The 55,338-nt window shown below is 69.9% G+C and carries 60 protein-coding genes and 1 pseudogene; 27 read left to right on the forward strand and 34 right to left on the reverse strand.

Going from position 1 to position 55,338, the window contains the following annotated elements:
* Both AB0M48_RS42730 and metF read right to left on the reverse strand, forming a co-directional pair.
* Positions 1-101 (reverse strand): annotated as a pseudogene (locus tag AB0M48_RS42730) (IS982 family transposase); the annotation flags it as partial.
* Between the two features lie 42 nt (positions 102-143).
* Positions 144-1,025, reverse strand: coding sequence for a methylenetetrahydrofolate reductase [NAD(P)H] (metF, locus tag AB0M48_RS42735; RefSeq protein WP_319984275.1), 882 nt, complete (start codon positions 1,023-1,025; stop codon positions 144-146).
* A gap of 103 nt (positions 1,026-1,128) precedes the next feature.
* Here metF and AB0M48_RS42740 point away from each other — a divergent pair, with 103 nt between their 5' ends.
* From AB0M48_RS42740 to AB0M48_RS42750, 3 genes are all read left to right on the forward strand, one after another.
* Complete coding sequence (locus AB0M48_RS42740; protein ID WP_363854203.1) at positions 1,129-2,196, forward strand: polyprenyl synthetase family protein; 1,068 nt, start codon at positions 1,129-1,131, stop codon at positions 2,194-2,196.
* Positions 2,197-2,364: 168 nt separating this feature from the next.
* Entirely contained in the window at positions 2,365-3,813 is a 1,449-nt protein-coding gene (gene mptB, locus AB0M48_RS42745; RefSeq protein ID WP_363854206.1) for a polyprenol phosphomannose-dependent alpha 1,6 mannosyltransferase MptB, read from the forward strand.
* Positions 3,810-4,694 carry a phytoene/squalene synthase family protein gene (locus tag AB0M48_RS42750; RefSeq protein ID WP_363854208.1) on the forward strand — a complete coding sequence of 295 codons (885 nt, stop codon included), beginning with the start codon at positions 3,810-3,812 and terminating at the stop codon, positions 4,692-4,694. Before mptB ends, AB0M48_RS42750 begins: the two co-directional genes overlap by 4 nt.
* Before the next feature lie 8 nt (positions 4,695-4,702).
* Here AB0M48_RS42750 and AB0M48_RS42755 read toward each other — a convergent pair whose 3' ends face one another.
* Positions 4,703-5,101 (reverse strand): hypothetical protein, encoded by a 399-nt coding sequence (locus tag AB0M48_RS42755; RefSeq protein ID WP_363854211.1) that lies wholly within the window; start codon positions 5,099-5,101, stop codon positions 4,703-4,705.
* A gap of 69 nt (positions 5,102-5,170) precedes the next feature.
* Entirely contained in the window at positions 5,171-5,536 is a 366-nt protein-coding gene (locus AB0M48_RS42760; RefSeq protein ID WP_363854214.1) for an Rv2175c family DNA-binding protein, read from the reverse strand.
* Between the two features lie 77 nt (positions 5,537-5,613).
* Here AB0M48_RS42760 and pknB point away from each other — a divergent pair, with 77 nt between their 5' ends.
* Positions 5,614-7,650, forward strand: coding sequence for a Stk1 family PASTA domain-containing Ser/Thr kinase (pknB, locus tag AB0M48_RS42765; protein WP_363854217.1), 2,037 nt, complete (start codon positions 5,614-5,616; stop codon positions 7,648-7,650).
* A 73-nt stretch (positions 7,651-7,723) separates the two neighbouring features.
* Here pknB and AB0M48_RS42770 read toward each other — a convergent pair whose 3' ends face one another.
* Positions 7,724-9,112, reverse strand: a complete 1,389-nt coding sequence (locus tag AB0M48_RS42770) for a class II 3-deoxy-7-phosphoheptulonate synthase (RefSeq protein WP_363854220.1) — start codon at positions 9,110-9,112, stop codon at positions 7,724-7,726.
* A 177-nt stretch (positions 9,113-9,289) separates the two neighbouring features.
* Between AB0M48_RS42770 and AB0M48_RS42775 the strand changes: the two genes are divergently transcribed.
* Together AB0M48_RS42775 and AB0M48_RS42780 are read left to right on the forward strand one after the other, a co-directional pair.
* The gene (locus AB0M48_RS42775; protein ID WP_363854223.1) at positions 9,290-10,297 is read left to right on the forward strand and encodes a DUF2891 domain-containing protein; all 1,008 of its coding nucleotides are present in this window, start codon (positions 9,290-9,292) and stop codon (positions 10,295-10,297) included.
* A 113-nt stretch (positions 10,298-10,410) separates the two neighbouring features.
* Positions 10,411-10,542, forward strand: coding sequence for a hypothetical protein (locus AB0M48_RS42780; protein WP_363854227.1), 132 nt, complete (start codon positions 10,411-10,413; stop codon positions 10,540-10,542).
* Here the strand turns inward: AB0M48_RS42780 and AB0M48_RS42785 are convergent.
* The 4 genes from AB0M48_RS42785 to AB0M48_RS42800 all read right to left on the reverse strand — a co-directional run bounded on the left by AB0M48_RS42785 (position 10,521) and on the right by AB0M48_RS42800 (position 13,238).
* Entirely contained in the window at positions 10,521-10,583 is a 63-nt protein-coding gene (locus AB0M48_RS42785; RefSeq protein ID WP_363854384.1) for a hypothetical protein, read from the reverse strand. The two genes, AB0M48_RS42780 and AB0M48_RS42785, sit on opposite strands and share 22 nt — an antisense overlap.
* 282 nt (positions 10,584-10,865) lie before the next feature.
* A complete protein-coding gene (locus AB0M48_RS42790) occupies positions 10,866-11,894 on the reverse strand; it encodes a 6-phosphofructokinase (RefSeq protein ID WP_319984468.1) in 1,029 nt (342 codons plus the stop codon).
* A 75-nt stretch (positions 11,895-11,969) separates the two neighbouring features.
* Positions 11,970-12,482 carry a polyadenylate-specific 3'-exoribonuclease AS gene (locus AB0M48_RS42795; protein ID WP_363854230.1) on the reverse strand — a complete coding sequence of 171 codons (513 nt, stop codon included), beginning with the start codon at positions 12,480-12,482 and terminating at the stop codon, positions 11,970-11,972.
* Positions 12,483-12,503: 21 nt separating this feature from the next.
* Positions 12,504-13,238 (reverse strand): lysophospholipid acyltransferase family protein, encoded by a 735-nt coding sequence (locus AB0M48_RS42800; RefSeq protein ID WP_363854233.1) that lies wholly within the window; start codon positions 13,236-13,238, stop codon positions 12,504-12,506.
* 206 nt (positions 13,239-13,444) lie between these two features.
* Between AB0M48_RS42800 and AB0M48_RS42805 the strand changes: the two genes are divergently transcribed.
* Both AB0M48_RS42805 and AB0M48_RS42810 read left to right on the forward strand, forming a co-directional pair.
* Entirely contained in the window at positions 13,445-13,939 is a 495-nt protein-coding gene (locus AB0M48_RS42805) for a hypothetical protein (RefSeq protein WP_363854236.1), read from the forward strand.
* A 66-nt stretch (positions 13,940-14,005) separates the two neighbouring features.
* Complete coding sequence (locus AB0M48_RS42810; RefSeq protein ID WP_363854239.1) at positions 14,006-14,131, forward strand: hypothetical protein; 126 nt, start codon at positions 14,006-14,008, stop codon at positions 14,129-14,131.
* Between the two features lie 59 nt (positions 14,132-14,190).
* On the opposite strand, the gene AB0M48_RS42815 is transcribed toward AB0M48_RS42810, so the two are convergent.
* Positions 14,191-14,406, reverse strand: coding sequence for a DUF2945 domain-containing protein (locus AB0M48_RS42815; RefSeq protein WP_363854242.1), 216 nt, complete (start codon positions 14,404-14,406; stop codon positions 14,191-14,193).
* Between the two features lie 53 nt (positions 14,407-14,459).
* Between AB0M48_RS42815 and AB0M48_RS42820 the strand changes: the two genes are divergently transcribed.
* On the forward strand, positions 14,460-14,789 hold the full coding sequence (locus AB0M48_RS42820; RefSeq protein ID WP_363854245.1) for a DUF3140 domain-containing protein: 330 nt from the start codon (positions 14,460-14,462) through the stop codon (positions 14,787-14,789).
* Here AB0M48_RS42820 and AB0M48_RS42825 read toward each other — a convergent pair.
* Genes AB0M48_RS42825 through AB0M48_RS42850 form a run of 6 tightly spaced genes read right to left on the reverse strand, consistent with a single transcriptional unit; the run spans position 14,786 to position 19,032 of the window.
* Positions 14,786-15,772, reverse strand: a complete 987-nt coding sequence (locus AB0M48_RS42825; protein ID WP_363854248.1) for an ROK family glucokinase — start codon at positions 15,770-15,772, stop codon at positions 14,786-14,788. The genes AB0M48_RS42820 and AB0M48_RS42825 overlap by 4 nt on opposite strands.
* Positions 15,772-16,122 (reverse strand): hypothetical protein, encoded by a 351-nt coding sequence (locus AB0M48_RS42830; protein WP_363854251.1) that lies wholly within the window; start codon positions 16,120-16,122, stop codon positions 15,772-15,774. The genes AB0M48_RS42825 and AB0M48_RS42830 overlap by 1 nt, the downstream gene beginning before the upstream one ends.
* Before the next feature lie 14 nt (positions 16,123-16,136).
* Positions 16,137-17,345, reverse strand: coding sequence for an ArsA family ATPase (locus AB0M48_RS42835; protein WP_363854254.1), 1,209 nt, complete (start codon positions 17,343-17,345; stop codon positions 16,137-16,139).
* Positions 17,342-17,782 (reverse strand): SRPBCC family protein, encoded by a 441-nt coding sequence (locus AB0M48_RS42840; protein WP_319984257.1) that lies wholly within the window; start codon positions 17,780-17,782, stop codon positions 17,342-17,344. Before AB0M48_RS42840 ends, AB0M48_RS42835 begins: the two co-directional genes overlap by 4 nt.
* A 23-nt stretch (positions 17,783-17,805) precedes the next feature.
* The gene (locus AB0M48_RS42845; protein ID WP_363854257.1) at positions 17,806-18,594 is read right to left on the reverse strand and encodes a metallophosphoesterase; all 789 of its coding nucleotides are present in this window, start codon (positions 18,592-18,594) and stop codon (positions 17,806-17,808) included.
* Positions 18,595-18,651: 57 nt separating this feature from the next.
* The gene (locus tag AB0M48_RS42850; protein WP_363854260.1) at positions 18,652-19,032 is read right to left on the reverse strand and encodes a polyketide cyclase / dehydrase and lipid transport; all 381 of its coding nucleotides are present in this window, start codon (positions 19,030-19,032) and stop codon (positions 18,652-18,654) included.
* A 98-nt stretch (positions 19,033-19,130) separates the two neighbouring features.
* On the opposite strand from AB0M48_RS42850, the gene AB0M48_RS42855 reads away from it, so the two are divergent.
* Together AB0M48_RS42855 and AB0M48_RS42860 are read left to right on the forward strand one after the other, a co-directional pair.
* Positions 19,131-20,927, forward strand: coding sequence for a long-chain fatty acid--CoA ligase (locus tag AB0M48_RS42855; protein WP_363854263.1), 1,797 nt, complete (start codon positions 19,131-19,133; stop codon positions 20,925-20,927).
* A 251-nt stretch (positions 20,928-21,178) separates the two neighbouring features.
* Positions 21,179-24,046, forward strand: coding sequence for a BTAD domain-containing putative transcriptional regulator (locus tag AB0M48_RS42860; RefSeq protein ID WP_363854266.1), 2,868 nt, complete (start codon positions 21,179-21,181; stop codon positions 24,044-24,046).
* Positions 24,047-24,092: 46 nt separating this feature from the next.
* On the opposite strand, the gene AB0M48_RS42865 is transcribed toward AB0M48_RS42860, so the two are convergent.
* The 4 genes from AB0M48_RS42865 to AB0M48_RS42880 form a co-directional block, all read right to left on the reverse strand.
* Entirely contained in the window at positions 24,093-25,196 is a 1,104-nt protein-coding gene (locus tag AB0M48_RS42865) for a glycosyltransferase family 4 protein (protein ID WP_363854268.1), read from the reverse strand.
* Between the two features lie 10 nt (positions 25,197-25,206).
* Complete coding sequence (locus tag AB0M48_RS42870; protein WP_363854271.1) at positions 25,207-25,974, reverse strand: hypothetical protein; 768 nt, start codon at positions 25,972-25,974, stop codon at positions 25,207-25,209.
* A gap of 10 nt (positions 25,975-25,984) precedes the next feature.
* Complete coding sequence (locus AB0M48_RS42875) at positions 25,985-26,989, reverse strand: NlpC/P60 family protein (protein WP_363854274.1); 1,005 nt, start codon at positions 26,987-26,989, stop codon at positions 25,985-25,987.
* Positions 26,990-27,054: 65 nt separating this feature from the next.
* On the reverse strand, positions 27,055-28,413 hold the full coding sequence (locus AB0M48_RS42880) for an NYN domain-containing protein (RefSeq protein ID WP_363854388.1): 1,359 nt from the start codon (positions 28,411-28,413) through the stop codon (positions 27,055-27,057).
* A 183-nt stretch (positions 28,414-28,596) separates the two neighbouring features.
* On the opposite strand from AB0M48_RS42880, the gene AB0M48_RS42885 reads away from it, so the two are divergent.
* Both AB0M48_RS42885 and AB0M48_RS42890 read left to right on the forward strand, forming a co-directional pair.
* Entirely contained in the window at positions 28,597-30,297 is a 1,701-nt protein-coding gene (locus AB0M48_RS42885; RefSeq protein ID WP_363854277.1) for a DEDD exonuclease domain-containing protein, read from the forward strand.
* A gap of 260 nt (positions 30,298-30,557) precedes the next feature.
* Positions 30,558-30,842, forward strand: coding sequence for an Lrp/AsnC ligand binding domain-containing protein (locus tag AB0M48_RS42890; RefSeq protein WP_030474620.1), 285 nt, complete (start codon positions 30,558-30,560; stop codon positions 30,840-30,842).
* 91 nt (positions 30,843-30,933) lie between these two features.
* On the opposite strand, the gene AB0M48_RS42895 is transcribed toward AB0M48_RS42890, so the two are convergent.
* From AB0M48_RS42895 to AB0M48_RS42910, 4 genes are read right to left on the reverse strand one after another with little or no spacing between them, the layout of a single operon-like run.
* Positions 30,934-32,598: a cytochrome bc complex cytochrome b subunit gene (locus AB0M48_RS42895; protein ID WP_363854281.1), complete on the reverse strand. Its 1,665-nt coding sequence runs from the start codon at positions 32,596-32,598 to the stop codon at positions 30,934-30,936.
* A complete protein-coding gene (locus AB0M48_RS42900; protein WP_363854284.1) occupies positions 32,595-33,722 on the reverse strand; it encodes a ubiquinol-cytochrome c reductase iron-sulfur subunit in 1,128 nt (375 codons plus the stop codon). Before AB0M48_RS42900 ends, AB0M48_RS42895 begins: the two co-directional genes overlap by 4 nt.
* Positions 33,719-34,531: a c-type cytochrome gene (locus tag AB0M48_RS42905; protein ID WP_266043431.1), complete on the reverse strand. Its 813-nt coding sequence runs from the start codon at positions 34,529-34,531 to the stop codon at positions 33,719-33,721. The genes AB0M48_RS42900 and AB0M48_RS42905 overlap by 4 nt, the downstream gene beginning before the upstream one ends.
* A gap of 52 nt (positions 34,532-34,583) precedes the next feature.
* Positions 34,584-35,192 carry a heme-copper oxidase subunit III gene (locus AB0M48_RS42910; RefSeq protein WP_363854288.1) on the reverse strand — a complete coding sequence of 203 codons (609 nt, stop codon included), beginning with the start codon at positions 35,190-35,192 and terminating at the stop codon, positions 34,584-34,586.
* Positions 35,193-35,285: 93 nt separating this feature from the next.
* On the opposite strand from AB0M48_RS42910, the gene AB0M48_RS42915 reads away from it, so the two are divergent.
* The 4 genes from AB0M48_RS42915 to AB0M48_RS42930 all read left to right on the forward strand — a co-directional run bounded on the left by AB0M48_RS42915 (position 35,286) and on the right by AB0M48_RS42930 (position 38,034).
* Complete coding sequence (locus tag AB0M48_RS42915) at positions 35,286-35,687, forward strand: hypothetical protein (RefSeq protein ID WP_363854291.1); 402 nt, start codon at positions 35,286-35,288, stop codon at positions 35,685-35,687.
* A gap of 64 nt (positions 35,688-35,751) precedes the next feature.
* On the forward strand, positions 35,752-36,162 hold the full coding sequence (locus AB0M48_RS42920) for a hypothetical protein (RefSeq protein WP_258950729.1): 411 nt from the start codon (positions 35,752-35,754) through the stop codon (positions 36,160-36,162).
* Between the two features lie 5 nt (positions 36,163-36,167).
* The gene (trpD, locus tag AB0M48_RS42925) at positions 36,168-37,208 is read left to right on the forward strand and encodes an anthranilate phosphoribosyltransferase (RefSeq protein WP_363854295.1); all 1,041 of its coding nucleotides are present in this window, start codon (positions 36,168-36,170) and stop codon (positions 37,206-37,208) included.
* A 145-nt stretch (positions 37,209-37,353) separates the two neighbouring features.
* The gene (locus tag AB0M48_RS42930) at positions 37,354-38,034 is read left to right on the forward strand and encodes a lysophospholipid acyltransferase family protein (protein WP_363854298.1); all 681 of its coding nucleotides are present in this window, start codon (positions 37,354-37,356) and stop codon (positions 38,032-38,034) included.
* Between the two features lie 151 nt (positions 38,035-38,185).
* Here the strand turns inward: AB0M48_RS42930 and AB0M48_RS42935 are convergent, their stop codons facing one another.
* Positions 38,186-38,602, reverse strand: coding sequence for a cytochrome c oxidase subunit 4 (locus tag AB0M48_RS42935; protein ID WP_319984241.1), 417 nt, complete (start codon positions 38,600-38,602; stop codon positions 38,186-38,188).
* 14 nt (positions 38,603-38,616) lie between these two features.
* On the reverse strand, positions 38,617-39,549 hold the full coding sequence (coxB, locus tag AB0M48_RS42940; protein ID WP_363854301.1) for a cytochrome c oxidase subunit II: 933 nt from the start codon (positions 39,547-39,549) through the stop codon (positions 38,617-38,619).
* Between the two features lie 181 nt (positions 39,550-39,730).
* Between coxB and asnB the strand changes: the two genes are divergently transcribed.
* Positions 39,731-41,659: an asparagine synthase (glutamine-hydrolyzing) gene (gene asnB, locus AB0M48_RS42945; protein ID WP_363854304.1), complete on the forward strand. Its 1,929-nt coding sequence runs from the start codon at positions 39,731-39,733 to the stop codon at positions 41,657-41,659.
* Between the two features lie 42 nt (positions 41,660-41,701).
* On the opposite strand, the gene AB0M48_RS42950 is transcribed toward asnB, so the two are convergent.
* Both AB0M48_RS42950 and AB0M48_RS42955 read right to left on the reverse strand, forming a co-directional pair.
* The gene (locus tag AB0M48_RS42950; RefSeq protein WP_363854307.1) at positions 41,702-42,466 is read right to left on the reverse strand and encodes a methyltransferase domain-containing protein; all 765 of its coding nucleotides are present in this window, start codon (positions 42,464-42,466) and stop codon (positions 41,702-41,704) included.
* Between the two features lie 7 nt (positions 42,467-42,473).
* A complete protein-coding gene (locus AB0M48_RS42955; protein ID WP_363854391.1) occupies positions 42,474-43,406 on the reverse strand; it encodes a carbohydrate kinase family protein in 933 nt (310 codons plus the stop codon).
* Between the two features lie 157 nt (positions 43,407-43,563).
* Here AB0M48_RS42955 and AB0M48_RS42960 point away from each other — a divergent pair, with 157 nt between their 5' ends.
* Positions 43,564-43,737: a hypothetical protein gene (locus tag AB0M48_RS42960; RefSeq protein WP_319984237.1), complete on the forward strand. Its 174-nt coding sequence runs from the start codon at positions 43,564-43,566 to the stop codon at positions 43,735-43,737.
* A gap of 116 nt (positions 43,738-43,853) precedes the next feature.
* On the opposite strand, the gene AB0M48_RS42965 is transcribed toward AB0M48_RS42960, so the two are convergent.
* On the reverse strand, positions 43,854-44,225 hold the full coding sequence (locus AB0M48_RS42965; RefSeq protein WP_089922497.1) for an iron-sulfur cluster assembly accessory protein: 372 nt from the start codon (positions 44,223-44,225) through the stop codon (positions 43,854-43,856).
* Positions 44,226-44,407: 182 nt separating this feature from the next.
* Positions 44,408-45,442 (reverse strand): glycerate kinase, encoded by a 1,035-nt coding sequence (locus AB0M48_RS42970; RefSeq protein ID WP_363854312.1) that lies wholly within the window; start codon positions 45,440-45,442, stop codon positions 44,408-44,410.
* A gap of 42 nt (positions 45,443-45,484) precedes the next feature.
* On the opposite strand from AB0M48_RS42970, the gene AB0M48_RS42975 reads away from it, so the two are divergent.
* The 3 genes from AB0M48_RS42975 to AB0M48_RS42985 are packed head-to-tail and all read left to right on the forward strand — an operon-like array spanning position 45,485 to position 47,766.
* Positions 45,485-46,111 (forward strand): DUF3043 domain-containing protein, encoded by a 627-nt coding sequence (locus AB0M48_RS42975; protein WP_363854315.1) that lies wholly within the window; start codon positions 45,485-45,487, stop codon positions 46,109-46,111.
* A gap of 2 nt (positions 46,112-46,113) precedes the next feature.
* Positions 46,114-46,746 carry a class I SAM-dependent methyltransferase gene (locus tag AB0M48_RS42980; protein ID WP_363854317.1) on the forward strand — a complete coding sequence of 211 codons (633 nt, stop codon included), beginning with the start codon at positions 46,114-46,116 and terminating at the stop codon, positions 46,744-46,746.
* A 33-nt stretch (positions 46,747-46,779) separates the two neighbouring features.
* Positions 46,780-47,766, forward strand: coding sequence for an aldo/keto reductase family protein (locus AB0M48_RS42985; RefSeq protein ID WP_363854320.1), 987 nt, complete (start codon positions 46,780-46,782; stop codon positions 47,764-47,766).
* Positions 47,767-47,769: 3 nt separating this feature from the next.
* Here the strand turns inward: AB0M48_RS42985 and AB0M48_RS42990 are convergent, their stop codons facing one another.
* A complete protein-coding gene (locus tag AB0M48_RS42990) occupies positions 47,770-47,967 on the reverse strand; it encodes a hypothetical protein (RefSeq protein ID WP_363854323.1) in 198 nt (65 codons plus the stop codon).
* Positions 47,968-47,985: 18 nt separating this feature from the next.
* On the opposite strand from AB0M48_RS42990, the gene cobU reads away from it, so the two are divergent.
* Genes cobU through cobS form a run of 3 tightly spaced genes read left to right on the forward strand, consistent with a single transcriptional unit; the run spans position 47,986 to position 50,349 of the window.
* Positions 47,986-48,525, forward strand: coding sequence for a bifunctional adenosylcobinamide kinase/adenosylcobinamide-phosphate guanylyltransferase (gene cobU / locus AB0M48_RS42995; RefSeq protein WP_363854326.1), 540 nt, complete (start codon positions 47,986-47,988; stop codon positions 48,523-48,525).
* A 10-nt stretch (positions 48,526-48,535) separates the two neighbouring features.
* Positions 48,536-49,651 carry a nicotinate-nucleotide--dimethylbenzimidazole phosphoribosyltransferase gene (gene cobT / locus AB0M48_RS43000; RefSeq protein ID WP_363854329.1) on the forward strand — a complete coding sequence of 372 codons (1,116 nt, stop codon included), beginning with the start codon at positions 48,536-48,538 and terminating at the stop codon, positions 49,649-49,651.
* Positions 49,648-50,349 carry an adenosylcobinamide-GDP ribazoletransferase gene (cobS, locus tag AB0M48_RS43005; protein WP_363854332.1) on the forward strand — a complete coding sequence of 234 codons (702 nt, stop codon included), beginning with the start codon at positions 49,648-49,650 and terminating at the stop codon, positions 50,347-50,349. Before cobT ends, cobS begins: the two co-directional genes overlap by 4 nt.
* On the opposite strand, the gene AB0M48_RS43010 is transcribed toward cobS, so the two are convergent.
* Positions 50,346-51,437 carry a branched-chain amino acid aminotransferase gene (locus AB0M48_RS43010; protein WP_363854335.1) on the reverse strand — a complete coding sequence of 364 codons (1,092 nt, stop codon included), beginning with the start codon at positions 51,435-51,437 and terminating at the stop codon, positions 50,346-50,348. The genes cobS and AB0M48_RS43010 overlap by 4 nt on opposite strands.
* Positions 51,438-51,529: 92 nt before the next feature.
* On the opposite strand from AB0M48_RS43010, the gene AB0M48_RS43015 reads away from it, so the two are divergent.
* Entirely contained in the window at positions 51,530-51,799 is a 270-nt protein-coding gene (locus AB0M48_RS43015; RefSeq protein ID WP_363854338.1) for a hypothetical protein, read from the forward strand.
* Here AB0M48_RS43015 and AB0M48_RS43020 read toward each other — a convergent pair.
* The gene (locus tag AB0M48_RS43020; RefSeq protein ID WP_363854341.1) at positions 51,738-52,973 is read right to left on the reverse strand and encodes an amino acid permease; all 1,236 of its coding nucleotides are present in this window, start codon (positions 52,971-52,973) and stop codon (positions 51,738-51,740) included. The genes AB0M48_RS43015 and AB0M48_RS43020 overlap by 62 nt on opposite strands.
* 202 nt (positions 52,974-53,175) lie before the next feature.
* Between AB0M48_RS43020 and AB0M48_RS43025 the strand changes: the two genes are divergently transcribed.
* On the forward strand, positions 53,176-54,648 hold the full coding sequence (locus tag AB0M48_RS43025) for a leucyl aminopeptidase (RefSeq protein ID WP_363854344.1): 1,473 nt from the start codon (positions 53,176-53,178) through the stop codon (positions 54,646-54,648).
* A 57-nt stretch (positions 54,649-54,705) separates the two neighbouring features.
* Here the strand turns inward: AB0M48_RS43025 and AB0M48_RS43030 are convergent, their stop codons facing one another.
* Complete coding sequence (locus AB0M48_RS43030) at positions 54,706-55,302, reverse strand: nucleotidyltransferase family protein (RefSeq protein ID WP_363854346.1); 597 nt, start codon at positions 55,300-55,302, stop codon at positions 54,706-54,708.
* Positions 55,303-55,338 lie beyond the last annotated feature (36 nt).

Below are 55,338 nucleotides of genomic sequence, written 5' to 3' on the forward strand. Positions count from 1 at the left end.
AGTACCTGGCGTTCGTCGAGTTTCGGGTTGGCCAGCGCCCAGGTGATCGGTAGCCCGGCCGGGGTGCAGATCAGGTGCAGGCGCAGGCCCCAGAACACCCTTCGTCCGTCTTCAGGCACCGCCCGGACTTAGGACTTACTCGTCTAGGCGCGCGTCACCAGGCCCAGGCGCCCCAGGACCTCCTTCGTCGCCTTGGACCTGTTCATCGTGTAGAAGTGCAGCGCGGGAACGCCCTCGTCGAGCAGTCGCTGGCACATCTCGGTCGCGATGTCGATGCCGGTCGCCCGGAACCCCGCCACGTCGTCCGCGTACGGCTCCAGCCGGCGTGAGACCTCGAGCGGCAGGTCGGCGCCGGACAGCTCCACGATCTTGGCCAGGCCGCGCGGCGAGAGCATCGGCATGATCCCGGGCAGGATCGCCGCCGAACAGCCCGCGGCCGCCACCCTGTCGCGCATCCGCAGGAACGGCTCCGGCGCGTGGAACAGCTGGGCCACCGCGTAGTCCGCGCCCGCGTTGAGCTTGCGCAGCAGGAACTTGAGGTCGGTGTCGAGGTCGCCCGAGCGCGGGTGCCCGTACGGGAACGCCGCCACGCCCACGCAGAAGTCGCCGAGCTCGCGGACCAGCCGCACCAGCTCGTCGGCGTAGCTGAGGCCTTCCGGGTGCGCGACCCACTCGCCCATCGGGTCGCCGGGAGGGTCGCCGCGCAGCGCCAGGATGTTGCGCACGCCGATCGCCGCGTACCAGCCGATGACGTTGCGCAGCTCCGCCACCGAGTGCTCGACGGCGGTGAGGTGCGCGACGGGGAGCAACGTCGTCTCCTGCGCGATGCGGCCGGTGGCGCGGATCGTGCGGTCCCGGCGCGACCCGCCGGCGCCGTAGGTGATCGACACGAACGCGGGGTCGAGGCCTTCCAGTTCGCGGACGGCCTTCCAGAGGACCTTCTCGTCCTCCGCGTCCCGGGGAGGCAGGAACTCCACCGAGAACTTGGGTGACTCACCCCGGAGTCGCTCCACCACCGACGTCATGGCACCAACACTAGTGGGTCTTCCGCCAGGTGAGACTCCTGCTCACCATGTGGTACGCGGCCCCGACATGCGGGTGGCCCCCGACACAGCGGAACATGGACGTGTGTCCCACCACCCCATCGACGTCGCGTTGCCCCAGCACGTCGAAGCAGCGTTGACCACGTATCTGGCCTCCCGCCGCGCGTCCGGCGAGGCGATGGACCCGAGCTTCGCGAGTGCTGTCGACGCGCTCTCCGATTTCGTGCTGGGCGGTGGCAAGCGCATCCGCCCGACGTACGCGTGGTGGGGCTGGCGCGCGGCCGGGGGCGATCCCGGCGGCGATCTCGCGGAGGAGGTGCTCACGGCGGTCAGCTCGCTGGAGCTGATCCAGGCGTGTGCGCTGATCCACGACGACCTGATGGACGCCTCGTCGGTGCGGCGGGGCAAGCCGACCGTGCACATCGCGTTCGGCACGCGGCACCGCGAGCAGGGCTGGCTCGGCTCGTCGGAGCGGTTCGGCATGTCGGCGGCCGTGCTGATCGGCGACGTCGCGCTGGCGTGGGCGGACGACATGCTCTTCGCCGCCGGGCTGCCGTCCGAGGTGCTGCGCCGGATGAGCGAGCCGTGGCGGGACATGCGCACCGAGATGCTCGCGGGCCAGTACCTCGACGTGCTGACGCAGGCCCGGGGCGACTCGTCCCCGGACGCCGCGTTGCGCATCGACCGGCTCAAGACCGCCGCGTACACCGTCGAACGGCCGCTGCACATGGGCGCGGCGATGGCGGGCGGCTCGCCCGAGCTGATCGACGGGCTGCGTGCGTTCGGTGCCGACATCGGCGTCGCGTTCCAGCTGCGCGACGACCTGCTCGGCGTGTTCGGCGACCCCGAGGTGACCGGCAAGCCCGCCGGCGACGACCTCGCCGAGGGCAAGCGCACGCTGCTCGTCGCGCTCGGCATGCAGTTCGGCGCTGATGTGCTGGACATCGCCCTCGGCAAGCCCGACCTGGACCTCGGCACCGTCGAGCAGGTCCGGCGCGCGCTCGTGGACGTCGGCGCCGTCGACGCCGTCGAGGAGCGCATCGAGGAGCTGACCAAGAGCGCGCTGGCCGCCCTCGACGACGCTCCCGTGGCCGAACCGGCCGCCACCATGCTCGCCGACCTCGCGATCAGTTCGACGAAGCGGACCTTCTGAGTCGATCATGTGCGTCTCTTGCCGGGGGTTGATTAAGTCCTCGTGACCGTGTGGGCCGTTGCTTGCTGACGCTTACGCGCGTTGTGCAACGATGTTCGGGCGATGGCAGCAACTCCGTCCCTACCCCGCACGAGCTCCGAGGCGTCGATACAGGAGCTTCAACCAGTCGTGCGCACGAACACCTACGCCATCCCCATCCGCACGACCATGCTCGGCCTGCTGGGCGTGGCACTGATCGCGCTCGGGGGCATGGGTGCCGGCGCGATCCTGGAGCGCGACCCGCTGCTCGCCCAGATCGGGCTGAGCTGGCTGCGCTACGGCCACGGCCGCGACCTCGCGAGCATGGTCCTGTACCTCGGGCTGGGCCTCGTCATCTGGGCGTGGATCCGGCTCGGCCGCCTCGTGCGGTGGGGTGAGATCGGCGACTTCGCGGTGCTGGTCGCGGTCACGGTCTGGACGTTGCCGCTGCTGTTCGCGCCGCCGCTGTTCAGCAAGGACATCTACAGCTACCTGGCCCAGGGCCAGCTCGCGCTGAGCGGCTACGACCCGTACACGGTCGGGCCCGCCGTCCTGCAGAGCACGCTCAGCGAGAACGTCAGCTGGGTGTGGCAGCACACACCGGCGCCGTACGGGCCGTTGTTCATCCTGATCGCCAAGGCGATCGTCTGGGCCACGGACGCGAGCGTCATCCTCGGCGTCGTCACCATGCGCCTGTCCCTCGCGGGCGGGCTGGTGCTGCTGTGCTGGGCGCTGCCGGGCCTGAGCCGGCACCTGGGCGGCAAGTCCGCGGTCGCGCTGTGGCTGGTCGCGGCGAACCCGCTGGTGCTGATCCACCTGATCGGCGGCGCGCACAACGACCTGCTGATGATCGGGCTGATGGCCGCCGGTGTGCTGCTGGTGCTCGACCGCAGGCACGTGCTCGGGTTCGTGCTGCTCGCCCTCGCGTTCTCGGTGAAGGCGACGGCGGTCGTGATCGTGCCGTTCCTCGTCTGGATCTGGGCCGCGCGGCTGGACGGCGACAAGCGCACCCAGTTCCGCAAGGCGCTGCTGCCGGGACTCGCCGCGTTCCTCGGGACGTTCGCGGTGTGCACGGTCGTCGCCGGGGTGAACCTCGGCTGGATCCCGGCGCTGCGCAGCTCGTCGATGATCATCAACTGGCTGTCGGTGCCGAGCGCGGTCGGCGACTTCGTGCGCATGGTCGTGAACTGGTTCGTCTACGTCGACGGCGGCATCTTCATCGGCGTGGCGCGGGCGCTGGGCTCCGTGGTGCTGATCTGGATCGCGTACACGCAGTGGTGGGCGGCCCGCGACGGTGAGGTGCGCGACGCCATCCGGCGTGGCGCGCTGACGATGCTGGCCGTGGCGCTGCTGTCGCCCGCGACGCTGCCCTGGTACTTCAGCTGGCCGCTGGCGCTGGCCGCCGGGTTCGCGTGGAGCACGGGCGCGCTGGTGACGGTGACGGTCGCGTCGCTGTTCCTGCTGCTGGTGACGTTCCCGAACGGCGACACGGCGCTCTACTCGTGGGGCTACCTGTTCTTCGCGCTGGTGGTGTCGGGTCTCGCGGCGCGGTCGCTGGTGAAGCCGGACCCGTTCGGCCTGTCCACGCGCTACGAATGAGCCCCGGGACCCTGGGCTCCGCCTATGCCGCCTGCCGCCGGGTCAACGCGCGGTACGGCAAGACGTTCTTCCTGGCGACGACGCTGCTGCGGCCCGAGCAGCGGCCGGCGGTGCACGCGCTGTACGCGTTCGCGCGCTGGGCCGACGAGATCGTCGACGCCGCGGGCGTGGCCGACCGCGCGAGCCGGCTCGACGAGGTGGAACGGCTCCTGGACGAGGAGCCGTCGAACCCGGTCCTGCTCGCACTGGCCGACACGACGCGCCGCTACGACATCGACAGGTCGCTGTTCATCGACTTCCTCGCGTCGATGCGGATGGACCTCGACGTGACGGAGTACGCGGACCTCGACGCACTCGGTGTGTACATGCACGGCTCCGCGGAGGTCATCGGGCTGCAGATGCTGCCGGTGCTCGGCACCGTGGTGCCGCGCGAGGAGGCCGCACCGTACGCGGCACGCCTCGGTACGGCGTTCCAGCTCACGAACTTCCTGCGTGACGTCGGCGAGGACCTCGACCGCGGCCGGGTGTACCTGCCGCAGGACGTTCTCGCCGCGCACGGCGTCGACCGAGATCTGTTGCAATGGGTTCGTCGTCATCGGCGCGCAAACGACCGGGTGCAAAGGGCGCTGGACGACCTCGTCGCGCACTCATATGCGCTATATCAGTTGGCGGAGCCCGGCATCGACATGCTGGCGGTGACGTCCCGTCCCTGTGTACGCACTGCGTACACGCTGTATCGCGACATCCTCGGCCTCATCGGCTGCGAGGTGCTGTGGCGGCGGGTGGCCGTGCCGAACGCACGACGGTTCGCGGTGGCAGTGCCCGGCGTCGGCCGGGCACTGCTCGCTCGAACCCCGCTCGTACGCGCGGCGACGCGATGAACCCCGCTTTAGATCACGACCACGGCGACGATGTTCGACGTCGCGGAGGCGTAGACGCTCGTGCCGGGGAAGAAGAGGCGCAGGTCGGCGGACGCGTCGATGCTGAGCCTCGCGGTGAACGTCGAGTTCGGCTGGCAGCTGCGGGTGTAGATGTTCGTCCACACCGAGGCGCCGACCCTGACCTGGGCGAACACGTCCAGGCCCAGCGTGAGCTGACGCTCGCCCTTGGCACCGAACTTGCCCTTGATCTGGAGCTGGTCGCCCTTCTTGAGCTTGACCTTGGCGCCACCCGCGTCGAGTTCGAGCGTGGTGGGCTTGGCCTGCACCATCGGCGCGGCGGTCGCGGCGACCGGCGCGAGGAGCAGCCCGAGGGCGGTGAGACCGGCGATGAGAGTTTTGGTGATCATGTGCACCAGCTCAGGGGTTCCAGGCGTCTCCCGCTCGCTGAGACGCCTGGAACCGCTGCAACGGGTGAACTAGAAACCCATGGCCTGCGCGCGGCGCTTTACCTCACGCCCACGGTCTCCGCGCAATGCTTCGATCGGAGTGCCAGGGAGGCTTTCGTCCTCCGTGAAGAGCCAGCGCAGGATCTCGTCCGTGGAGAAGTTCTGGTCGCGCAGCACCGTGATGGTGCCGGTCAGACCCTTCACCACCCCTCCGGCAGCGAGAAACGCCTCGGGGACGACGAGAACGCCGGCCCGCCGCTCGGCGAGCAGTTGCCCGTCGCGCAGCATTTGGTGGACCCGGGTGACCGGAAGTCCCATTCGGTCGGCTACCTCGGGGAGAGGAAGAACCTCCAGGTCGGCAGCCAATACATCCGCAGCGGCAGGAATCGCACTCACGGGGGTCACGATGCCATAACCGAACTGGGAACGCCCTTCCGCCAACCGGGTCATCCTGAGCTTTACCATCTCGCACTGTGGAGAGGTCGGTTTCGAACGTGATGGGTGGACTGCTGGAGCAGCGCTACCGGGTGGACTCCGTGCTGGCGCGCGGTGGCATGTCCACCGTCTATCGAGGTCGTGACACCCGCCTCGATCGAGATGTGGCCATCAAGGTGATGGATCCTCACCTGACGGCGGACCCCGCGTTCGTGGCGCGCTTCGAACGCGAGGCGCGTGCGGCGGCCCAGTTGCACCACCCGGCAGTGGTGTCCGTGCACGACCAGGGCGTCGACGGTGACCAGGTGTACCTGGTGATGGAGCTGATCGACGGCGGCAACCTCCGTGACCTGCTCAACCAGCGCGGCAAACTCGTTCCCGCCGTGGCGTTGAGCATCCTCGGGCCAGTGCTGTCGGCGTTGGGCGCCGCGCACCGCGCGGGGCTCGTGCACCGGGACGTGAAACCGGAGAACGTGCTGATCGGGCCCGGTGGCCAGGTCAAGGTGGCGGACTTCGGACTGGCCCGCGCGATCGCCGAGAACGGTGTCACGAGCGACAGCGAGATCCTGGGCACAGTCGCCTATCTTTCACCTGAACAGGTGGAATCGGGCGCCGCGGACGCGCGCAGTGACGTCTACGCGGCCGGGATCGTGCTCTACGAGATGCTGGCGGGCCAGGCGCCCTACCGCGGCGAGACGGCCATCTCGGTGGCCTACCAGCACGTGAACTCCGACGTCCCGTCGGTTCCGGAGATCCCGCTGGCGCTCGACACGCTGGTGCGCAAGGCGACGCGGCGCGACCCGGTGCTGCGGCCCGCGAACGCCGACGCGTTCCTGGCCGAGCTGGAGCGCGTGGGCTCGGAGCTGGGCCTCACGCCGCAGCCGGTGCCCGTGCCCGGTTCGGCGCCCGAGAACGACAGGACGGTCGTCATGCGGCCCGTCCCCGTCGCGGTCGGCGCCACTCCCCCCTCGGCTGCCGAGCTGACCAGGCCGGTGGTGCCGAAGCCACCGCTGAACTCGGCGGCGATGACGACGGTCAGCACCGGGCCTCCGCTGACGCCGCCTCCGGGCATCCCCGTCGGCAACTCGGCGACGCGCACGATGCAGCGGCCGGAGCCGCCGCGCCGCCGTCCCCCGCAGAAGCGCAAGCCGAAGGTCGACCCGGTCGAGGCGGAGCGCAAGCGGCGCAAGAAGCTCTTCACGATCTGGGGTTCCGTGGCCGCCGTCGTGGTGGTCCTCGTAGGGCTGTTCACCTGGTACGTCGGCGCGAACCGCTACACGGAGATGCCGTCGCTGGCCGGGCAGTCCGAGCAGAACGCGATGCTGCTGCTCTCGAAGGCCGAGCTGACCGGGCTGGTCGAGAAGGTGCCCTCCAACAACGTGCCCAACGGCACGGTCATCAGTTCCGACCCCGGACCTGGCGCCGAGCTGCGCAAGAACGACCAGGTGAAGCTCGTCGTGTCGCGCGGCAGACCAGTGGTGCCGTTCGTCACCGCCGGCGCCGAGGTGGAAGCCGTGACCAAGGAGATCCAGGCCGCGGGGCTGAAGGTGGCCAAGGACCCCGCGAAGGACGCGTTCCACGACACGGTGCCGATCGGCAAGGTCGTGGGCGTCGATCCGCGTCCTGGCACGGCGCTCGACCTCAACGCCCCGGTGACCCTCATCCTGAGCAAGGGCCCGCCGCCGCGTCTGCCCGTGCCGAACGTGACGGGCAAGACGAAGGACGAGGCGACCGCTGAGCTGCAGCGCGCCGGTCTGGAGGCGGTCGACGCGGGTGGCGAGGACGCGCCGGAGAACAACGGGTCACGCGTGGTGCGGACGGATCCGCCTGCGGGCACTGTCCTGGACCCGACGCAGAACAAGCGCGTCACGCTCTTCTACCAGAACAACCAGGAGGTCGAGGTTCCCGACGTCACCCGGCAGAAGGTGCGGGAGGCCAAGGAGGAGCTCGAACGGGCCGGTCTGAAGGTGAAGGTCGAGTTCAACAAGAGCAACAACGCGACCGTGGTGAACCAGTCGATCCCGCCACGCACGCGGGTGAAGCGAGGAACCGAGATCACGATCGTCGGCCTCTGACAAGGGCAAAGCGAAGGGCCCCGCGTTCTCGACGCGGGGCCCTTCGTTCTTCAGCTCGTCTTCAGGAAACTCGTCAGGACCGCAGCATCTCGGCGACGAGGAACGCGAGCTCGAGCGACTGCTGCGTGTTCAGGCGCGGGTCGCACGCCGTCTCGTAGCGGCCGGCGAGGTCGTCGTCGGAGATCTCCTGGGCGCCGCCGAGGCACTCGGTGACGTCCTCACCCGTGAGCTCGATGTGGATGCCGCCGGGGTGCGTGCCGAGACGGCGGTGCACCTCGAAGAAACCCTGGACCTCGTCGACGATGCGGTCGAAGTGCCGGGTCTTGTAGCCGGTCGACGACTCGTGCGTGTTGCCGTGCATCGGGTCGCACTGCCAGATGACCTTGTGGCCGCTGGCCTCGACCTTCTCGACGATGGCGGGGAGCACGTCGCGCACCTTCTGGTTGCCCATGCGCGAGATGAGCGTCAGGCGGCCCGGCTTGTTGTGCGGGTCGAGGCGCTCGACGTACTCGACGGCCATCTCCGGCGACGTCGTCGGGCCGATCTTGAGACCGATCGGGTTCGCCAGCATCTCGGCGAACGCGATGTGCGCGCCGTCGAGCTGACGGGTGCGCTCACCGATCCACACGAAGTGCGACGACAGGTCGTACAGCTTGGGCTCGTCGCCCGTCGTGTCGAGGCGGAGCAGCGCGCGCTCGTAGTCGAGGAGCAGCGCCTCGTGCGAGGCGAAGATCTCCGTGCCGTGCAGCGACTGGTCGTTCACGCCGCACGCCGACATGAACTTCAGGCCGCGGTCGATCTCGCCGGCCAGGGCCTCGTAGCGCTCACCCGCGGGCGAGGTGCGCACGAAGTCGCGGTTCCAGTCGTGCACGCGGTGCAGGTCGGCGAGACCCGCGCCGGTGAGCGCCCGCAGCAGGTTCATGGCCGCGCCGGCGTTCGCGTACGCGCGGATCATGCGACCGGGGTCGGCGACGCGCGCCTCGGGCGTCGGGACCAGGGAGTTGATGATGTCGCCGCGGTAGGACGGCAGGCCGAGCGCGTCGATGCCCGACGAACGCGGCTTGGCGTACTGGCCGGCGATGCGGCCGACCTTCACCACCGGAAGGCTCGCGCCGTAGGTCAGCACGACAGCCATCTGCAGCAGGGTCCGGATGTTCGCGCGGATGTGCGGCTCGGTGTTGTCAGCGAACGTCTCCGCGCAGTCACCGCCCTGCAGGAGAAATGCCTCACCGTTCGCGACCTGCGCCAGTTGCGTGTGCAGCCGGTCGATCTCGGCGGGCACGGTGATCGGCGGCACGCTCTCGAGCACGGTCCGCACGCGACGCACCTGTTCGGCGTCGGGCCATTCGGGCTGCTGGGCGGCCGGGCGCGACAGTGCGTCGTCCAGGCGCTTGCGCATCTCGGGAGGCAGCGGCGGAAGCTCGGGAAGCGTGTCGATGGGCACGTCCACGGTCCAGTTCACGCTGCTCATCCTAGTTGTCCCACACTGAGAGACCGGGCCGGGCCTGTCAGCGCCCGGAGGGGTCTCGGCCTGGGCGTCTTCCGGCGGAGCGGGTGTTACGTCCGGCGGAGTGAAGTCTGTTACCGGTCAACTACCGGGCTCTGCCCAGTTGAGACGTCGCATTGCATGATGTGGGCCATGAACGCCACCCGTTTGGATGACAGCACCGCGACCCGGCTGCTGGGCATCGCGGTCGACAACATCCAGCGCGACCACCCGGTGCATTGGACGCACGTCATCGACGGCGACGACCGGCTCGTGCCGCAGCGGGTGCTGCATCCGGTGTTCGCCGGGTCGTTCGACTGGCACTCGTGCGTGCACCAGACGTGGCTCGCCGTGCGTCTGCTGCGGCTGCGCCCCTCTCTCTCGGGAGCGGACACGGCCCGCAACGCCCTCGACAAGCTGATCACGCCCGACAACTGCGCCACCGAGGCCGCGTTCTTCGCCTCCCCTGCCGGACGGCACTGGGAGCGGCCGTACGGCTGGGCGTGGCTGCTGCTGCTCGACGCCGAACTGCGCACCTCCGGTCTGCCGTGGTCGGTGGCGCCGATCGCGGAGGTGCTGCGCGACCGGTGGCTGGAGTGGATCTCGGCGGCACGCCTGCCGATCCGCACCGGCACCCACAGCAACACCGCGTTCGCGACCGGCCTCGTGTTCGACGCCGCCCAGGCGACCGGTGACGCCGAACTGGCCTCCGCGTGTGCCGCCGCAGCACTGCGGTGGCACCGCGACGAGGCCGGGTACGGCGGTTTCGAACCGGACGCCGCCGACTTCCTGTCCCCCGCGCTGACGACGGCCGACCTGATGCGGCGGGCCCTGGACACCGCGGAGTTCGCCGATTGGCTCGACGCCTACCTGCCGGAGCTCGAGTCGGAACGGTGGCGCGTGCTGCGCGAGCCCTTCCCGGTCGACGACCCCAGCGACCCCTACGGCTCGCACCTCGCCGGGCTCGCGTTGTCGCGCGCCTGGAACTGGGAGGCGATCGCGGAGGCGCTGCCGGCCGGGCACCGGTACGCGTCGCTGGCCCGCACGGCCTCGTCGGCGCATCGCGAGGCCGGGTGGACGTACGTGTTCGGCGGGCACGGCTACATGGCCGACCACTGGCTCGGCACGTTCGGCGCCTACCTCGACGTCAAAGCCTTCTGACCTGCGCTTACTCTCCTTATGCAAAGAACGTTTGCGGACGTCCGCAAACGTCTTTTGCATAAGGCCGGACAAAACGGGCAGCAATATATTGGATATCACCCGCCGGAGACGCCGTGGCGCGCCGGATCAGGGTCAGCGCGATGCCCTTCGCCGCCGCGTGCGCCGAGGCCGCGTGCGCGGGGATCCAACCGCGGCGTGCCACCGGTGCCGCGAGCACCTCGGTCTACAACAACGTCGGCGAGTAAGCGAGCAGAGCCTTGCCGATCGCGGTGGCGTGCAGGGGCATGCGACCGCCCAGGCGCGACGGTGAGGACGCCTGGGGGTGACCACCAATCTTGGCGGCTAGACGACCTCGTGGCCCTCCAGGAGCCCCAAGCCGGACGGTTCCGTGGGTGTGTTCGTAGAGTCTTCCAGGTACGGCGTGGACACCTCGACCACACAGCGCGAATCCCGCCAGCGGGAACGGGACCCTTATGCAAAAGACGTTTGCGGTCGTCCGCAAACGTCTTTTGCATAAGCGATATATCGGATACTGGATGTTGCTGGATCAGGCCAGGTCAGGCGCAGATCAGGCGCCGAAGAAGACCTCGGCCTCTTCGTAGCGCTCGGTCGGGACCGTCTTCAGCTCGGCCGTCGCCTCCGACAGCTTCACGCGGACGATGTCCGTGCCGCGCAGCGCGACCATGGTGCCGAAGTCACCGGCGGCGACGGCGTCGACGGCGTGCAGGCCGAAGCGGGTCGCGAGGACGCGGTCGTACGCGGTCGGCGTGCCACCGCGCTGGATGTGGCCGAGGACGGCCGCGCGGGACTCCTTGCCGGTGCGGTCCGCGATCTCCTCCGCGAGCCACTGGCCGACGCCACCGAGGCGGACGTGACCGAAGGCGTCGCGCTCACCGGAGTGCAGCACCTCGGCGCCACCCTCGGGAATCGCGCCCTCGGCGACGACGATGATCGGGGCGAACTCGCTCTCGAAGCGGCGCTCGACGTGCTCGACGACCTTGTCGACGCTGAACGGGCGCTCCGGGACGAGGATGACGTTCGCGCCACCCGCGAGACCCGAGTGCAGCGCGATCCAGCCGGCGTGACGGCCCATGACCTCGACGACGAGCGCACGGTGGTGCGACTCGGCCGTGGTGCGCAGGCGGTCGATGGCCTCGGTCGCGATGTGGACGGCCGTGTCGAAGCCGAACGTGTAGTCCGTGGCGCCGAGGTCGTTGTCGATCGTCTTCGGCACACCCACGACACCGATGCCGTCGTCGGTGAGGCGCTTGGCGACACCGAGGGTGTCCTCGCCGCCGATCGCGATGATGGCGTCGATCTGGTTCTCCGCGATGGTCTCGCGGATGCGGTCGACACCGCCCTCGACCTTGTAGGGGTTCGTGCGCGACGAGCCCAGGATCGTGCCACCGCGGGTGAGGATCTCCTCGACGTCCGCGAGGTCGATCGACTTGGTGAGGTTCTCGATCGGGCCCTGCCACCCGTTGCGGAACCCGACGATCTCCCAGCCGTGTGCCTTGATGCCCTTGCGGACCACGGCCCGGATCACGGCGTTCAGACCGGGGCAGTCACCACCGCCAGTGAGCACACCGATGCGCATCTGCTTCCCCATCTCTCGTGTTCTGTGTCACGCAGACTGTCACGAGCTGTATCGGTGCAGCAACGCGGGTCTCACTTACCGGACGGGAAAACCGATTTTCCGGCGCTGCTCCTCGATCACCTTCCACCGCGCGAGGTTGTGCCGCGCGTCGGCGAGGGCGTCGTGCGCGTCCGCCGGAGGAGCCGGCAGCCGGGGGCGGCCGACGTCGTCCCAGCGTTGCCGCAGGTCACGGGTGAACCGGGGCAACGCGCGCGGCAACGCCGGCATCGCACCCCACAGCTGCGCCAGCGCCACGTGGTCGTAGGCGGCGAACCACGCCCACAGCTCGATCTCGTCGCGCGCGGCATCGCGGGCGCCGAGGAAGTCGAGCAGGTCCTCGCGGATGCGCTCGCGGCTGCGCCACGCCTTGTCCGCGGGCGAGGGCAGCTGGTTGAGGACGTTCTGCCGCACCCACGGTCCCGCGCGATCGGGGTCGAACTCGGTGGACACGGCGTAGAACTCGCGGCCTTCCTCGTCGACCACACCGATCGACACGAGGTCGATCGTCAGCCCGTCCTCGATGAACTCACAGTCGTAGAAAAACCGCACCGCGACACCCTAGGGGTGCGGTCAGCCCGCCTTCTTCTCGGGCACCCGGTCGCCCTTCTTGCCCTGTTCCGACGCGTCGGTGGTCAGCTCCTTGGCCTTCGACGCGTAGACGTCGACGTACTCCTGGCCAGAGAGCTCCATCAACGCGTACATGATCTCGTCGGTGATCGACCGCAGCACGAACCTGTCGCCGGACAGGCCCTCGTAGCGGGAGAAGTCGAGCGGCTTGCCGATCTTGATGCGGATCGGGTGCGGCTTCCACATCCTGGAGCCGATGGGGTTCGCCTTGTCCGTGCCGAACATCGCCACGGGGATGACCGGCGCGCCGGACTCCAGCGCGATCCACGCGACGCCGACCTTGCCCTTGTAGAGACGGGCGTCGGGCGAACGCGTGCCCTCGGGGTAGATGCCGAGGAGCTTGCCCTCGCGCACGATCCGCACACCGGTGTCGAGCGCTCCCTGCGCGGCGGACGCGCTGGACCGGTCGATCGGCACCTGGCCGACGCCGGTGAAGAACCACTTCTGCAGCCTGCCCTTGAGGCCCGTGCCGGTGAAGTACTCGATCTTGGCCGGGAACGTGACGCGCCGCGACAGCATCAGCGGCAGGAAGAACGAGTCGGAGACGGCGAGGTGGTTGCTCGCCAGGATGGCTCCGCCGTCCTTCGGGATGTTCTCGGCGCCCTCGATGATCTTCGGCTGGAAGAACAGCCGCAGAATCGGTCCCAGGAGGACGTGCTTCATCAACCAGTACAGCACCTTGGGAAGCGCCTCCCTTAAGACCCCAGAACCTTGATCCCGACAATCAGCCTACGGAGCCGACCGCACCTCACACAACGAGTCCCGAGTTAGTGCGTCACGGCCCGTGCCGGACGCGTCGGACCGGGAACGTGACTGGGCCGACTGCCGTAACCCGCAACACATCCCGACCGTGCAACGATGAGGGGTCAGAGGGTTGCGGCTTTGTGGAGAGGCTCTGGATGAACGCCCGGCGCGACTCGACCGACGGACCGGAGAACGTCGACGAGCTCTTTGCCGAGATCGTCGCGGGTCTCGAACGGGACGGGGTCGGCAAGGACTGGCTCGACCTCGACGAGGCGGGCCCGGAGACGAACACGGTGACCGGGCACGGCGGGCCCGAGCCATGCACCGCCGTGGCGGAAGACCCGCTACCGGACCCCGCCGACGAGCCCGAACGCCGGGATCCGGCCGACGAGGACCACTACGTCCCGCCGGAGCCGCCGCCGTTCCCGGTGCTGCGCGCCTCGACCCTCGCGGCGCTCGGCCTGTTCGTGCTGGGCATCCTGCTGCTGGTCGCGCCCGGCATCTTCGGCCTGCAGTCGCGGATCGGCACACCGCTGTCGCTGGTGGCGCTCTGCGCGGGCGTCGGCTGGCTGATCCTGCGCATGCGCAACACCCCGCCGCCGGACTCGGGATGGGACGACGGCGCGCAGGTGTGACGGGTCACGGCTTACCGGGTAACGGCGTGATAACGGCCACTCAAACCTTCAGATAACGATTCGGTCGTGCTTACCGTGTCGGACATGGACCAGATGCAGCACCTGATGATGGCCCGTGCCATGGCGACCCTGAGCAAGAAGGACGGGGCCAAGCGCCGCCGCCCGCGCATCCTGCGCCTGCTCGGCCGCTAGCCACCCCGGACCGAGTGTTCGCGGCGAGCGAACAACCCCGACGAGCTCGCCGCGGACACTCACTTCTTCTTCCTCAGCGCTTCCGGCTTGTGGACCGCGTCCCGGCCGCTCTTCGCGCTCTCCACGCGGTACTGGGGCTCCTCCTTGGAGGCCTTGACCTTGCGGCCCGCCGCCTCCGTCTCCGTGGTGATCTCCTCCTTCACCTCGCCGTGGGTCTTCGAGCCGTGGCTCGACCACTCGACCTCGTCGCCTGGCTTGTAGGGATGCTTCGTCATGCCCGCGGGGTACCCCCGGCCGGACGAGTCGATCCGTCCAGGAGGAGGACCCGGTGAGCGACGACCACGACCAGATCCGGAAGGACTTCGCCGAGGCGGTCAACATGACCGCGTCAGAGCTGGAGAAGTGGCTCGGCACCGACGAGTCCAAGGAGGTCGGCGACAAGTCGTCCGGGGAGTCGACCGGGCACGCGTCAGGCCGCCGCATCGTCACGTTGCTGAAGACGAAGCGCGACGACCTGACCGACAGCGACTACCAGCACATGCGCAAGGTCGTCGGCTACGTGCACCGCCACCTCGCCCAGCGGCCCTCCGGCGACGTCGAGGACAGCCGCTGGCGTCACTCGCTGATGAACTGGGGCAACGACCCGCTGAAGACTTAGGCCCTGCGCGAGTGGTTCTCGGCCACCCGCGAGGTCATCTGGGTCGCCATCTCACGGGCCAGCGTCGCCGCGCCCACGATGCCCGCGTCGTCACCGAGCTGGGCGGTGCGGATCCGGGCCAGCGGCCGGTGGCCCGCTCCCGTCACCACGGCGGAGTAGCGCTCGCGGGCGTCGTCGAGGAACAGCGGTGCCGAGGTCGACACGCCTCCCCCGATGACGATCACCTCGGGGTCGTAGACGTCGGCGACCAGCGCCAGGCCCTCGCCGAGCCAGCGGGCCAGGTCGGCCATCGCGCGCTTGGCCAGCGGGTCGCCGTCGCGAGCCGCTCCGGCCACCCGGCGGCCGGTCACCGCGCGCGAATCGCCCGCCGCCTCGCGGGCCAGCACGGTCGAGACGCCGGGGTGCTTGGCGAGCAGTTCCACGGCCGTAGCGCTCAGGGCCGTGCCGCTGCAGTAGCGCTCCCAGCAGCCGTTCTTGCCGCACGGGCAGGGGCGGCCGTCCGGGACGACGCGCAGGTGGCCCAGTTCGGGGGCCACGCCGTACGCGCCGCGGAAGACCTCGCCGTCGAGCAGCAGCGCCGCGCCGATGCCCGTGCCGATGGCGACGAGAACGGCGATCTTGGCGCCCCTGGCCGCGCCGAAGCGGTGTTCGGCCAGGGCGGCGGCGTTCGCGTCGTGTTCCAGCACGACCGGCATGCCCAGGCGGTCGCTCATGCGGTCGGCCACGTCCGCCTGCCGCCACGCCAGGTGGGGCGCGAAACGGACCGTGCGGCGGTCTGAGGCGATGAAGCCCGCCACGGCGAGACCGACGGCGCTCACCGCGTGGCGGGTCGCCACCTCCTCCACGGCGGCGACGATCGCGTCTTCGAGCGCGCGTTCGCCGGCGGGCGTGGGGGCGCGCGAGGTGTCCAGGACCGAGCCGCGCGGGTCCACGACACCGGCGCGCACGCTGGTGCCGCCGATGTCCACTCCGACGGTGAGCACTAGTCGGACTTCCTGACGACCTTGATGTGCTGCACGCGCTGCCCGGCGTCAGGAGCCGGTTCGTCGCCGGCAGGCGGTGAGGGCTGCGGGGTGCCGGGTTCGCTCAGGGCCGCGCGCAGCACCGCGACAAGGCCCGCCGCGTGTTCGGCGGCCTTCGCGGCCAGTTCGGAGCGGTCTCCGCGCAGCAACGCCACGCCGTTGCACAACGGGCACCAGCCGCACGTCTCGGGCATGTGCGAGCCGTCGCCGGCCTCGGAGACGCGCTGCAGCCACGGCTGCATGCGCTCGGCGGCGGTGTCGATGAGCAGCCGCAGCTCCTCGGCGAGCTTGCCGGTGTTGTCCTGGGTCATCTACGAACTCCTGATCAGCGCCACAGGGACGGGTCCGGCCGGAATCCCACCGTCACGCCACCCGAGTCCATCTCCGCACCGGTGACGATGCAGCGCCGCAACAACGACGGCAGCGCCACGAGCCGGCGCCGGCCGTCCACGGTCAGCGCCAGGTCGTCGCTCACGCGCGCGAGGTCCAGCTCCGTGTCGTCGGACAGCGGCAACGCGATCCGCAGCGAGTACCGGGCGTCGAGCCCGCGCCCGCTGCCCGACACCTCCAGCAACGACTCCGACACCGCGGCACCCGGCAACGGGTCCGAGTCGCCGTAGAGCTGCTCGGCGACCTCCAGCAGCGCCGGCACGCCCACGGGCTCGGACGCGCGGTGGTCGACCGTGCGGATCTCACCGATCCCGGTCAGTTCGGCCAGCACGGCGTCCTGCTCGTGGCGGCGGGTCCGCAGCCAGGAGGCGGCGGCACCGCGCGCGGCACCCGGCGAGGGCACCAGCCGGTTCGCGATCACGCTGTCGACCCGGATTCCCTGCAGCGCCAACGCGGTCAGCGTGCGGCGGGTCTCGGCGGCGACGACGCGTTCGGGCGTCAGCACGAGTCGCACCGAGCACGACGAGGAGTCCGCGAGCATCGAGCGCAACGCGTCCAGCCGTTCGGCGAGCCGGCTGAGCGCGTCGGCCGTCGCGTCCCACTTCTCGACGGTCCCGGTGCCGGCGACGCCCGCGAGGAGCCCGCGCACCACGCGCCGGTGGGTGGGGAAGAGCCGTTCGAGATAGCCCGCGAACGCCTCGGGCAGCGACAGCAGCCGCAACGTCTCCGCGGTCGGCCCGCAGTCGACGACCACGACCTCCCACGGCCCGGACGCCGCGAGCCGCCGCACCTCCGCCAGCGCGAGGAGTTCCTCGACGCCCGGCAGCACGGTCAGTTCCTCGGCGTCGAGCTCGTCGACACCGGCGCCCGCCAGCACGGTCCGCAGGTGCCCGCGCAGCTCGCCCCACGCCTCGTCGACGAGGGCGCGCGGGTCGATCTGGCAGGCGAACAAACCGGCCGAGCCGTCCACTTCGGACGGTTCGGCGCCGAGACGCACGTCGAGCGCGTCGCCCAGCGAGTGCGCGGGATCGGTGGAGACCACGAGCGCCTTGCGGCCGTGCGCGGCCAGTGAGGCCGCGGTCGCCGCCGACAGCGTCGTCTTGCCGACCCCGCCCTTGCCGGTGAAGAGCAGGACCCGGCTCAAGCCGCCTTCTCCGCGCGCTTCTTGAGTTCCTTGAGCGCGGTGTCGAGGATCATCTTCTCGGCCTTGCGGCGGAACAGCCCGATCATCGGGATCACCAGCTGCACCGACAGCGTGTAGGTGACCTTGGTGCCGGTGCCCGACGGCGCGAGCACGTAGCTGCCCTGCTGCGCCTTCTGCATGGTGCCCTTGACGAGCTCCCACTTCACCGACAGACCGTCGGGGGCCCAGTCGTACTTCAGGGTGTACTCGTCCTTCACGGGCCCCTGGTCGATCGCGAACCGCACCTGCTCGGCGCGGCCGTCCTCCCGCGCGGCGAGGACCTCGACTTCCTTCATCCCGTTCGCCCAGTCCGGGTACGACGGGAAGTCCGCGATGATCGCCATGATCTTCTCAGGCGGAGCGTCGATGACGATGGACTGAGTGGACTCGTCGGCCATAGACGTGGAGGTTACTCGCGTGGCTACCAATTCAGGACGTGAGGCTTGCCGCTGCGCTGGAAGTGCCCGACGTTGACGCACTCGGTGTAGCCCACGCGGACGCGCCGGGCCAGCGGCTGGTGCACGTGGCCGAACACCGACCAGCGCGGACGTTCGCGCTGGATCTTCTCCAGCGCGGCCCGCGACCCCCACTCGGGACGGCGCGCGACGACGTCGTAGGTCAGCTCCGGCACGAGCGGCGGGATGTGCGTGCACAGCACGTCGACCTGCCCCATCCGGTCCAGCGCCGACGCCATGTCCTCCTCCGTGCGCAGGTACGGGAACCACGGCGCGTTGGGGTTGCGGACCAGTCCGGGCACCATCAGCCCGCCGCCGGCGAAGCCGAACCTCAGCCCGCCGATCTCCGCGGACTCACCGTCGAGGACGTGCACGCCGTCACCGGCGAACTGCGGCCACAGGTGCGGACTGTCCACATTGCCCGGTGTCGCGTACGTCGGCGCGGACATGGCGCTGAACAACGCGTGGTACTGCTCCAGCACCGCTTCCTCGACCACGGAACGGGCGTCGGCGAGACCGTCCCACAGCGACCGGATGTAGCTCGCCGTGTCCGCGCGCCTCGTGCCGCGCCTCAACTCCGCGAAGATCCCGACCTTCTCGGCGCCGAAGACCTGGCCGAGGATTCCCCTGGAGTGGTCGTGGTAGTCGACGAAGTCGATCAGGTCGCCGAGCACGACGAGGGCGTCCGCGCCGTCACCGGCACGCGCCAGCGCCTCCGCGTTGCCGTGCACATCCGAGACCACGTGAACCCGCACGGTTCCAACTTAGTTGACGCGCCGGGGGCTGGTTTGTCAGGCGCACGTCGAGCAAGATCAGCCGTGCGGCGGGCAGCCCGCCGGACGACCGTCCTCCAGAGTCAGCTTGAGCCCCAGGGAGACGGACTTCGCGTCGAGCTGACGGCGTTGCACCTCGCGGCGCGCGTTGCGCGGCGTGAGCGGCCCGGAGGGCGAGTCAGCACGGAGGAAGTAGTGCAGCACGGTGCCGTCGAGCACGGGCTCGAGCCAGACCTCCATCGTGCCGACGAGCGCGCCGCCGACCGTCCAGCGCAGTCCCTCTTCGCCCCTGTCGGCGTAGACGTCCAGCTCCAGATCCGGCCAGAACTCGCGCCACGACGAGGGCGAGGCGAAGGCGGCGGCGACCACGCTGGGTGGTACCGCGAGGAAAGTCTCGTCTACGACGTCGACGCTGGCCATGACGCCAAAAGGTAACGGAAGGGCGTACCAGCCTTTGTATCGCCGGAATCACACGCTAGGTTTCCCCACCAGTAACATTTCACCGTACGGAGGTTGACGTGCGCGAGTTCAGCGTCCCCGCCACGGCCGCAGTGGCTCCGGAGGAAAACCTCACCGACATGGTGTGGGCCAACGCGGAGCGCTTCGGCAACGCCGTCAGCTTCCGCAGGCAGATCGACGGCACCTGGGTCGACATCACCGCGCGTGACTTCGCCGCGCAGGTGATGGCAGTGGCAAAGGGCCTGGTAGCGGCCGGTCTGGAGCTCGGCGACCGGGTCGGCCTGGTCTCCAAGACCCGCTACGAGTGGTCGTTGCTCGACTTCGCCATCTGGGCGGCGGGCGGCGTCGTGGTGCCCATCTACGAGACGTCGTCGGCGGACCAGATCGAGTGGATCCTGTCCGACTCGGGCGCGACGGCGGTGTTCGTCGAAGCGTCCTCGCACCGCGCGATGGTCGACGACGTCGTCGGCAAGCTCCCCGAACTGCGCCACGTGTGGCAGATCGACGGAGCGGCCGCCGCGGTCGACGAACTGACCGCGCTGGGTGCCGAGATCACCGACGAGCAGGTGCACGAGCGCCGCAAGCAGGTGAAGGCGGAGCACACCGCGACGCTGGTCTACACGTCCGGCACCACCGGCCGTCCCAAGGGCTGCACGCTGACGCACCGCAACCTGCTGTCCGAGGTGCGGTCGGCGCTGTCGCGGTTCCCGGAGATCCTCACGGCCGGCAACTCGCTGCTGCTGTTCCTGCCGCTGGCGCACATCCTGGCGCGTGCCCTGTACCTCGCGTGCGTGTACTCGCGGGCGACGCTGGGCCACACCGCGGACGTGAAGAACCTCGTCGAGGACCTCGGCCAGTTCCGCCCGACGTTCGTCGTCGCGGTGCCGCGGGTGTTCGAGAAGGTCTACAACGGCGCGAAGCAGAAGGCGCACGCCGCCGGCAAGGGCAAGATCTTCGACGCGGCCGAGGCCACGTCGGTCGCGTACAGCGCGGCGCTCGACAACGGCGGTCCGGGCCTCGGCCTGCGGATCAAGCACGCGGTGTTCGACAAGCTGGTGTTCACGAAGCTGCGCGCCGCCCTGGGTGGTCGCGCGATCGCGGCGGTCTCCGGTGGCGCGCCGCTCGGTGCCCGGCTGTCGCACTTCTTCCGCGGCGCGGGCATCCCGGTCTACGAGGGCTACGGCCTGACCGAGACGTCGGCGGCGGCGTGCGTGACGTTCCGCGGCCAGGAGAAGGTCGGCACGGTCGGCCTGCCGGTGCCCGGCACGTCGGTGAAGATCGCCGAGGACGGCGAGATCCTCATCAAGGGCGACATCGTGTTCACCGGCTACTGGAACAACGAGGCCGCCACCAAGGAGGCCTTGGAGGACGGCTGGTTCCACACCGGTGACATCGGCGAGCTCGACGGCGACGGGTTCCTCAAGATCACGGGCCGCAAGAAGGAGATCATCGTCACCGCCGGTGGCAAGAACGTCTCCCCCGCGCAGCTCGAGGACCGGATCCGGGCGCACCCGCTGATCTCGCAGTGCATGGTCGTCGGCGACAAGCAGCCGTTCATCGGCGCGCTGATCACCATCGACCCGGAGTTCTTCCCGTCGTGGAAGGAGTCGCACGGCAAGCCGGCGTCGGCCGAGGTCCCCGACCTCATCGAGGACGCGGACCTGTTGGCTGAGATCCAGGCCGTAGTGGACGACGCGAACAAGACGGTGTCCAAGGCCGAGGCGATCCGCAAGTTCCGGGTGCTGCCGGTCGACTTCACCGAGGCGGGCGGCGAGATGACGCCGTCGCTGAAGCTGAAGCGCTCGGTCGTGGCGACGACGTTCGCGTCCGACATCGACGCGATCTACGCCAAGTAACTGCAGGTGGACAGCGCGAAAGGCCCAGGAGCTGAGAGAGAGCTCCTGGGCCTTTCGACCCCCAGCGATCGTGATCCGCGGAGACTTCCGCAGAACCCGAGAAGTTTGTTGCCCCGGCCCCCCGACCGGGACATGAAGAAGATTGCCGTACGGCGCTGACGTATCGCTGACGCGCCGATGTCACCCGGCGACAGTGCGCTAATAGGCTGTGAGTCAGACGGGGAAGATCTGGCTCGCACGAGGGGTTGGCAATGGCTTCGGGTCCGCAGTTCCGGCTGCTCGGCCCGTTGGAAGTACGCCTGGAGGACTCCGCCGTCGTGTTGCGGGCGGGCAAGCACCGGGCGTTGCTGGCGGCGTTGCTGCTGCGGCCGAACCGCGTCGTTCCCGTGACGGAACTCGTCGAGCACGTGTGGGGGGACACACCGCCCGCGCGCACGCGTGGAACGTTGCAGACGTACGTGATGCGGCTGCGGGCGGCTCTGGGTGATCCCTCGTTGATCCAGACGGCCGCGGACGGCTATCGGATGCGGGTGGACCCGCTGGCCGTGGACGCCCATCGGTTCGCTGACGCGGCGGCTCGCGGCCGTGCGGCCGCGACGTCGTCCGACCTGGTCACGGCGCGGAAGGCGTTCGGCGAGGCGTTGGAGCTCTGGCGAGGGCCGGTGCTGTCGGACGTGCCGTCGGAGACGTTGTACTCGGAGCACGCGCCGCGGCTGACCGAGTTGCTGATGAGGGTGCACGAGCAGCGGATCGACGTGGAGCTCGCGCTGGGCAACCACGCGGACCTGGTGCCGGAGCTGTTCGCGCTGACGCGGGACCACCCGTTGCGGGAGCGGTTCTGGGCGCAGCTGATGCTTGCGCTGTACCGCAGCAGCAGGCAGGCGGAGGCGCTGGAGGCGTTCCGGCAGCTCGACCGGACGCTCGACGAGCAGCTGGGCATCGACCCGTCGGAGGAGCTGCGGTCGCTGCACCAGGCGATTCTGATGGGGGCACCGGAACTGGCGGCGCCGGTGGTGGCGCGGGAGCCGGAACGCGCGCCGTCGTCGCCGATGCGGCTACCGGACGACATCGCGGACTTCACCGGGCGGTCCTGGCACGTGGAGCGGGTCTCCGGGCTGATCGCCGGCGGGTCGGTGCCGATCGTGACGCTCGCCGGGCAGCCGGGGGTGGGCAAGACGACGCTGGCGGTGCACGTGGCGCACCTGCTGCGGGACCGGTTCCCGGACGGGCAGCTCTACGTCGACCTGCGCGGCTACGCGCTGGGGGCGCCCGCGGACGGGGTGGACGTGCTGTCGCGGTTCCTGCGGGCGCTGGGCGTGCCGCCGGACGAGATCCCGCCGGACGCGGACGAGCAGAGCACGATGCTGCGGTCGTTGCTGTCGGGGCGGCGGATGCTGCTGGTGCTGGACAACGCCTCCGCGCCGGACCAGGTGCGGCCGTTGCTGCCGGGGACGGCGTCGTGCCGGGTGATCGTGACGTCGCGGGACGACCTGCGCGGCCTGATCGCGATGAACGGCGCGCGGACCGTGCCGGTGGACGTGTTCGGGGCGGCGGAGTCGGTGTCGTTGCTGGAGAAGCTGCTCGGGCCGGGTGATCACGCGGAGCTGGCGGAGCGGTGCGGGCACCTGCCGCTGGCGTTGCGGGTGGCGGCCGCCTACCTGGCCGGGCGCGACGGCGTGACGATCTCCGGTTCGCCGATCGAGCTCGCCTATGCCGCGCTGCCTCCCGCGCCGCAGCGGTTGTTCCGGCTGTTGTCGCTGGTGCCGGGGCCGGACTTCACGCCGGAGGCCGCGTCCGCGCTGGCCGACGTGGACGCCGACGGCCTGCTGACCGTGCTGGCGATCGCGCGGCTGGTGGTGTCCCCGGTCCCCGGCCGCTACCGGTTCCACGACGAACTGGTCCGCTACGCCGCGACGTTGCGCGAGGAGGCGGACAGCCCGTCCGAGCAGGAGGCGTCGTGGACGGCGCTGCTCGACCACTACCTGCGCGGTGTCGAGCGCTGCGCCGAGCTGCTCTACCCCGGCATCGTGCGGCTGCCGTCGTCGCCCACGGGCCCGGCACCGCGGATCTCGACGTCGGCCGAAGCGCTCGCGTGGCTCGACGCGGAACGCCCGAACCTGATCGCCGCCATCCGGCACGCGGCCGAGCACGGCCCCGCGGTGATGGCGTGGCAGCTGGCGGACGCGCTGCGCGGGTACCTCTGGATCGGCCAGCACGTCGGTGAATGGCTCGCGACGGCGCAACACGGCCTGCGAGCGGCCCAGAAGTCCGCGCACCGCCCGGCCGAGGCCGCGATGCACGCGAACCTCGGCACCCTCTACCTGCGGCTGGGCGAGTACGCGCGGGCCGTCGAGCACCACGACCACGCCATCGAGCTGTACCGGGAGCTGGGCGACAAGGACGCCGAGGCGGGCGCGCTGAACAACCTCAGCCTGGTGCACCGCCGCTCGGGCGACCTGGTCGCCGCGAAGGACACCCTGCTCCGCTGCCTGGAGATGCTGCGCTCGGCGCCGGCGGACAGCGTCAGCACCGGCCTGTACAACCTCGGCCAGCTCGCCGTGGAACTCGGCGAGATCGACGGCGCGGTCGAGCACTTCTCGCAGGCGCTGACCCTGGCGCCGAACGCCGACAGCCACACCTACCTCGGCATGGCCCTGCGCCTGCAGGGCCGTCTCGACGAGGCCCGCGCCCACCTCGAACGCGCCCTGGAGATCGGCAACGTCCCCGCCGGCGAGTCCGAGACCCTGGAGAACCTCGCCGCCCTGGAACTCGCCTCCGGCAACACCGACGCGGCCCTGTCGCTGGCCTCGCGCGCGCTGTCGCTCGTGGCCGACGGAGGCGACCAGCAGGTGGCGACGTCTGTCCGGATCACGCTCGGCGAGACCCGCCGAGCCCTGTCCGACTTCGACACCGCCGCCGAACTGTTCGAGCAGGCGCTGACGACGGCCCGGCGGATCGGCTTCGCCTCGGGCGAGGTCCGCGCGCTGATCGACCTGGCCGTGGTGCTGCGGGACCTCGACCGTCCCGCTGATGCCCGGTCCGCCGCCGACCAGGCCGCGCGGCGCAGCGCCGAACTGGGACTGCGCGCCCTGGAGAACCGGGCCCGCGAACTCGCCTGACCCCGAGCTGTCGACGGCCCGCATGAAGTGCGTCGACAGCTCGTGGTCAGCCGATGAGGTTCTCGAGGCGGTGTGCGAGCTGGTCCCAGCGCCAGTGGTCGCTGACCCACTCCCGGCCGGCGCGCCCCATCTTGGCCGCCGTCCCGGGATCGGCGAGCAGCGAGGCGATCCGCGCGGCGACGTTCTCGTCGTCGAGCCCGTCGACGACGTTGCCGGTGATGCCGTCCCGCACGGTCTCCGGAGCGCCGCCGGACCGTCCGGCCACGACGGGCAGCCCGGTCGCGGAGGCTTCGAGGTAGACGATGCCGAGCCCTTCGACGTCGAGGCCGCGGCCGCGCGTGCGGCAGGGCATCGCGAAGACGTCGCCCGCGTTGTAGTGCGCGGGCAGTTCCTCCCACGGCACCGAGCCGGTCAGCACGATGTCGCGAGAACCGGCGGCCATCTTCTCGAGCGTCTTGCGGTACGGCCCGCCGCCGACGATCAGCAGGGCGGCGTCCGGCACCGAGCGCTGGATGAGCGGCAGCGCTCGGATCAGGACGTCCTGGCCCTTGCGCGGCACCAGGCGCGACACGCACACGATCACCGGCCGGTCACCCAGCCCGTACCGGCGGCGGATCTCGGCGCGCGCGGCAGGGTCCGGGCGGTACTGCTCGGTGTCCACACCGGACGGAAGGTGCTCCAGCGCCGCCATCGGCCCGAACGCGGCCGAGAACCGGGACCGGGTGTAGCGGCTGACGTACGTCACGACGTCCACTCCGGACCCGATCGCCCGCAACGCCTGCCGCGCCACCGGCAGCATCGACCAGCCGACCTCGTGCCCGTGCGTGCACGCCACCGAGCGGCTCAGACCGAGCGAGGGCGCCAGCAGCGCCAGCGGTGCCGCCGCCCCGAACCACGCGGCCTCGCACGACTCGGCACGGGCGATGTCACGTGCGCGGGCGAGGACGTCCGGCGTCGGCAGCATCAGCGACGTGGGGTGCCGCACCACCGGGAACGGCTGCTCGGCGTCGAACTCCTCCGCGCCCTTCCACTTCGGCGCGTAGACGACGAGCGAGTCCGCGGGCAGGCGTGTCGCCAAAGCGTGCAGGTAGGACTGGATGCCACCGGGGCGGGGCGGGAAGTCGTTGGTCACCAGCAAGGTTCGGCGCACGAACTCAACGCTATCCGATGGTCGTTTTCAGGAACTCGCGCCAGCCCGCCACGTCGACGGCACGGGCGTCCACTGCGGACATCGACGCGTGCCGCAGGAAGAAGTCCACGACGCCCCGTTCCCCCAGCCGCGACTCCAGGTAAACCATGATCGAGTACGCCTGCTGGTAGGCGAGGTCACGCCCCGAGCCGCCGAAGTCGACCGGCAACGCCGAGACGTCCGGCTTCAGCAGCGGCGCGGCCTGGCGAAGCGACAGCCCCGTGCCGTGGAACGCCACCCAGTCCGCGAAGCCCTCCACCAGCCACAGTGGCGCCGAATCCGACGTCAGGTCACGCGTCGCGACATGCGTGATCTCGTGCCGCAGCAGCACGCCCAGTTCCACGTCCGACAACGCCGCGGCACGCACCCGGTTGAGGACGACCCGCTGCCCGGAACCGTCCCTGATGGCCACACCGGCCATGTCCGCGAACGCGGGTCCGACGAGCGACACGAGCTCGCTGTCCGTCGCCGGAACAACGACGGCGACCCGCCGAGCCCAGCTGATATCCAATATATCGTTGACCTCACGCACCGAGGTGTCCAGCAGCCCCGACACCCGCGACGCCAGCGCACCGTCACAAGAACTGCTGCTCACAGTGCCTGCGGCAGCCGTCAGCACCGCCTCTTTGCAATGGGTTGTTGCGGTCGACTGCAACTCAACGGGCCGTAGTGCAACGCTGACGCCCAGCAGGAACGTCATGGCGACGGTGACCGCCAGCAACGTCCGGAGGTGCTTCACCGGCGCAACGCTAGCCCTCGATGCGCCGAATCACCGCGATGGGCCCGATGGCGTCGATCGGTGCGATCTTCACCGGCTGGCCCTCGGTGGAGGCGTGCACCGCCCGCGCGTTGTCGACGGCCATGGCCACGTGCGACCGGCTCGAGTAGTAGACGATCAGGTCGCCCGCACGGACCTCACCGCGTGACACGGCACGGCCGACCCCGGCCTGGCCGCCGGACGTGCGCGGGATCGTGACTCCGGCCGTCGCGTACGCCTTCATCGTCAGCCCGGCGCAGTCCCACTGGTCGAAGCCCGTGGCGCCGTACTTGTACTCGTCCCCGCGCTGCGCCAGCGCGAAGCTCAGCGCTGCCCCCGCGGTCCCGGAAGGCACGCTGACCTGCGAGCGGTCGCCGGGGTCGCGCAACTGGTTCACGACCGGGGCGGGCAGCCGCGTCAGCGCCGTCCGCACGTCGGTGATCTGCGCCTGCAACGCCTGGTTGCGCGCGTCGAGGTCGCTCTTCAGCTTCTCGGCCGCCGCCGTGGTCTCCGCGGCACGCGCCCGCGCGCTCTCCGCCACCTGGTGCGCCTGCCGGGCCTTCTCCACCGCGGCGGACAGCCGCGCGAGCGACTCCGCCTTGTCGGCGGCCAGCACCCGCATCATCTCGAGGCGGATCAGGAAGTCCTGCTGCGAGTCCGCGACGAGCAGCGCCGACAGCTGGTTGAACCGCGCCCCCTCGAACGACGCCTGGGCGATGAGGTCGACCTGCCCCTGGTAGTCGTCCTCGTCGCGCTTGGCCTGCCGCTCGATCTGCTGCGCCGCCGCCACCGTCGCGGTCGCGCGGTCCAGCTCGGCCTTGCGCTGGACCAGGTCCTCCTGCGCGCGCAGGACTTCCTCGTTGAGCTTCGTCGCCTGCGCCGTCAGATCCGCGTACGCGCGCGCGGGATCGGCCGGCTGCGCAGCCGAGGACACGGCCGGAGCGGCCGGAAGAAGTAGCAGGAGAACCAGGAAACCACGGGTGAAGTTGCGCGACATGAGGTCGCCGATCCCCCTCGCCAGAACAAGACCGCCAAGATCGACGGCGTCAGGCTACCGGGTGATCAAACACGCCCGAGACGGGCCAGCAACACAGCGGACGGCACCGGGTGCGCGCCACGGCGGCGCACCGAATCCGCGACCGCCCGGTCCGACGTCACCACCACCACGGGCCGGCCCTCGGGCTCCGCCGTGACCAGCGCACGAATCACGTCATCGGCCAGAACACCCGGATCGCTGAAGAGCACGCGCACGCCACGAGGAGCCGCCGCGGGCACGGCCACCACTCCAGCGCCGTCGAACACCAGCGTCACCTCGGCACCCGTGCGCGCGGCCAGCACCGCCAGCTGATGGACGAGCCGATCGCGTTGGTCCGACAGCGACAGCTCCGGATAGCCGGTCTTCGTGACGTTGTAGCCGTCCACGACCAGGTGCACCGCGGGCAGCGCCAGCAACCGGTCCAGTGCCGCGGGGTCCTCGACGCGTCCCACGGTCCCCTGCGACGCGCTGGCGCCCCGCACGAGGTCGGCGGGGCGCGGACCGGTACCGCCGCCCAGAGCCAGCTCACGGCGCAGTCCCGTCACGGCGCCGTCGAGGGTGTCAACGAGCAGTGCGAGCCGCACCTCGTCGGCCTGCCGGGCCTCCCGTGCGGACTGCCGGGCCACATCGGCGTCGGCGATCGCCCGCTGCGCCTTGCCGCGTTCGGTCTCGGCGCGGTCCCGCTCGCGGTCGCGCTCGGCGGTCAGGCGCTTGACCTCGTCCGCGGTGCGCTCCTGGATCTTGTGCACCTCGGCGGCGGCGGCCTCGGCGGCGTCCTTGGCCTCGCGCAGCTTCACGCCCTGCTCGCGCAACCGCTTGCGCAGGCGTTCCAGCTCGATCTCCGCCTCCGCGCGGACGCGTTCGGTGGCACCGTCGAGCTGGGTGCGCTCGGACCGCAGCCGTTCCAGCTCGGTCTCCAGCCGTTCCGCGCGTGCGACGGCGGCGTCCCGTTCGGCTCGCAGCGACGCGTCGCCCACCCGTCGCGACACCAGCTCCACGTAATGCAGTGCCACGTCGTCACCGGTCAGCACCGCCGCCGCGGCCGCCGTCACCGGGTCCGGCGAGGTCACCTCGAGCGTCGACGGCCTGTTCTTGCGCAGCCACTCGACCACGGCGGTGCGGAAGTTCGCCGAGTCCCGCAGGCCCGCCACGACCTGCGAACCGCCCAGCCGGGCGCGTTTGGTCGGCGCGAACTTGGCCACCGGCCGCAGGTGCTGCGGCACGTCGACCTTCGCCATCTCGCCCAGCGCGTCCGCTCCCAGCTCCGCGAGCCTCACCCGCAACGGCTCCGGCAGGGCCGACCAGTCCACAGAAGACTCGACAGTGGAGTCGTCCGCGGACTCACCCGCCTCATCGGCAGGCTGGTCGGACTCGGGCTCGGGCATCGGGTCGGGCACCCCACCAGGCTAGAGCCCCGGCACTCGGTCAACGCACGGACGTGTCCGCCCTGGGTAACAACGATCTGGAAAAGATCACCCGCACACCACTCCAATGGAGCAACCGCAGGTCAGAGCACCACTGGAGATCAGCTCGAAAAATTGTCAGACCCCGTCGCTAACGTCAGCCACGTGACCGGACAACTGTCCTTCGACGAGCTGGGGACGCCCCTGCGCGACACGACGTTCGTCGTCTTCGACCTGGAGACCACGGGCGGCAGCGCCGAGGAGGACGCCGTCACCGAGATCGGCGCGGTGAAGGTGCGCGGCGGCCAGGTCATCGGCGAGTTCGCCACGCTCGTCGACCCGGAGCGCGGCATCCCGCCGATGGTGGCTCAGCTGACCGGGATCACGCAGTTGATGGTCACGGGTGCGCCGACCATGAAGACGGTGCTGCCCGCGTTCCTGGAGTTCGCGGCCGGATCGGTCCTGGTGGCGCACAACTCGGGTTTCGACGTCGGCTTCATGAAGGCCGCCTGCGAACGGCACGGCTACCGCTGGCCGAAGCCGTCGGTCGTGTGCACCGTGAAGCTCGCCCGCAGGGTGCTCAGCCGCGACGAGGCGCCGTCGTGCCGGCTGTCGGCGCTCTCGGACCTGTTCCACACGGAGACCAAGCCGACGCACCGGGCGCTGGCCGACGCCCGCACCACCGTCGAGGTGCTGCACGCGCTGCTGGAGCGCGTGGGCAACGTGGGCGTGCACTCGCTCGAAGAACTGCTGGCGTACCTGCCCGAGGTCACGCCGGAACAACGCCGCAAACGCTCTCTGGCCGCCCACCTGCCGTCGACACCGGGCGTGTACCTCTTCCGCGGCCCGAAGGAGGAGGTCCTCTACGTCGGCACGGCGTCAGACCTGCGGCGCCGCGTCCGCCAGTACTTCACGGCGAGCGAGGGCAGGCGCAGGCTGCGCGAGATGGTCGCCCTCGCCGTGCGGGTCGACGCCGTGGAGTGCTCCCACCCGCTGGAAGCCGAGGTGCGCGAGCTCCGGCTCCTGCGCGCCCACCGCCCCGCCTACAACCGGCGCTCGAAGAACCCCCACCACGCCTGGTGGCTGACCCTGACCGACGAGCCGTTCCCCCGGATCTCACTGGTCAAGGTCCCCCGCGACGGCGCGCTGGGCCCGTTCCGCACCCGCAAGGCAGCCGAGTCGGTCGCGGACGCGCTGCTGGACGCCGTACCGCTGCGCTCGTGCACCATCAAGATCCCCGCCACGAACCAACGCGCCTCGCCGTGCGCCTTGGCCGAACTCGACCGCTGCAAAGCTCCCTGCGCGGGCCGGCAGACGGTCGAGGAGTACTCCCCCGCCGTGGTCGCCGTGCGCGATCTGGTCGTCGGCCGCAGCGCCGACCCGTTACGCACGCTCATCACCCAGCTCGGCGGCCTGGCCTCGGCGGAACGCTTCGAGGAGGCCGCTCGCCGCCGTGACCGCCTGGCAGGCCTCGTCCGGTCCCTGGACCGCGCCCAGCGCCTGGCGGCCCTCGCGGCACTCCCCCAGCTCGTGGCGGCCCGACCCGACCGCGAAGGCGGCTGGGAGTTCTCGGTCGTGCGCTACGGCCGCCTCGCCTCCGCCGGGGTCGCCCGCCGGGGCACCCGTCCGATGCCGGTGGTCGACGCGCTCATCGCTTCGGCGGAAACGGTCATTCCGACCCCCGGCCCGCTGCGCGGCGCACCGCCGGAAGAGGCCGCGGTCGTCCTGCGCTGGCTCGACCAGCCGGGCACCCGCCTGGTCTACGCGGACGAGCCGTGGTCCTCCCCCGCCGGTGCCGCCGCGGCATGGGTGCCGTGGGCCGAACAAGCCGCGGGCGCTCGTCCCCTCCACGACCGCTGGAACTGACCCCCGAGGCACCTCGTTGCACACCCCTTATGCAAAAAACGTTTGCGGACGTCCGCAAACGTTTTTTGCATAAGGAGGGTAAGAGCAGGTCAGACGGGGTGGCGCCAACCGATATATCGGTTGGGATGTCGACAAAGGGACATGCGGAGGGTGTGGGCGGCTCGGGCGGCGTGAGCGGCGACGTCCCCACGCAGGTGATCAGGCGGTAGGGCAGACTACGGGTGCTTGAGACACCGGAGCCCAGACCCGAGGAGGACGCCGTGGTCACCGCCATCGTGCTGATCCAGGCCGCCGCCGAACGCATTCCCGAGGCCGCGCAGGAGATCGCCGACATCGACGGAGTCACCGAGGTGTACTCCTGTGCCGGTGACGTGGACCTGATCGCGCTGGTGCGCGTCAGCAAGCACGAGGACCTCGCCGCACTGGTGCCCGGAAAGATCAGCAAGGTCGCGGGTGTGCTGAACACCGACACGCACATCGCGTTCCGCAGCTATTCGAAGCGTGACGACGAGGCCGCGTTCTCCATCGGCCTGGACGACGCCTGACGGTCCGGCTCGATCTACCGGCCCAGCGGCCACAGACAGCACGAAGGCCCCCGTGAAGATCACGGGGGCCTTCGTCGCGTTCAGCGGTGGATCAGGCCTTCGGGTCGGACGGCTTGCCCGCGAGCTCGCCGACCTCGTCCTGGGCGCTGGTCCCCTCGGAGACGTGCCTCGCCTTGCGCGCGTTCTCCAGGGCCACGGTCTCCTCGACCGGGTCCGGCGACCACGTGCTGCCGGCGACCGGGTGACCGGCCGAGCCGAGCTTGTTCATCTTCTTCGGCACCGACGCGCCCTGGTAGGCGAGCGGGATCGGGTGGCCGTGGTCGTCCACCGGGCCGAGCGGCTGGTGGACCTCGATGAACTCGCCGTGCGGCAGGCGCTTGATGATGCCGGTCTCGACACCGTGCTCGAGCACCTCGCGGTCGCCGCGCTGCAGGCCGATGCAGATCCGGTACGCGATGAAGTACGCGAGCGGAGGCAGCACCAGCATGCCGATCCGGCCCATCCACGTCGTCAGGTTCAACGAGATGTCGAACTGGTAGGCGAAGATGTCGTTGCCGCCCATGAGCAGCAGGACCATGAAGTACGTGATCGCCATCCAGCCGAGCGCGGTGCGGACGGGCACGTCACGCGGGCGCTGCAGCAGGTTGTGGTGCGCGTAGTCCTTGGTCATCTTGCGCTCGATCCACGGGTACACCGCCGCGATGCCGGTCAGCAGCGGCAGACCGAGGATGAACGGCAGGAACGGCGCCGGGATCGTGTAGTTGCCCAGGTAGAACTCCCACGCGGGCCAGATGCGGACCAGGCCGTCGGTCCAGCCCATGTACCAGTCCGGCTGCGAGCCGGCGGAGATCTGCGCGGGGTTGTACGGGCCGAAGTTCCAGATCGGGTTGATCTGGAATACGCCACCCATGATCGCGATGACACCGACGACGATGGCGAAGAAGCCACCGCCCTTGGCCGCGAACACCGGCATGATGCGGACGCCGACGACGTTGGTCTCCTTGCGGCCCACGCCCGGGAACTGCGTGTGCTTCTGGTACCAGACCAGCGCGAGGTGCGCCGCGATCAGACCCAGGATGATCGCCGGGATGATCAGGATGTGCGCGGTGTAGAGCATCGGGATGATGTCCGTACCGGGGAACTCCCCGCCGAACATCAGCCAGTTCAGCCACGTGCCGATGACCGGGAACGAGATCAGCAGCGCCGCCATGACGCGGAGGCCGGTGCCCGAGAGCAGGTCGTCCGGCAGCGAGTAGCCGAGGAAGCCCTCGATCGCGCCGAGCATGAACAGCACGATGCCGATGACCCAGTTGATCTCACGCGGCTTGCGGAACGCGCCGGTGAAGAAGATCCGGAACATGTGCACGACGATCGCGGCCATGAACAGCAGCGCCGCCCAGTGGTGCACCTGGCGGACGAACAGGCCACCGCGCGTCTCGAACGAGATGTCGAGCGTGGACGCGAACGCCCGCGACATCTCGATGCCGCGCAGGTTCTCGAACGCGCCGTTGTAGGTGACCTCGGTCATCGACGGGTCGAAGAACAACGCCAGGTACGTACCCGACAGCAGCAGCACGATGAAGCTGTACAGCGCGATCTCACCGAGCAGGAAGGACCAGTGCGTCGGGAAGACCTTGTTGATCTGCTTGCGCAGGCCGGAGGCCGGGTGGAACCGCTCGTCGGCAGCGTTGGCCGCCGCCCCTGCGACGCGCGCGGCGGCGTTGGCCGGCTTCGTCGGCGTGGTGATGGCACTCATGACTTCCGCTCCCAGAACGCCGGACCCACAGCCTCGATGAAGTCGCTGCGGGCTACCAAGTATCCGTCTTCGTCCACAGTGATCGGAAGCTGCGGAAGGGGACGGGTGGCCGGACCGAACCGCGGCTTGGCGTATTCGAAGACGTCGAACTGCGACTGGTGGCACGGGCAGAGCAGCAGACCGGTCTGCTGCTCGAACAGCGAGGTCGGGCAACCCAGGTGCGTGCAGATCTTCGAGTACGCGTACAGGTCACCGTAATTGAAGTCTTCCTGACCTGCACGCTTGGTGACGGCCTGGTTCGGGCGCAGGCGGATGAGCATGACCGGCGCGTCGGCCCGCTTGAGGGCCGCGACCAGGGCGTGCTCGTCGTCGCGCTCGGACTCCCGGAACGGGAACACGGTCTCGAAGCCGCCCGGCTCGACGTCCTCGGGACGCACCAGGGAGACGTCGTGGAAGTTGCCGGTGTGGCGGCGCAGGTAGACCTTCTCGCCCTTTTCGGCCTTCCAGCCGGTGTGCCACAGCGAGTTCTTGGTCTCGCTGTCCGAGTGCGGGTTCTTGATGAGCGCGCCCAGCGGAACCGCGGCGACACCGAGACCCAGCACGCCGGCGCCGAGGCCCGCGGTGCGCTTGATCAGGCTGCGGCGGCCGATGCCGCTGCGCTCACCCGCGTCGGCGAGCTCGGCGACCAGCGTGGCGCGGTCGACCTGGGCCGACGGGCCGTCGTGGCGCTGCTGCACCGCGAGCTCGTCCGGGATGAACTTCTTGGTGTAGAGCAGCGCGCCCACGCCCAGGCCCGTCACCGACAGACCCAGGAACAGGCCGATCAGCGGGTTGTACAGCATGTGCAGCAGGTGGCCCTCGGGGTTCGAGGGGGACTCGTACTGCCACGGCCAGAACAGGAACACGCCGAGGAAGGCGAGACCCGCCACCGCCGAGATCATGAACCACAGCGCGACCGTGCGCTGGGCACGGCGCTCGGCACGGGTGCCGGGGACCGGGAACTTCTCCTCGTAGTGGACGAGCTCGACGCCGTCCATCTTCGTGCCGAGCTTGACGAGGTCGTCCCGGCTCATCTCCGCGAGCTCCGCCTCGCTGGGCAGCTCGATCGGCTTGTCGCCGCTCATGCCTTGGCTCCGATCCAGAGGGTCACGCCGATGAGCGCGGCGATGCCCACGATGAACGCGATCAAGCCCTCGGAAACGGGTCCGAACCCGCCCAGGGGGTTACCTCCGGAGTTGTTGTTCCCGTCGGTGACCGACTTGACGTACGCGATGATGTCTTTCTTCTCTTCCGGCGTGAGCTGGCGCTCGCCGAACTTCGGCATGTTCTGCGGCCCGCTCAGCATCGCCGTGTAGATCTGCTCTTCGGACACGCCGTCGAGCGCGGGCGCGAACTTGCCGGACGACAGCGCGCCACCACGGCCCGTGAAGTTGTGGCAGCTGGAGCAGTTCAGGCGGAACAGCTCGCCACCGCGGGCGGGGTTGTCGCCGCGCAGGCCCTCGCCGGTCTCCGTGGGCTTCTTCGGGCCCTCGCCGCCGCTCGCGTCGATGTAGGCCATCAGCGCGTTGATCTCTTCAGGGGAGAGCTTCGCGGGCTTGCGGATGGCCTGCGCCTCCTGCCGCGCCATGGGCATGCGGCCGGAGGAAGTCTGGAAGTAGACCGCGGCGTCGCCGACGCCGATCAGGCTCGGCCCGCGGTCCTGCACGCCTTCGAGAGACTTGCCGTGGCAGCTCTGGCAGGTGTTCAGGTAGATCTGCTCACCCTGGCGGACCAGGGCGTCCTGCTGCTGCGCCTGGGCGGTCTGCGCCTGGGGCGCGAAAGCGGCGAACAGCATGCCGGCGCTCAGCAGGCCGAAGCCCAGTGCGAGCAGTCCGGCGACCCGGCGACGCAGCTTCGTGCGGGCGCCGCGGGGGCGTTTCGTCGTGGTGGTCATGGTGTGCGGCAACCCTTGCTGTCAGTTCGGGAGCTCGTGGCTGGGGAGCAGGTCAGGGCACGATGTAGATGATGGCGAACAGCCCGATCCACACGACGTCGACGAAGTGCCAGTAGTACGACACGACGATCGCGGAGGTGGCCTGTGCCGGCGTGAACTTGCTGAGCTTCGTCCGGATCAACAGGTAGACGAACGCGATCAGACCGCCGATGACGTGCAAGCCGTGGAAGCCGGTCGTCAGGTAGAAGACCGTGCCGTAAGCCGAGGACGGGATCGTGGTGCCGTGCTCGACCAGCTCGATGTACTCGCCTGCCTGCCCGCCGACGAAGATCGCGCCCATGATCAGGGTCACGATGTACCAGCGACGCAGACCGAAGACGTCTCCCCGCTCCGCCGCGAACACACCCCACTGACAGGTGAAGGACGACGCGACCAAAATGATCGTGAAGACCGACGCGTAGGGGACGTTCAGGTGCGTGGGGGGCGGGGGCCAAGGTCCCTCGTTCTGGGCCTTCACCGTGAAGAACATGGCGAAGAGGCCAGCGAAGAACATGAGCTCGCTGGACAGCCAGACGATCGTGCCGACGCTGACCATGTTCGGGCGGTTCAGCGAGTGCACGCGCTGGCCGATTGAAGGCGCTGCCGTGGTCACGAGCAGCATTATTGCCTGCGCTATTTCCGTCCGCCCATCGGGTCCTGGGCAGATCATGGGTCGGCTGGGTCACACGCGGGGTGATCGCGAGGAGATCAACGAATGAGTTTGCTGAGCCGGTTGCGGGACAAGCTGCGCCGACAGGACGAGCCGGGGTTGTCGATGGACGACCCCGCGCTCGTCGTGGTGGTCGAGGCGTTCGACATCGCGGAGGCCGATTCCGCCGCTCTGGCGCGGTCCCCGCGGTGGCGCGCCGACGAGCCCGCGGTGCTGCGGCACCACGTGCGCATCCCCGCTGAGCAGGTAGAACGTGCGCGCGAACTGCTCACGCCGGACGGCTGGGTGCTCGTAGCCGGTGACATATCGCATATCAGCCGCGTGCAGAAGCTGGACGCGTTGCACTGCGCCCAGGAGCGGTCGCGGATGGCCTCGCTGGCGCAACGGCTCGGCGGCGAGGCCCTGGGGTGGGACGCCCTGCAGAAGGGGGACGGACCGGCCCGATAGCATCACGGCGACCTTGGTCACTTTCTTCAGGACCGCAGTCGCAGTCGCAGCGGAGGATCCAGAGATGAGCACGCAGACCACGAAGATCCTGGTGTTCAGCCACCGGCCCGAGGTGCGTGAGACGATCATCACTGCGGTCGGCCGCCGTCCCGCGCCCGACCTCGCGCGCGTCGACTACGTCGAGGCGGCGACGATCGCGGACGTCCTCTACGAGGCGGACGCCGGCACCGTCGACCTGCTGATCCTCGACGGCGAGGCGCAGCCGACCGGTGGCATGGGCCTGTCCCGCCAGCTCAAGGACGAGATCACGAACTGCCCGCCGATCGTCGTCGCGGTGCGCCGCAAGGACGACAGGTGGCTCGCGACCTGGTCGCAGGCGGACGCGGTGCTGGTGCACCCGCTGGACCCGCTGGCCGCCGCCGAGACCGTGGCCGAGGTGCTGCGGGGCTCGGCTGTTCCCGTCGTCAAGGGCTGACGGCCATGAGCCAGCGCACCTGGCCCTCGCTGCTCAACCGGCTGCTCGACGGCGTCGACCTGACCGCTGACGACACCGCCTGGGGCATGGACCAGGTCATGTCGGGCGAGGCGACCTCGGCGCAGATCGCGGCGTTCATCGTCGCGTTGCGCGCCAAGGGCGAGACGCCGGAGGAGGTCGACGGCCTCGCGACGATGATGCTCAACCACGCGAACCGGTTCACGGTGGACGTGCGGGCGACCGACATCGTGGGCACCGGTGGCGACCATTCCGGTTCGGTGAACATCTCGACGATGGCCGCGATCATCACGGCCGCCGCGGGCGTGCCCGTGGTCAAGCACGGCAACCGCGCGGCGTCGTCGCAGTGCGGCACGGCGGACGTGCTGGAGGCGCTGGGCGTAGCGATCGACCTGCCCGCGGACGGCGTGCGGGAGACCGTGCGCGAGCTCGGCATCGGCTTCTGCTTCGCGCCGGTGTTCCACCCCGGCTTCCGGCACGCGGGCCCGGTGCGGCGCGAGATCGGCATCCCGACGTCGTTCAACCTGCTCGGCCCGCTGACGAACCCCGCCCAGCCCACCGTCGGCCTGATCGGCTGCGCGCGGGCGGCCGCGGCACCGTTGATCGCCGGCGTGTTCGCGCGCCGCAACAACACGGCGCTGGTGGTGCGGGGCGACGACGGTCTGGACGAGATCACCACCACCACGACGACGTCCGCGTGGCTCGCGCAGGACGGTGTGGTGCGCACGGAGACCATCGACCCGTCCGTGCTCGGTGTGAAGCCCGCGCGCGAGGAGGACCTGAAGGGCGGCGACCCGTCGGTCAACGCCCAGGTGGTCCGCGACCTGGTGGCCGGCAAGACGGGCTCGGTGCGGGACGCGGTGCTCGTGAACGCCGCGGGCGCCATCGCGGCGCACGGAGGGTTCTCCGACGACCTGCACGCGGACCTGTCGGCCTCGCTGAGCCGCGCGGCCGACGCGATCGACTCGGGCAGGGCGGCGACGCTGCTGAACCGCTGGGTGGAGCTCTCACAGGCCCTCAAGGGCTAGCGGAACGTGTTTCGGTCACGCGTCGTCGCCGGCGCGTGACCCTGCTCGCACGGCCGCCGCATCGGCGTAGTCCGAGCGAGTGATGGGCCCGAGATGCGCACCACGTGGTAACGCCGTGGCAATCGCCACCTGGAATGCTGGAGACATGGCCCTCCTCTACCCGGTGATGAAGCACGTCGTCGCGCGCACTGCCCGTCTCGTCTACCGCCCAGTGGTGGACGGACTGGAGAACATCCCCACCGACGGCCCCGTCATCCTGGCGGCCAACCACCTCAGCTTCATCGACAGCGTGGTCATCCCGATGGTCGTGCCGCGCCGCGTGTCGTTCCTCGCGAAGGCGGAGTACTTCACGGGCACCGGCCTGAAGGGCTCGCTGTCGCGCCGGTTCTTCTCCTCGCTCGGCCACGTGCCGGTGCACCGCGGCAGCGGCCGTGACGCCCGAGCCGCGCTCGACACGGCCGCCGAGATCCTGGCGCGCGGGGACGCCTTCGCCATCTACCCGGAGGGCACCCGCTCGCTCGACGGCAGGCTGCACCGCGGCCGCACGGGTGTGGCCCGCATGGCGCTCGAGTCCGGCGCCCCGGTCGTCCCGGTCGGCATCATCGGCACCGACAAGGTCCAGCCCGTCGGCAGCAGGTTCCCGAAGATCGTCCCGGTGACGGTCCGCTTCGGTGAGCCGCTCGACTTCAGCCGCTACGACGGCATGCAGGACTCGCTGCCGGTGCTGCGCAGCGTCACCGACGAGATCATCTACCGCATCCTCGACCTGAGCGGCCAGGAGTACGTCGACGCGTACCAGAAGACCCCGGTCGCCGCGGCGGCGTAACACCGCGCAGAACCTGCGAAGGCCCCTTCCCGCCGCGACGGCGGGAAGGGGCCTTTCTCGTGCCAAGTCCGGTGCAGGGGTTCCTCAGAGACGACGAAGGCCCCCTCCGCGTCGGAGGGGGCCTTCGTCGAGCGGTACCCGATGCCGGGTGTCAGTCGTGGTTGGGACCGGTGTGGTATTCGAACACCAGGCCACCGACCGCGACCAGCACCAGGACGACCGCGATCACGAGCAGCCACACGTGCCAGAAGGCCACCGCGACACCCGTGGTCGCCGCCGCGGCGGCGAGACCGACCGGCCAGTACGAGCCGGGGCTGAAGAAGCCCAGCTCACCGGCACCGTCGGACACCTCGGCGTCGGGGTTGTCCTCCGGCCGCACCTCGATGCGGCGGGCGACGAACCGGAAGTAGGTGCCGGTGATGAGCGCCAGGCCACCCGTCAGCGCGAGCGCCACCGTGCCGGTGGGCTCGACGTGGCCGGTCGCCAGGTGCGTCCAGTAGCCGTAGACGACGGCCATCAGGAACGAGAAGGCCATCACCAGGTCGAAAACGCGAGCTTCGATCTTCATCGCGGGGCGTGTCCCTACTTCTGGCCCGCGCCGGAGGCCTCGCGGGCCGTCCGGTCGGTGTTGAACGGGGTCGTCGTCGTGGCCAGCGGTGAGCACCACTTGTCACAGTTCACCTGAGAGAGGGCCTCGGCCGTGGTGTACGGCTTGCCCGTCTTCTCGTTGACCTGCTTGCGCAGCTCGATGTACTCCTGGAAGTCGGCTTCCTCGAGCGCCCGGACCTCGAAGTTCATCACCGCGTGGTACGAGCCGCAGAGCTCGGCGCAACGGCCGACGAACGCACCCGGACGGTCGATCTGGTCGATCTGGAAGACGTTGTCCTGGTTGTTCTTCTCCGGCTGCGGGAAGACGTCCCTCTTGAAGTGGAACTCCGGCACGAAGAACGAGTGGATGACGTCCGTCGAGCGCAGCGTGAACTGGATGCGCTTGCCGGCCGGCAGCACCATGATCGGGACCTCGCCCGAGGTGCCGACCGTGCTGACGACGTTGCCCGCTTCGGTCTTGTGGTCCGGGTACTGGAACTCCCAGTTCCACTGGAACGCGATCACGTCGACGTTCACGTCGGGCTTGCCCGACTTGTCCGTGACGTAGTTCTGCGTCACGGCGGTGAAGTAGAACAACACCGCCACGATCACCGTCGGCACGACGATGAGCACGATCTCCAGCGGGAGGTTGTACGCCGTCTGACGCGGCAGTTCCTCGGACTTCTTGCGGTGGAACACCACCGACCACAGGATCAGACCCCACACGATGACGCCGACGACGAGCGCGGCGATCACGGACCAGGTCCAGAGCTCGCGCATCTTCTCGGCCTGCGGCGTGACGGCCTGCGGCCATCCGAAGCGCAGCACCTCGTCCGTGGAGCAACCGGTGGCCCCGATGCCGACCAGGCTCACAAGCCCAGCGGTCTTCACCAGCCGGGATGCCCTGGTGCCCTCCTTCAGGCCCACTGCTCGCCCGCCTCCTCGTTCCATGCCAACGGATCAAGCGGGAGCGTAGCCCAGCACAACCACGCTCACCCCTCGGGGGCACCGCCGCTGCGGTGCAGTTTCGGTCACACAGAGCCCCTTCGGCATACTGGGGACTTCCCCGTGGTCTTCCCCTTCATGTCTTTTGAGAGGTGCGAGAGCCTTGTGCGGCCTGGCAGGACTTGTTTGCCCCAGCGAGAACGAGGCTGAGAACGCGCGCCCGGCCGTGGAGGCGGCGCTGCGCTGCATGCGGCACCGCGGGCCGGACGAGAGCGGCACCCGGCGGGTCGACGAGGTCGTGTTCGGCTTCAACCGGCTCGCGATCATCGACATCGAGCACTCCCACCAGCCGTTGACCTGGGGTCCGGCGGAGTCGCCGAGCCGCTACACGATCAACTTCAACGGCGAGATCTACAACTACCTGGAGCTGCGGGCCGAGCTCACGGAGAAGCACGGCGCGGTCTTCCACACCGACGGCGACACCGAGACCATCGTCGCCGCGTACCACTACTACGGGCCCGCGGCGATCACGAGGCTGCGCGGCATGTTCGCGTTCATGATCTGGGACTCCGAGCGCGACGTCGTGTTCGGCGGCCGCGACCCGTTCGGCATCAAGCCGCTGTACTGGGCGCAGGGCCAGAGCGGTGTCGCGTTCTCCAGTGAGAAGAAGACCCTCCTGGAGCTCGCCTCCGCGATCGGCATCGCGCCCAAGATGAACGTCAAGGGGCTGCAGCACTACCTCACGCTGCAGTACGTGCCGGAGCCCGCCTCGCTGCACGACCACATCTACCGCGTCGAGTCGGGGCACTCGTTCACGCTGGTCCCGGGCGAGTCGCCGAAGTTCGAGCGGTACTTCCCGGCGAACTTCAAGATCCGCACGGTCCGCAGCGAGGGCGAGGCCGAGGCGCTCTACGACGAGATCACCGCCGCGCTGCGCGACTCGGTCGCCAAGCACATGCGCGCGGACGTGACGGTCGGCTCGTTCCTGTCCGGCGGCATCGACTCGACGGTCGTCGCGGCACTGGCCAAGGAGCACAACCCGGACCTGATCACGTTCACCACCGGGTTCGAGCGCCAGGGGTTCTCCGAGGTCGACGTGGCCGCGGAGTCGGCGGCGCTGATCGGCGTGAAGCACGTGGTCCGCACGGTGAGCGCGCAGGAGATGATGGACTCCCTGCCGCTGATCACCTGGTACCTCGACGACCCGGTGGCGGACCCGGCGCTGGTGCCGCTGTGGTTCATCGCGCGTGAGGCGCGTCAGCACGTGAAGGTCGTGCTGTCCGGTGAGGGCGCGGACGAGCTGTTCGGCGGGTACACGATCTACCGCGAGCCGTTGTCGCTGGCGGGGTTCGAGAAGGTGCCGGGCGCGCTGCGCAAGGCCATGGGCAAGGTCTCGACGAAGATCCCGCACGGCGTGCGCGGCAAGGACCTGCTGCGTCGTGGCGCTTTGACGCTGGAGGAGCGCTACTACGGCAACGCGCGCATCTTCCTCGACGACCACCTGCGCCAGGTGTTGCGCACGTACGACCCGGCGGTGTCGCACATGGACGCGACGGCCCAGCCGTACCGCGAGTCGCGCCACTGGGACCCGGTGACGCGCATGCAGCACGTCGACCTCTTCACGTGGCTGCGCGGCGACATCCTGGTCAAGGCCGACAAGATGACCATGGCGAACTCGCTGGAGCTGCGGGTGCCGTTCCTCGACCCCGAGGTCTTCAAGATCGCGTCGCAGATCCCGAGTGAGTTGAAGATCACGAAGGACACCACGAAGTTCGCGCTGCGCAAGGCGATCCGCGACATCGTGCCGGCGCACGTGCTGAACCGCCGCAAGCTCGGCTTCCCGGTGCCGATCCGGCACTGGCTCAAGGACGAGATGCACGACTGGGCCGTCGACATCGTGCGCGCGTCTCAGACCGACCAGTACATCGACAAGACCGCGGTGCTGCGGCTGATCGAGGAGCACCGTTCCGGCGTGCTCGACCACAGCCGCCGCATCTGGGCGCTGCTGGTGTTCATGATCTGGCACGGCATCTTCGTCGAGGGCCGCATCCGGCCGGCGGTGCCGGAACCGCACTACCCGGTCAAGCTCTAGTTCGACGCGTCAGGGCCCCTCCGCGGAGGGGCCCTGACGCTTTCAGCGACGACCTTGTGCGCTGCAGATCGCGTACGAGCTGACGACGGTCTCCGGGGACGCCATCAGCTCCAGGTAGCGGTCGAACTCCTCGTCGCTGAGCGGGAGCTTCTTGCGCACCAGGCGAGCGGTCTCCGCGAGCAGGCGGCACCCCGCGGAGCCGCCCTCCCACTCCTGAACGTCACGGGACCCGCTGACGTCGTGCAGACCGGCGTCGCGCAGTGCCCGTTCGACGCGGGCGCCCCACGCCAGTTCGGCGCCGGCCTGGTCGAGCAACGTCAGCAGGGCGTTCTTCACCCGCATGATCAGCTTCGCGTCGTCCGGAGCAGCGGAGAGGACTTCGAGCGGGAGGCAGTCGAACTCTTCGAGGACGAGCCAGCCGCCGGGGCGCAACGCGTCGCGCAGCTTGCGCAGGACGAGGTCGCGGGCAGGGAGGTAGAAGAGCACCAGGCGGGCGTGGACGAGGTCGAACGCGTTGCCCGGCAGGATGTTGGACGCCACGTCGTGCTCGAGGACCGTGACGTTGTCGCGTTCCTCGAGCCGGGTGACGTCGATGTCGGTGACCGTGACGTGCCCGGCCGGGGCGACGACGTCCGCCAGCCAGTTCGCCACCGATCCCCCGCCACCTCCCACTTCGAGGCAGCGCCAGCCGCCCGAGACACCCAGCTGCTCGACGCGGGCGAAGGTGCCCGCGTCGAGCAGTGAGCTCAGCGCGTCGAACTTCGGATCGAGCGACTCACCGGAGTCGCCGAACAGGTACGTCCCCATTGTCCGATCATGGCAGGACTGGAGCGATCTCTTCAGCGGCTTGGGCACCAAACGCGCCACGAATGCGGGCGAGCGCCGGCTCGCGCTCGATCACCCACTCCTGCGTGCCCACGGTCTCGAGCACCTCGACCGCGATGAACGAGCCGAGCTGAGCAGCGCGTTCGATGCTCAGGCCGGCGATGGTGCCGGCGAGGAAGCCCGCGCGGAAGCCGTCGCCGACGCCGGTCGGGTCGGTCTTCGCGACCTCGGGGACGGCGGGGACGTGCAGCGCGAAGCCGTCGCGGTCGACGATCTCGACGCCCTTGGCGCCGAGCGTGGTGACGCGCTTGCCGACGCGGGCGAGGACGTCGGCCTCGGTCCAGCCGGTCTTCTGCAGCAGCAGTTCCCACTCGTAGTCGTTGCTGAAGAGGTACTCGGCGCCCTCGACGAACGCGCGCGCCTGCTCGCCGTCCATGCGGGCGAGCTGCTGCGACGGGTCGACGGCGAACCTGTAGCCGCGCTGACGGCACTCGTCGGCGTGCCGGAGCATCGCCGCGGGGTCGTCCGGGCTGATGACGACGAGCTCGAGGTTCTCGACGCGGTTCGCGATGGGCGCGAGCTCGATGTTGCGGGACTCGGCCATCGCACCGGCGTAGAAGGAGGCGATCTGGCACATGTCGTCGTCCGTCGTGCAGACGAACCGCGCGGTGTGCGCGACCTCGGACACGTACACGCCCGACGTGTCGACGCCGTGCCGCTCCAGCCACGAGCGGTAGTCGTCGAAGTCCTTGCCGACGGCGCCGACGAGCACCGGCCGCACCCCGAGCACACCGAGGCCGAACGCGATGTTCGCGCCGATGCCGCCGCGGCGGACCACGAGGTCGTCGACCAGGAAGCTCAGCGACACGCGGTCGAGACGCTCCGCGACCAGCTGGTCCGCGAAACGACCCGGAAAGTGCATCAGATGGTCGGTCGCGATGCTGCCGCACACGGCTAGGGGCACGTCGGCTCCTCTTTTCTTGTTGCGCTACGTGACAACTCACCCGGACGAGTGCCGCGGTGAAGACTACTGTTTGGTAGGGCTACCGCAGGTCAGACCGTCGTCATACGGTCAGGAAGTGACGATCCCAGAGGCGACCACGATGAGTGAACTGATCGAGGACTGCGCGCAGCTCCCCTTCGCTCTGACCCACCCCGAGCACCCCCTTCCCGCCCCGCGCACGGCCGCGCCGTGGCAGGTCGACGAGCGGTGCGCCCACCAGGTCGAAGGCCTCGCCGAATACGGCGTCTAGCTCCAGGGTCCGGCTCACCGGTCCGTCCGGGCAGCACCTGGCAGGGTTTTCCGGTCCACACGCGGAGAGGCCGCGTTCCCGTCGATGCGGGAACGCGGCCTCTCCGCGTGTTCGCCTTAGTGGAACGAGTCGCCGCAGGCGCAAGACCCGCCGGCGTTCGGGTTGTCGATCGTGAAGCCCTGCTTCTCGATCGTGTCCACGAAGTCGATGACAGCACCTTCGACGTACGGGGCGCTCATGCGGTCGACGGCGACCTTCATGCCGTTGAAGTCGACCATCGCGTCACCGTCGAGTGCGCGCTCGTCGAAGAACAGCTGGTAGCGAAGGCCGGCGCAACCACCGGGCTGGACGGCGATGCGCAGGTGCATGTCGTCGCGGCCCTCCTGGTCGAGCAGCGCCTTGGCCTTGACGGCGGCCGCATCGGTCAGCGTCACGCCGTGGCTGGGCGCCTCGGAAGCGGTCGAAGCGGCATCCTGAGCGGTCGTCATGGCTCTCCTAAGAGGTCCTTTGCGGGCGGTTCACCCATCAACAACACGGGCGTTCCCCGCCTTGTTCCGCTTCCCATGGTCCCACAAGGGCGCCCCTTGTCACCCTAGGTGTCGACTGTCACGTAGACCACGCTCAAGCCAACCGATATATCAGCCAGACCCTCTAACGAGGTTTTCGCTGTTCAGCGCGACCACTGCCGGGCGACGTGCTGCGCCGTTGCAATGACACTTTTGCGGGCGTCCGCAATCGACTTTTGCACAGAGCCGACGTGGTCGGACACCGAGTAGGTGGCTTGGACGCCGGCGGCGCCCATCTCGCGGCGGCCGACGCTGACCTGGCCCGCGATGGCGATGCACGGGATGCCGCGTTCGGCCGCGCCCGCGGCGACGGCGGTGATGAGCTTGCCGCGCAGTGACTGCCAGTCGAAGCTGCCTTCGCCGGTGATGACGACGTCGGCCTCGTCGAGAGCGGCGTCGAGGCCGGTCAGGTCGCGGACCAGGCCCGCGCCCGACGTCATCGCCGCGCCCAGTGAGAGCAGCGCGGCGCCGAGTCCGCCCGCCGCTCCGGCACCCGAGATCCCGGATACGGGTGCGAGGACGTCCATGGCGGCCAGCTTCGCTTCGAGGCGTTCGACGGCGTCCGGGGACGCGCCCTTCTGCGGACCGAACGTGCGCGCGGCGCCGTGGGGGCCGAGGAGGGGGTTCTCCACGTCGGAGGCGGCGATGAGCGATATGGCAGTCAGGTCCACGTCGGCGTCCGACAGCGCGGCGAGCATGCCGGCGCCGCCGTCGGTTGTGCCGGAGCCGCCTAGTCCGACAGTGATGACATCGTTGTCAGGCGCCGCTGCCGCGATGAGCTCGCCGACGCCGCGGGTGGTCGCCGTCTCGCAGGCCTGCGGGCGGAGGTCCGCAGGGATCAGGTGGAGGCCGCACGCTTCCGCGGACTCGATGTAGGCAGCGCGTCGACCACCTGCGTGCACGCTGAGCCAGCGCGCTTCGACCGGTTCTCCCAGAGGGCCGGTCACGGTGACATATCGGATATCGCCGCCTGTGGCGGCGTGCAGCACGTCGACGAAGCCGGGGCCTCCGTCGGCCAGCGGGCGTTGGGTGACGACGTCGTCGGGCTTGGCGTCGCGCCAGCCGGTGGCGATGGCGTCGGCGGCCTCGCGGGCGGTCAGGGTGCCGCCGAAGCAGTCCGGGGCGATGAGTACGCGCACCTCGCGAAAGGTACAGAAGAACCACTGTCCTACCCTGTTGCCGTGAGGTTCCTGCGCCGCAACGCCGCCGATACCGATGCCCCGGCCACCGAGTCGACCGACCAGGTCGCCGACTCCACCCGTTCCACGGGCAAGGGCAGGCCCACGCCCAAGCGGCGTGAGGCGCAGGGCCGGCGTTCCGGGCCGGTGCCACCGCCTCCCCGCACGCAGCGCGAGGCGTTCAAGCGCATGCGCGGCAACAAGGTGAGCAAGGAAGAGCGCCGTGCCGCGGCGACCGAGCGTCGTCAGCGCATGATGGCGGGCGAGGACAAGTACCTGCTGCCGCGCGACCGCGGTCCGGTGAAGGCGTACATCCGCGACCTCGTCGACTCGCGGCGCAACCTCATGGGCCTGTTCATGCCGCTCGCGATCCTGGTGTTCGTGGCGCTGCTGACGCCGTCGCTGGCCGTGCAGCGGTACGCAACGCTCGCGACAACGTTCATGCTGATCGCGATGGTCATCGAGGGCATCGTGCTCGGCCGCCTCGTCACGCGGAAGGTGCGCGCGAAGTTCCCCACCGAGCCGATCAAGGGCCTGTCGATCGGCTGGTACTCGTTCATCCGTGCGAGCCAGATCCGCAAGCTGCGCGTGCCCAAGCCGCGCGTGAAGCCGGGCGACGCGATCAAGTAGCGGTGCGCGAGAAGCAGCGCAAGCTCCAGCTGCCGGAGAAGCTGCGGTGGAACCACAACGAGTGGTACCGCCGCTGGCTGCTCCGGCAGTTGCCGTCACGGGCCGGATCGGCGCTGGACGTCGGCTGTGGCCTGGGTGACCTGGCGCGGCAGATCAGGGCCGGCGAGGTCACCGCGATCGACGCCAGCGCGCGCATGATCGAACGGGCGAGCGCCGCCCCGAGCGACGTCCGATGGATTCACGGCGACGTGCTCACCCACGACCTCGGGCGGTACGACGTCGTCACCGCCGAGGCGAGCTTGCACCACTTGCCGTTGCGAGAAGGTCTCACCAGGCTCGCCGAGCTGACCGCTCCAGGCGGGACGCTGATCGTCATCGGGCTGTACATGACGGCGAGCTGGGCTGACCGGGCGATGGAGCTGGTGACGTTGCCCGCCAACGCCCTCGTCGGGCTCGTCAAGGCCCTCAACGGCACCGGGGGCACGCCGCACGACGCGGAGATGCCGGTGGTGATGAGCGCGCCGACGTTGAACGAGATCCGCGCGGCGGCACGGGAGATTTTGCCCGGCGTGCGCGTCCGCAGGCACCTGTTCTGGCGGTGTTCCCTGGTGTGGCACGCGCCCGAAGTTCATTAGCAGCACGAACGATTTCGGTTTAAGCTCCGATGTATGAAGTTCCGTCGACTCGGCCGCAGCGGCCTGTCCATCAGCGAGATCTCGTACGGCAACTGGCTCACGCACGGGTCCCAGGTCGAGGAGGACCAGGCCCACGCCTGTGTGAAGGCGGCGCTGGAGTCGGGGATCACGACCTTCGACACCGCCGACGTCTACGCCAACACGGCCGCGGAGTCGGTGCTCGGCCGGGCGCTGCGGGGTGAGCGGCGCGAGTCGCTCGAGATCCTCACCAAGGTCTACTGGCCGACCGGCCCTGGCGGCCCCAACGACCGCGGACTCGGTCGCAAGCACGTCATGGAGTCGGCCAACGCGTCGCTGAAGCGCCTGCAGACCGACTACGTCGACCTCTACCAGGCCCACCGGTTCGACTACAGCGTCCCGCTGGAAGAGACGATGCTGGCGTTCGCCGACCTCGTCCGCCAGGGCAAGGTCCTCTACGTCGGCGTCTCCGAGTGGACCGCCGAGCAGATCACCCGCGGTGCCGCGCTGGCCCGTGAGCTGAACGTGCCGTTCGTGTCGCACCAGCCGCAGTACTCGATGCTGTGGCGCGTCATCGAGCCGCAGGTCATCCCGACGTGCGAGCGCGAGGGTCTGAGCCAGATCGTCTTCTCCCCCGTGGCGCAGGGCATCCTGACCGGCAAGTACCTGCCGGGCGCCGAGGTGCCGGAGGGGTCACGCCTGGCCGACGCGCGTGGTTCGCAGATGATCGCGCGCTGGATGCGCGACGACGTGCTCAACGCCGTTCAGCAGCTCAAGCCGATCGCCGAGGAGGCGGGCATCACGCTGGCGCAGCTCGCCGTGGCGTGGGTGCTGAAGAACCCGAACGTCGCGTCCGCGATCATCGGCGCGTCGCGTCCCGAGCAGGTCTTCGAGAACGTCAAGGCCATCGACGTCGAGCTCGGCGACGACGTGCTCACGCAGATCGACAAGGTCCTCGAAGGCGTCATCACCGAGGACCCGAGGCTCACCGCCCAGGGCTGATCATCAGGCCGGGTGCAGGCTCATCGGGCCGTACACCTCGGTGTCCGAACGCAGCAGCGTGACCTGGTCGACCCCGGCGTCGAGCAGGTCACGCCACTCGGCGTTGAACCACTCCTCGGCGTCGGCCTGGTCCGCGAACATCACATCCGGGCCCGCGACGTCGCGTCCCTGTGCATCCTGGTAACGCCAGCGGTATTCCACGGACGAAGGCTAACTCTCTTGTCACCTCGCACGCTCGTGCTCGGCGGAGCACGTTCGGGCAAGTCAGCGCATGCGGAAGGTCTGCTCACCGAAGCGACCGTGACCTACGTCGCCACCGCGCGCCGCTACCCGGACGACCCTGACTGGGACGCGCGCATCGCACTGCACGTCGCGCGGCGTCCGTCCACCTGGCACACGGTCGAGGCGTCCTCGCCGGCCGACCTGCCCGCGTTGCTCACCGCGACGCAGTACGAGGACCCGCCGATCCTGGTGGACGACCTGTCCACGTGGCTGGTCGGCGTGCTCGACGACGCCCAGGCGTGGGAGGGCAACGGCGCCGAGGCGATCGCGGGCAGCGTCGACCAGCTCGTGCGTTCGGTCGCCACGTGCCGGGCGCGGCTGGTGCTCGTGACGGCGGAGGTCGGCCTCGGCGTCATTCCGTCGACGCGCTCTGGCAGGCTCTTCCGCGATCACCTCGGTGCGCTCAACGCGCGCGTCGCCGAGGTGTGCGACGAGGTCACGCTCCTCGTCGCCGGCATCCCCCTGATACTGCGATAGGAGCGACCAGGTGAGCACCGAGTTCCCGCCGGTTGAACCGCCGGACGAGACCGTTCTGCGCGAGGCCGAGGCCCGGCACGCGGTGCTGACCAAGCCGGTCGGCTCCCTCGGACGGCTCGAAGAGCTGGGCAACTGGATCGCCGCCTGCCAGGGCACCGTGCCGCCGAAGCCGTTCGTGCGGCCGCGCGTGGTCGTGTTCGCGGGCGATCACGGCATCACCGCGCAGGGCGTGTCGGCGTTCCCGAGCGAGGTGACCGGCCAGATGGTCGCGAACTTCATGACCGGCGGTGCTGCGGTCAACGTGCTCGCGCAGGTCGCGGGCGCCACCGTGCGCGTGGTCGACATGGCCGTCGACGCGGACACCCCGGCCGGCGTCAGCCAGCACAAGGTGCGGCGTTCGTCCGGGTCGATCGACCGCGAGGACGCGCTCACCCGTGAGCAGTGCGAACTCGCGATCGCGGCCGGCCGCGCGCTCGCCGACGAGGAGGTCGACGCGGGGGCCGACGTGCTCGTCGCGGGCGACATGGGCATCGGCAACACGACGCCCGCCGCCGTGCTGATCGCGTCGCTGACCGGGTCGGAGCCCGTCGCGGTCGTCGGCCGCGGCACCGGCATCGACGACCAGGCGTGGATGCGCAAGACGGCGGCGATCCGGGACGCGCTGCGCCGGGCCCGACTGGTGATCAGCGACCCGGTCGCGTTGCTCGCCACGGCCAGTGGCGCCGACATCGCCGCGATGGCCGGGTTCCTCGCTCAGGCCGCCGTGCGCAAGACCCCTGTCGTGCTCGACGGCGTCGTCGTCGGTGCGGCCGCCGTCGTCGCCGAGGAGATGGCACCGGGGGCGCGCGAGTGGTGGGTGGCCGGGCACCAGTCCGCTGAGCCCGCGCACGCGATCGCGCTCGGGCACCTGAACCTGAAGCCGCTGCTGGAGTTCGAGATGCGGCTCGGCGAGGGGTCCGGTGCCGTGCTGGCGCTGCCGTTGCTGATCTCGGCGGTGAAGGTGCTCGCGGAGATGGCGACGTTCGAGAGCGCCGGCGTGACGAACCGGGAAGACACGACCGCAGGAAGTACGGCCCAGGAGAACACGGCCCACGAAAACACGGCCCAGGAGAACGCGGCGGAGTGAAGCTCGCTTTCTCCTGGCTGACGGTCCTGCCGCTCCGGGTCGACGACGTCGATCGCAAGGCGGCAGGACGGGCCATCGCCACCACGCCCGTCGTCGGCGTCGTGCTCGGCGCGTTCGTCGTCGGCGTGCTGGAGCTGCTCGCGACATCCGGCATATCGGCGCTCGTGGCCGGGTTCTTGGTCGTCGGCGTTGTCGCCCTTGCAACGCGCGGGATGCACCTCGACGGACTGGCCGACGTCGCCGACGGACTCGGTTGCTACGGGCCGCCGGAGCGTGCGCTCAAGGTCATGAAGGACGGCGGCGCGGGACCGTTCGGCGTCGTCTCGCTGATCGTGGTGCTGGGTGCGCAGGCCGCGGCACTCCCCCACGCCCACTGGGGTGTCGTGCTGCTCGCGTTCGCGACGAGCCGGGCGGCGTTCGGGATCTGCTGCATGCGCGGCGTGCCCGCGGCACGGCCTGAAGGGCTTGGGGCGCTCGTGGCCGGCACACAGCACCCGTTGCTGGTCATCGGCACGTGGGTGGTGCTCGCTGCGTCGGCGGTTCCGCTCGGGTGGCGCGCGGTCGTCGCCGTCGTCGCCGCGTTCGCGCTCGTGTGGCTGCTGGTGAAGCACACCGGAAAGCGTTTCGGCGGCATCACCGGTGATGTGCTCGGTGCTGCCGCCGAAATCGCGCTTCTGGCCGTGCTGGTGATCGCCTAGGCCTTCAGGGTCGTCATCCAGCCGTGGGTGTCGGCGACGTGGCCGTGCTGGAGGCCGGTCAGGCGCTCGCGCAGCTTCATCGTCACCGCGCCGGTGCCGCCGTCGGCGATGTCGAACTCGCCACCGGCGTGCTTGACGTGGCCGACCGGCGTGATGACCGCCGCCGTGCCACAGGCGAAGACCTCGGTGAGCTCACCGGAGGCGTTGGCCTTCTCCCACTCGTCGGTCGAGATGCGGCGTTCCTCCACGGACAGGCCGAGGTCGGCGGCCAGCGCCAGCAACGAGTTCCGGGTGATGCCGGGCAGCAGCGTGCCGGTCAGCTCGGGCGTGATCACCTTGTCCCCGAAGACGAAGAACAGGTTCATGCCGCCCATCTCCTCGACCCAGCGGCGTTCCACCGCGTCGAGCCAGACGACCTGGTCGCAGCCCTTCTCGGCGGCCTGCGCCTGCGCCACGAGGGACGCGGCGTAGTTGCCCGCGAACTTGGCCGCGCCGGTGCCACCGGGGGCCGCGCGGACGTACTCGGTCGAGAGCCACACGCTCACGGGACGGACGCCGCCCGCGAAGTAGGAGCCGGCGGGAGAGGCGATCAGCACGTAGAGGTACTCGGACGCGGGTCGCACGCCGAGGCCCTTCTCCGTGGAGATCATGAACGGCCGCAGGTAGAGGGACTCCTCCTCGGCCGAGGGCACCCAGCGGTCGTCGACCGCGAGGATCTGCCGCACGGACTCCAGGAAGAGCTCGTCGGGGAGTTCGGGCATCGCCATGCGGCGGGCCGAGGCGCGGAAGCGCTCGGCGTTGGCCTCAGGGCGGAAGGACGCGATCGATCCGTCGGGCTGCCGGTAGGCCTTGAGCCCTTCGAAGATCGCCTGGCCGTAGTGCAGCACCATTGCCGCGGGGTCCAGTGCGAGGGTGGAGTACGGGCCGACTTCAGCGTCGTGCCAGCCCTTCTCGCGGTTCCAGCGGATCGTCACCATGTGGTCGGTGAAGTGCTGCCCGAAGCCCGGCTTGGCAAGTACCTCCGCTACGCGCTCCGGGGTCGCCGGGTGCGGGTGGGGAGTCCGGGTGAAAGGCAACTCGCTCGTCATGGGAGCACGGTAACCCGCAGGTGGGGATACGGAAAATCGTCTTCCCAAAACTCGGACGTCCTACTAGTTGATGCTCGATAGAGTCCCCGGCCATGACCGAGCCGCAACGATCTTCAACGGGTGCCGACGTCCGCACCGTCTTACAGGCAGCACTGCTCGTTCTGGGCACCGGGATGACGCTTCTCGACGGCTGGGTGATCGGGGGTGTCGGCGGTGTGGTCGGCGCCGTGTTCGCCGCCGCGATCTTCCTGTTCTGCTACTGGGCGATCGCCAAGGAGAAGCCGGCCGGCAACGGCCGCGTCATCGGGCTTGCGGTGTGCGTTGCCGTGACGCTGCTCGTTTTCCTCTCAGTGACGCTGTAAGCCCGACCAGACCAGTGCCCACGCCCAAGCCCGCGATCGAGATGAGCATCGCGGGCACCGGCAGGCTCATGGCGAGCAGCACCGAGAGCCCGAGTCCGAGACAGGCCGTGCGCATGGGCCACGTGCGGTCGTTCTGCAGCAGCACGCGGGCCGACGCGTTCGTGAAGGCGTAGTAGAACAACGTCCCGCAGGCCGCCACGCCCAGAGCCAGCCCCAGCGGCATCAGCACGACGGCGAGCGCGGAGGCGACGACCAGGACGAGCGACAGCGCGCCGGGCTTGAGGCGCGTCGGCAGGTCACCGTCCTCGGACAGCCCGGTCAGCGTCCGATGAGCGGACGCGAGGACGAAGTGCAGCGCGGCCACACCGGCCACCGCCGCGGCGATCTGCACCAGCGGCACCAGCGCGGCCGAGTCCGCCGCGACGAGCGCGTCCCGCAGCGGAGCCGGTGACAACGCGAGGCGCGCGCTGCCGAGCTGACGGAGCACGCCCGCGCCCACGGCCAGGTAGACGGCGAACGACAGTCCGATCAGCACCGGGATCGCGATCTTCAGCGCGGCCGCCGAGTGCGGCTGCTCGCCGCGGTGGGGTGCGGTGATGCGTTCGAAGCCGGCGAACGCCATGAACATCAGACCGGCGACGCCGACGAGCTCGTTGACGGTGCCCGCCTCCCCCGCCGACGGCACGGGCGCGATGGAGAAGCTCGCCGCGACGACCAGCGCCAGCACGCCGAGCACGACCACCGACACCAGCACGCTGACACCGGTGGTGAAGCGGAATCCGGCCGCGCCGAGCAGCGCCGTCGCGACGACGAGGGCGAGCGCGCCGACCATCGGCTGGTCGGGCACCACGTACGCGCCGAACATCAGCGCGACGGCCGCGGCCATGGCGCATCGGCCGAGAAGGTGCGCACTCGCTGTCATCCTTGCGGGCCACACGCCGAGCTGGGCGCGTACGTATCCGTAACCGCCGCCGATGTCCGGATAGGCGCGGGACTGGTCGGCGGTCGAGAAGGCCGAGCACAGCGCGGCGAGCGCGGAGATGGCCAGCGCCGGGAGCACCCACCAGCCCGCAAGGCCTGCTGCGGGGGCGAATCCGGCGAAGACTCCCGCTCCGAGCACCGCGGGCAGACCGAGCGCGACCGTCGTGACGATCTCGCGAGGCGTGTGGGTCACGGGTACACGTTCTCAGATGCTGCATCCGGCCGTAACCACCCGGTCGACTGATGAGTGAAACGGGCGAATCGCCACTGTGCGCAACTGTCAACGTCACGGATTGCGGCGATCGTGGCGGGGCTGGGCATTAGTGGGACAGTCCGACCTTTAGCATGAGTCACGATTCCGAGCCACCCTCGCACGCACAACCCTGGAGCAGCACGTGACAGCCCCGAAGCTGGCCCTCACCGAGGGCGACCTGAGCACCACCGCCGCGGACGCAGTCGTCGTGGGCACCCTGCAGGGTGCGGACGGTCTGGAGCTCGCACCCGGTGCCGAAGCTGTCGCCGCCGCGTTCGACGGCGCGCTGCTCGACGTGCTCGGCACGCTGCGCGCGTCCGGCAAGGCGGACGAGCTGGTGAAGGTGCCGACGTTCGGCAAGATCGCCGCTCCGCTCGTGCTGGCCGTCGGCCTCGGCAAGACCGCGGGCGAGGAGCAGGTGCGCCGGGCGTCCGGTGTCGCCGCCCGCGCGCTGGCCGGCAAGAAGCGCGCGATCAACACGCTCGCCGCCCTGCACGTCGGTGCCGCCGCCGAGGGCACGCTGCTCGGCGCCTACACGTTCACCGAGTACAAGTCCGACAAGGGCGAGGGCCCGGTCGTCAAGGTCGACCTGCACGCCGCCGGTTCCAAGGAGAACAAGGCCGCGCTGAAGGCCGCCGTCGCGATCGCCGAGTCCGTCGCCATCGCGCGTGACTTCATCAACACGCCGCCGAACGACCTCTACCCCGCCTCGTTCGCCGCTCGCGCGGAGAAGCTCGCCCTCGCCGCCGGTCTCGACGTCGAGGTCCTCGACGAGAAGGCCCTCAAGAAGCAGGGCTTCGGCGGCATCCTGGGCGTCGGCGTCGGTTCGACCCGCCAGCCGCGCCTCGTGCGCATCTCGTACAAGGGCACGAAGGCCGTCAAGAAGGTCGCCCTGGTCGGCAAGGGCATCACGTTCGACACCGGCGGCATCTCGATCAAGCCGGCCGCGGGCATGGACGAGATGACCTCGGACATGTCCGGCGCCGCCGCGATCGTCGCCACGATGGTGCTCGCCGCGAAGCTCAAGTACCCGCTGGAGATCATCGCGTCGATCCCGATGGCGGAGAACATGCCGTCCGGTGACGCGTACCGCCCCGGCGACGTGCTGACCATGTACGGCGGCAAGACCGTCGAGGTGCTCAACACCGACGCCGAAGGCCGCCTGATCCTGTCCGACGCCATCGTGCGCGCGTGCGAGGACAACCCGGACTACCTGATCGAGACCGCGACGCTGACCGGCGCGCAGGTCGTGGCCCTGGGCAAGCGCACCTCGGGTGTCATGGGCTCGGACGAGTTCCGCGACCGCGTGGCCGCCATCGGCACCGCCGTCGGCGAGTCGGCGTGGCCGATGCCGCTGCCCGAGGAGCTGCGCGCGGACCTCGACTCGCGCCTGGCGGACCTCGCGAACGTCACCGGGCACCGGTGGGGCGGCATGCTCGCGGCCGGTCTGTTCCTGCGCGAGTTCGTGGCCGAGGGCGTGCAGTGGGCGCACATCGACATCGCCGGCCCGGCGTTCCACACGGGTGGCCCGTACGGCTACACCTCGAAGGGCGGCACCGGTGTTCCGGTGCGGACCATCGCGGCCGTGCTGGCGGACATCGCGGCCAACGGCTGAGTCCCTGCTCTTCACGGACGGGCGGAGATCCTTCGGGGTCTCCGCCCGTTGCGCGTCTCAGGGCCACGGGAGCACGATCAGCTCCGGCCACTGCGCCCGCCACCTGGCCGTTTTGGTCTCGTAGACGTGGCGGGGAGCCAGCACGGGATTGGGTCGCACGACGAGGTTGAACACGTCCGCGAGACCGTGCGGCGCGTAGACCCGCCACCGCCCGTCAGGCTCTGATCGGACGCCGACGCAACACGTGGTGGCGGCGAACGAGTCGATGGCCGCTTCCGTCGAGTCGTAAGGCGGGCACGGCACCCCGAACTTCTCCTCGTACCAGAGGTGGACGCGCGCCTCGTTGCGGATCTCGACGGTCGCGGGCAGGCCGGCGAACCGCTCGCGACCGGCCTGGATCACGGCGTCCTCGGCTGCCCAGGACAGGTCGGACGCGTCGAAGTAGAACAGGTCGTAGTCGAGGACGCCCTCGGTCGCGGGCCTGCCGGTCACGACGTTCCACACCGTCTGGAACACGCACCCCGCCGTCAGGTACCAGCCCGGCAGACGCAGTTCGGCCGCTCCGGCGAGGACCTCGGTCAGCACCTCGTTGCGCCCGAGGACGTCCCGCAACGCCTCGACCTGTTCGTCGACGGGCAACCGGCCGGGCCTCATCCCGGTCCCAAGTAGACGATCATGGTGCACAAAGGA

Source organism: Lentzea sp. NPDC051208 (assembly GCF_040682435.1).
GTDB lineage: Bacteria > Actinomycetota > Actinomycetes > Mycobacteriales > Pseudonocardiaceae > Lentzea > Lentzea kristufekii.

Coding starts and splice junctions, on each gene's coding strand:
- AB0M48_RS42755 (WP_363854211.1), bottom strand. CDS start 5,101: ATGATCACCAAAACTCTCATCGCCGGTCTCACCGCCCTCGGGCTGCTC.
- AB0M48_RS42850 (WP_363854260.1), bottom strand. CDS start 19,032: ATGGCCAGCGTCGACGTCGTAGACGAGACTTTCCTCGCGGTACCACCC.
- AB0M48_RS42950 (WP_363854307.1), bottom strand. CDS start 42,466: ATGGGGACGTACCTGTTCGGCGACTCCGGTGAGTCGCTCGATCCGAAG.
- metF (WP_319984275.1), bottom strand. CDS start 1,025: ATGACGTCGGTGGTGGAGCGACTCCGGGGTGAGTCACCCAAGTTCTCG.
- AB0M48_RS42875 (WP_363854274.1), bottom strand. CDS start 26,989: ATGTCGCGCAACTTCACCCGTGGTTTCCTGGTTCTCCTGCTACTTCTT.
- AB0M48_RS42905 (WP_266043431.1), bottom strand. CDS start 34,531: ATGACCACCACGACGAAACGCCCCCGCGGCGCCCGCACGAAGCTGCGT.
- AB0M48_RS42860 (WP_363854266.1), top strand. CDS start 21,179: ATGGCTTCGGGTCCGCAGTTCCGGCTGCTCGGCCCGTTGGAAGTACGC.
- AB0M48_RS42955 (WP_363854391.1), bottom strand. CDS start 43,406: ATGCACTTTCCGGGTCGTTTCGCGGACCAGCTGGTCGCGGAGCGTCTC.
- AB0M48_RS43030 (WP_363854346.1), bottom strand. CDS start 55,302: ATGAGGCCCGGCCGGTTGCCCGTCGACGAACAGGTCGAGGCGTTGCGG.
- AB0M48_RS42775 (WP_363854223.1), top strand. CDS start 9,290: ATGAACGCCACCCGTTTGGATGACAGCACCGCGACCCGGCTGCTGGGC.
- AB0M48_RS42840 (WP_319984257.1), bottom strand. CDS start 17,782: ATGGCCGACGAGTCCACTCAGTCCATCGTCATCGACGCTCCGCCTGAG.
- AB0M48_RS42930 (WP_363854298.1), top strand. CDS start 37,354: ATGGCCCTCCTCTACCCGGTGATGAAGCACGTCGTCGCGCGCACTGCC.
- AB0M48_RS42965 (WP_089922497.1), bottom strand. CDS start 44,225: ATGACGACCGCTCAGGATGCCGCTTCGACCGCTTCCGAGGCGCCCAGC.
- AB0M48_RS43015 (WP_363854338.1), top strand. CDS start 51,530: ATGACCGAGCCGCAACGATCTTCAACGGGTGCCGACGTCCGCACCGTC.
- AB0M48_RS42900 (WP_363854284.1), bottom strand. CDS start 33,722: ATGAGCGGCGACAAGCCGATCGAGCTGCCCAGCGAGGCGGAGCTCGCG.
- AB0M48_RS42910 (WP_363854288.1), bottom strand. CDS start 35,192: ATGCTGCTCGTGACCACGGCAGCGCCTTCAATCGGCCAGCGCGTGCAC.
- AB0M48_RS42915 (WP_363854291.1), top strand. CDS start 35,286: ATGAGTTTGCTGAGCCGGTTGCGGGACAAGCTGCGCCGACAGGACGAG.
- AB0M48_RS42750 (WP_363854208.1), top strand. CDS start 3,810: ATGAGCCCCGGGACCCTGGGCTCCGCCTATGCCGCCTGCCGCCGGGTC.
- AB0M48_RS43010 (WP_363854335.1), bottom strand. CDS start 51,437: ATGACGAGCGAGTTGCCTTTCACCCGGACTCCCCACCCGCACCCGGCG.
- AB0M48_RS42895 (WP_363854281.1), bottom strand. CDS start 32,598: ATGAGTGCCATCACCACGCCGACGAAGCCGGCCAACGCCGCCGCGCGC.
- AB0M48_RS42935 (WP_319984241.1), bottom strand. CDS start 38,602: ATGAAGATCGAAGCTCGCGTTTTCGACCTGGTGATGGCCTTCTCGTTC.
- AB0M48_RS42830 (WP_363854251.1), bottom strand. CDS start 16,122: ATGACCCAGGACAACACCGGCAAGCTCGCCGAGGAGCTGCGGCTGCTC.
- trpD (WP_363854295.1), top strand. CDS start 36,168: ATGAGCCAGCGCACCTGGCCCTCGCTGCTCAACCGGCTGCTCGACGGC.
- AB0M48_RS42880 (WP_363854388.1), bottom strand. CDS start 28,413: ATGCCCGAGCCCGAGTCCGACCAGCCTGCCGATGAGGCGGGTGAGTCC.
- AB0M48_RS42920 (WP_258950729.1), top strand. CDS start 35,752: ATGAGCACGCAGACCACGAAGATCCTGGTGTTCAGCCACCGGCCCGAG.
- AB0M48_RS42985 (WP_363854320.1), top strand. CDS start 46,780: ATGAAGTTCCGTCGACTCGGCCGCAGCGGCCTGTCCATCAGCGAGATC.
- AB0M48_RS42790 (WP_319984468.1), bottom strand. CDS start 11,894: ATGCGCATCGGTGTGCTCACTGGCGGTGGTGACTGCCCCGGTCTGAAC.
- AB0M48_RS42815 (WP_363854242.1), bottom strand. CDS start 14,406: ATGACGAAGCATCCCTACAAGCCAGGCGACGAGGTCGAGTGGTCGAGC.